The following is a 57,671-nucleotide window of genomic DNA, read 5'->3' on the forward strand; positions in this document are numbered from 1 at the left end:
ACCATTGCAGTTTAGTTATAACGCGCTGGGACAAGAGTTTTTACGCCAAAGCCAAGCGGGTTTTGCTAATTCGAGCCATTACACCGCCACTGGCTTATTAGCCCATCAACGTGCAGGTCGAGGAACTGAGTTCTTTTTACAATCGCTACACGATAATCCGCTTCAACCACCAATATCGACCGATGTTCACCGAGGTTATCAATACGATAAAGCCTTTAATCTGGTCGATATCGATGATGCTCGCTGGAACCGGACGCAATATCGCTATAACACCAATGATCAAATTGTTGAAACCCAATACAGCAACCAGTTTGAACTCCAAAGCGAGAAATTTCAGTACGATAACAATCTCAATATCACCGAGCACCAATTTATTCCGTCTGACGCGCAAGGTGCCTTTTTACAACTGGCGCAGCAGCAACAAAAAGGCCGCGTGACACGTCGTATTACCACCAAAGGTTATCAAGATTATCACTACGACGTTAATGGTCGATTAACACAAAAAGTAGTTCATCAGCACGGTTTTCGGGCAAAAACGTGGTATTACCAATGGAATACCCTTAACCAACTTATCGCCTGTTTTAATCCTGAGGGGGAATGCTGGCGTTATACCTATGATGCTTTTGGCAGAAGACTCAGTAAACACAAGGTGGTCGATAATCGCCCTACACCACCGTTAAACTCGCCCTTTAAAGATAAACGCGTTCAGCGTGTGGATTATCTGTGGTCGGGCAACCAAATGGTGCAAGAAACCCCGATTTATGCCGATGGTACATCCGCTTATGATTCGCAAATTCAGTGGCTCTATCAACCCAATGAAATCACCCCAACGGCACGTTATCAAAGTGGAAAACTGCATTATGTGGTGACTGACCACCAAGGCACCCCGCGAGAAATCTTTAGCGAAAAAGGCATTGTCAGTTGGGCAGGTCGGTTGAATACATGGGGACAAATGGCGTTTTGGCAATCTCATGATAATTATGCCGATAACGACCCTGAATATACCGAATGCCATTTTCGTTTTGCGGGACAATATGAAGATAAAGAAAGTGGCTTGTATTACAATCGCTTTCGCTACTATGATAAGGACACTGGGCAATATATTTCACCAGACCCAATAGGATTATTAGGTGGCTTTAATCCTTATGGGTATGTGCATTGTCCAACGGGATGGGTAGATCCGTTTGGGTTGTCAGATAAAGATATAGTCAAAGTTAGACACCATACATCAGTAGAAGGACTTGAGGGTATAAAAAGAGATCAATCCATTTGGCCCGCTAGAGGAGAACCTATTGGAGTACACGTAGAGGTTGCACCTTTTAAAGATACTCCTTTTACTAGCGCTAAAGATGTAGGTGCAAATGGGCAAGGATCCTATATAGAATTTGAAGTTCACAAAGATACTTTAGTTCAAACACATCTTGGTAGTAATAGGGTCACAGCAATAATACCAAGTGAACACCCCTTATCTTTAAAAGATAAAAATGCTATATATAAAAAACAATCATGGTGGGATCGTATGATGAGAGGAAGTTGCAAATAATTATGAATACTTATTACTATTATGATGATAAATTTTTACTAACTTTATATGCATACCTAAAACAAACTGAATCGTCTATCGTTAGAGGATTAAGTGATAAATGGGAGCCTGCTAGCATTTATTTAGAAAAACACTCATTAACGCATAAGTTAATAGATACGTTAAATTCAAATAAAATTAACCCTAATGAAAAATTTGATAATATATTTTATAAAGCCTATCTTAGAGTGAAAGGAAAACAGTTTATCACATCCAATGAGGCTGATAATATATATATATTATTAAAAGCCATCAACGAAGCTATTTATTATAAAAAACCACAAATATATATTTTAGGTTTTTTAAGAAAAGAAATAATTAAAACTTCAAATAAAATAAGAACCCGAATTAGCTGTAAAAAAAGAAAATTATTAGCTGATAATGTAGAGCATTATAATCAACACTATAATGGTAAATTCTATACTATTGAACAAATAGTAAATGGGCTTTAATTTTACTATTTAATAGAGCAATAAAACTAATAACATCTTAGAGGTAAGATATTATTTTTTATCTCAAAATATTTCAAAACACATTGGATTATTGGATTGGCTCTCAATAGTATCTAGCATCTCAATATCACGGAACACCAGTTTATTCCGCCTGATGTGTAAGGTATGTTTTTACAACTGGTGCAAAGCAACAAAAAGGTGTCGATAATCGCCCTACGCCGCCTTTAAGCTCGCCCTTTAAAGATAAACGCGTTCAGCGTGTGGATTATCTGTGGTCGGGCAACCAAATGGTGCAAGAAACCCCGATTTATGCCGATGGTACATCCGCTTATGATTCGCAAATTCAGTGGCTCTATCAACCCAATGAAATCACCCCAACGGCACGTTATCAAAGTGGAAAACTGCATTATGTGGTGACTGACCACCAAGGCACCCCGCGAGAAATCTTTAGCGAAAAAGGCATTGTCAGTTGGGCAGGTCGGTTGAATACATGAGGACAAATGGCGTTTTGGCAATCTCATGATAATTATGCCGATAACGACCCTGAATATACCGAATGCCATTTTCGTTTTGCGGGACAATATGAAGATAAAGAAAGTGGCTTGTATTACAATCGCTTTCGCTACTATGATAAGGACACAGGGCAATATATTTCACCAGACCCCATTGGATTATTAGGTGGCTTTAATCCTTATGGGTATGTGCATTGTCCAACGGGATGGGTAGATCCGTTTGGGTTGACTCCATGTCCTCCCCCCAAAATAAGAGGAACCCAGACTGGATTTAGAAAACCGGGGCAAATAGACGGTATAAAAAGAGCAATGCTTGATGGATCTTTTGATTTTAAGGATATAAAAAAGAGAATTGGTGGGTATTTAGATTCCAAAGGGACATATCATGTTACGGAAGGACATCATAGAATGGCTGCAGCTCAAGAAATATATAAAGAAACAGGTAATTCACAATACATTACTCAATTATTGAATGAAGGCAGATGGACTAAACAGGACTTACCACCTCTCGAATCTAAACCAATGCCATCAAGAAGTTTTTTAGGTAGCTTAAGGAATAAACTAGGATTTTAACTATGAGAAAAATTGAAATATATTCTAATATGTTATGGAGATCTCTTTCTTATATAAGGAATATTCAAACTCAAACATGTATAGGAAAAGCTTTTAATAAGTCATGTTATTATGAGGCAGAATTATTACATAATGTTGTAATATCCATTATTGAAGAAGAAATAACTTCCAATGACATATACTTTTTAAATAATCAAGCTAAATTTTATTTGGAAAAAGCTAACAAAAGAGAGTGTACTAATTATTTTTCTCATCAAGATGATATAAAAAAATTATTTAGTATCGTCCCTGAGCACTTAAAAGATAAACTTGAATGGGATGGACCAGAATGACTTTTCCTTTTAAATAATAAGTACACGAGCAATATATTTCACCAGACCCAATAGGATTATTAGGTGGCTTTAATCCTTATGGGTATGTGCATTGTCCGACAGGTTGGGTTGGAAGGGTGCCCTATCATTGATTCAGCTAAGTTTGATTATTTCTTTGGTAGAGTTAATTCTAATCCTCACAATAAGGCTCGGTCTGAACAAATGGCTATAGTGATGAAATAATTAGGGGTACCTGATAACCCCGCAAGGCATAAAATATTATCGGATCATTTAGTCCAAGCAGCTAACACACCATCTAATATTGCCAATCAATTTACCAAAACGGTTAAAGGTAAAACTTTAACTTTTGTAACCAAAGATTCTCTTTTTGCTGGACCTAGCGGAAAATTTGCTCATTTTGAGTCAACTTGGGAAGTTTCAGTTGATGGAACCTTAAGATTAACAACAATGATACCTAAGCTATGGTTAAACAATTTGATACACAAATGTTAGAGGCATTTGGCTTGAAACCCGAAAACTTCGATGCTGACTTTTTGCAATGGACTTATACCTTCATCAAAGAAAGTATAAAACTAGACTTGGTTTACTCCATGGATAAGACAATATCTACTTCATTATATGTAAACAATACTTTAACTGTTTTTTGTTTTGGATATGGACTAAAACTACTCAGAATTGATAAGGATAAAATATATGGAGAAACTGACTTTAATGGCATTAAAAGATCATTAGAGATTGATCCTCTTAATATCACTTTCAAATGGGAAGATTCTTTTTAGTAAGCGTGTGATTCCTCTTATTTCCTCGCTTACTCAATTTAGTCTTTAGCCGCTTACATACTCAACCATCAGCTCACGCATAGAATTTTTTACTTCATTCAATTGCGTTTGCTATTGGTGGTTTTATTCCCTAATAGTTTGGATATCTTCATTACAACAATATAGCTCATATCTAAATTTGCTTATTTTAGCTATGTCTCTTTTCTCTTCATAAGATATCGACGATGCCAGTTTGAAGGCCAAAGTGAGAAATTTCAGTACGATAACAATCTCAATATCACCGAGCATCAATTTATTCCGTCTGTCAACACGGTTTTCGATCGAAAACGTGGTATTACTAATGGTAATATGTCTTATCAAAACATTTAAAATAAATAATCTAAAATTCACACTAAAAAAAATAAGTAAAACTAAAAAAGTAGATAAAATTAATGAATATAAATTTATTACAAAACAAATGGCTAAATAATCAATTAATCGGGCTAGCTCTTATTTATGATTGCTCTGGATTAATAAGATTTATCGATATTGATTTTATTAAAAATTCTAAATTAACACATTCCTATCAAAAAGAATATTTTCTTACATATGAAGGTGATACAACATTAAATACACTGCTAAAAGACAATGATGACATTTGGTCAGAAATTCAGATAAATAACAAAGTATTCGTTGATGATAAGCATATCGTGCTCTGTGGTGAAGGTGAAATGGGGAGTGATGGATTTATTGTTAAAATGGATATAAATAATAATATAAAGTGGTTTTTATACTCAACAACGTCAAATCCATTTATCAATATTAAACAAAAAGAAAATAATATTTATATACAATCAACATCAAATTTTTATATTGTTTTAAATTTAATCAATAATGATATTTTTATCCATAACGGAAATATTTTATCTAATAAATAAAAATCTCACAGAAACAACCATAATTTCACTTAGGGTTATTTATCCCTCCCATTTTAATTACAAATAAGGATAATAACAATCCGTTACATTATTTTTTCTTATAAAACCGCTCTATTTTTCATCAAAAAGAATGCGATATTTTAAAACAAGAAAATAAACAAACCTAAAATCATTAAATTAAATTAACCTTAAATATTAATTAGTTATGTGAAATTAAAATAAATAACTCATAGTGAAATTTCTATTTCCTATATTTACAATTTAAATTAAATATAAATTAATTAATTCCTATCGAGTTGCATAATATGAGTAAAACAGATGAAAAAACTTACTTACAAAGTTAAATCATTATATTTAAATTAAATGCAAAGCTAATTAACTGTAAATAAAATTAAAGAACGTTAAATATTTCTTATTGACTAAAGAACTGTTTTATATAAAACTAAATGCATATATTAGAAAAATTACTTATTATTTTATTTTTAGTTATTATTTTATTTCTACCAGGAAAATTAAACTCATATAAGGTAATTATATTATTGCCTAGGATAGGTATTTCTTAATTTAAATTATTCATCAATACGCTGAGTATTTAATTAAGAACTTAAGCTAAATAAGGAGCTTAGTTTAAATGAGTAAAAATACTCTTGGTAGTGTTGCGCCCAAAGAACGTATTAATATTAAATACATCCCTAATGATGGCGGTGTTCAATCTGAAGTCGAATTGCCTTTAAATATGCTTATTGTGGGCGATATGAAAGGAAAGACTGAAGAAACGCCCATTGAAGATCGTAAAACCATTTCAATTAATCAGAACAACTTTAACTCTGTTATGGAAAGTGCGGGTATTAATCTTAATATCGCGGTTCCAAATGCATTAGATGAAAAAAGTGAGTCTGATCTTAACGTCAATTTAGAGATTAAATCACTACAAGATTTTTCTCCGGATAATATTGCACGCCAAGTTCCTGAGCTAAAAAAACTATTAGAACTAAGAGAAGCGCTTGTTGCGCTAAAAGGTCCTCTTGGCAATATCCCTGCTTTTAGAAAACGTCTGCAAGAGCTTCTGGAAAATGAAGCCACACGCGAACAGTTACTCAAAGAGCTTGATATTGCCAGCCAAAAATAATATTTACAGAGGATTATTCTATGTCTTTAGTTAATGAAGCCCAACAAGAGCAGATAACAACGTCTGGCGGCTCTTTGCTTGATGAAATTATGGCGCAATCAAGAATGTCGCCAGAAACCGAAGCTTATGATATTGCAAAACAAGGCGTTGCTGCGTTTATTAGCAATATTTTTGCTAGCCCGTCAGAAGAAGAGCCAATCAATAAGCTACTGATTGATAAAATGCTTGTTGAGTTAGACACTCAATTAAGTGCTCAAGTCGACCAAATTTTACATGCGCCAAAATTTCAAGAAATTGAATCTTCTTGGCGTTCATTAAAATTACTTGTTGATCGTACTGATTTTCGTGAAAACATTAAAATCAATATCTTACATGCTACAAAAGAAGAACTATTAGAAGATTTTGAGTTTTCACCTGAGATTGTACAATCCGGTTTCTATCAGCATGTTTACTCATCAGGCTATGGTCAATTTGGTGGTGAACCCGTCGCAACAGTGATTGGTAACTATGCCTTTAATAACACCACGCCTGATCTGAAATTAATGCAATACGTCAGTGCTGTGGGTGCAATGGCTCATGCGCCATTTATTTCATCCGTTTCACCTAATTTCTTAGGCATTAATAGCTATGCTGAATTGCCTGCAATTAAAGATTTGAAATCCGTATTTGAAGGTCCTGCTCACACCAAATGGCGTTCACTGCGAGAATCTGAAGATGCGCGTTATTTAGGTTTAACAGCACCTCGTTTCTTAGTGCGTTTACCTTATTCACCTACTGAGAATCCAATTAAGTTATTTAATTACTCTGAAGATGTGAAGCAAGATCATGAACATTACTTATGGGGTAATACCGCTTTCTTATTAGCAAGTTGTATTAATGACAGCTTTGCAAAATATCGCTGGTGTCCAAATATTATTGGTCCTCAAAGTGGCGGAACTGTAGGTGATTTACCTGTTCATAACTTTGAAGCGATGGGTGAATTACAAACTAAGATCCCAACAGAAGTTTTAGTTACTGATAGACGTGAATTTGAGTTAGCAGAAGAAGGTTTTATCACCTTAACAATGCGTAAAGGCAGCGATAATGCCGCTTTCTTCTCTGCAAACTCAGTACAAAAACCGAAAAACTATCCTAATACGCGTGAAGGAAAATTAGCAGAAACTAACTATAAGTTAGGAACACAGCTTCCTTACATGTTTATTATCAATCGTTTAGCTCACTATATTAAAGTGCTACAACGCGAACAAATTGGTTCATGGAAAGAGCGCCAAGATCTTGAGCGGGAGCTTAATATCTGGCTAAAACAATATATTGCGGATCAAGAAAATCCACCCGCAGATGTTCGTAGTAGACGCCCTCTTCGCTCTGCGCAAATCCAAGTTCTTGATGTTGATGGTGATCCAGGTTGGTATCAAGTGGCTATTCAAGTTCGCCCTCATTTTAAATATATGGGTGCAAACTTTGAGTTATCACTTGTTGGTCGCTTAGATAAGGAATAAGTGCGATGACAGCTCTATATAATTTGGAAGACAACCCCGCTTCCAGTTTATTTGAGCGCATACAGGGGAAGAGTTCAGGCTCTTCCCAACGCGCAAAAATCCAAGCGTTACTCATGTCAATTAAGCAAAATTTAAATCAGGTTTTAAACAGCAGACCTTTAGGTTGCCAAAGTACTCCCGCTTTAGGCATTCCTGATTTAAACGATGCGACATTAACAGGAGTCGATTTCAAGGTTCATTTATCCAATATTATTGCGGATTGCATTACGACTTATGAACCAAGAATAACCAATGTCACTGTTCATTTTATAGAAAATGAAGCAGAGCCACTGTCGCTGCAATTTAATATTACTGCTTTTCTCTTATTAGAAAATCAAAAGCAACTTATTGAATTTAACGTGCAATTAGACAGCAACCGTAGATACCAATTGACGCAATTTTAATATGTCTTCAAATCACTATTTTGATAATGAACTAAGCTATCTCGATAAGCTTGAACAATATGTTGCAACTGAAAAACCGCAGCTTATTAATCAAATATCTGAAAGGGTGCGTGATCCTGATGCTGCGCGCCTTTTAGACGGCATTGCTTATTTATCAGGTAATTTACGAGAACAAATAGATAGACAATTTCCTGAACTAACAAACAGTTTAGTGAATATGCTATGGCCGGCTTACGCACGTCCATTTCCTAGCATGACAGCAATGGAATATCGTACTGAAGTCACTCAAAAATATGCGATTAAAATAGCAAAAGGGCAACCTTTTGTTAGCCGCCCACTCTATATTCAAAATGAATTAGCCGACAATGATGAAGATAATTGGCATAAATGCCAATTTACACAGTGTCGTGATTTATGGGTACTTCCAATACAAATAACACAAGTGACTCAAAATCAGGATACATTGGATATTCATTTTTCTCTAAACCAATTACAGTCATTAGCTGAAGTTGGCTTAGAGAAACTGTGTATTTATCTTAATGGGCTTTCTTATACAACGACTCAGTTATTTTATTTATTAAATAACAAAGTCAAAAAAGCAAAAATAACAACCAATCAGCATCAATTTACCTTAGCGCATTTTGCTATTGAACCTATGGGTTTTCATGCTGAAGACTCTCTTTTACCTTATCCTAAAAATAGTTATGAAGGATATCGCTTATTACAGGAATACTTTTGTTTCCCTGAGGCATTTATGTCTTTATTAATCAAAGGATTAGATAATATCCCTCCTGCTTTGGTTTCTGATACTTTTACACTATCAATTCAATTTGATAGTGATATTCCAGAAGCCATGCTGATCACGGAAGATTGCATAAAGATAAATTGCGTACCTGCTGTTAATTTATTTGAATCGGAAAGTGAAGCAATAAATTTAACGGGAAAAGAAACAGAATATGTTCTAAATAAAAGTCATAAAAAACAAGATTGTTATGATATTTTCTCAATAAATACGATCCAAGGTTTACGTTATATTCCGAATCAGCGTTCTTATATTACTCATTACACGGCTTTCGAAAGTTTTCACCATCAAAATAATCAAGAAAATCCAGAAAGAACGGGTTATTACCGTTTGAAAATAGCACACCATAAATCACATTATGGTTATCAACATACCTTGTCATTTGTGCGAAATAATGAACCTGACTTACTAAACTGTGAAGAAAGTATTTCAGTATCGATGAACTGTACTAATCGTACACTCGCTTCTTCATTATCTTCTCATTCGATAAAGCTTGATGAAAATAGCGTTATTTCCGGTATTTTATCTGCCAGTAATATAATTAAACCAACAAAAGCACTTTATCCTTTATTAGGAAATACGTTGTATTGGTCAGAACTCACTAATTTATCTATTAATTATCAATCTTTATTAAGCTTAACTGCACTCAAACAAATTTTACAGTTATACGATTTTAAAGCGACGTTCTATCAACAATCAGCTCGCCAATCTCAAAAATGCCTCGATGCAATCACAAATTTAAGAACAGAGCCTATTGAGTATTTGTATAAAGGTTTGCCTGTAAGAGGTGTAAAAACAACATTATCGATACATCAAAGCGCCTTTATTTCAGAAGGAGCAATGTATCTATTTTGTTCTGTATTAGCACAATTTTTTACCCTTTATACCAGCGTTAATATGTTTCACGAATTGGAAGTTATTAATTTAGATAATAAGGAAATTTATCTTTGGCCAGCGAAAATAAATCAGCAAATACTCAAATAACAGATATTGAGAAAATTCAAAGCTGGCTAAATAAGAAAGCGGGCAAATCTGTTACTGAATATAGCTTCTATCAATTAGTTGAGTTGCTTAATAAACTGCATTCTCATAAAACAGCATTGAATAATGAAGTCTCTATTCAGTTTAGATCAAACGCTAATACGGCGTTTCCAACTCGTGATGTCGTTTCATTACGTCAAGATGAACAAGGTCAGTTTGATCTAGAAGTGTCTTTTTTGGGTTTGCATGGTAGCCAATCGCCATTACCAGGTTATTACCTTGATCATTTCGCATGGGAAGATGCTCAACAAGCCAATCAATTAACTGATTATCTTAATTTATTTAATCACCGCTTAGTGACTTTACTCCATCGTATATGGCGTAAATATCGCTATTACATCTGTTTTGAAGATGGTGGTCATGACGCATTTTCTCGTCATATGTTCTCTTTGGTAGGACTAGGAAGCGAAGCCAATCGTGGCATGATGAACATCAACCACAGCAAAATGCTGGCTTATGCCGGATTGCTTGCCAGCCCAAGTCGCTCCCCTGATGTTATTTGTAGCTTAATTTCTCACTGCTTTGATTTAGAAAAAGTGGAATTAATCGGGTGGCAAATACGCAAAGTTCCTATTCCTGAAGATCAACAAAACCGTTTAGGTGTTGTTGCTCGTCATTCAGGGCAGAAATCACGCCCAAAAATGGTTTTAGGTGAAAATTTTAATATTGGCTCTCATATCTATGATTGCAATGGTAAATGTACGATTGAAATTAGTGAATTGCCTCTCGATCGCTATATGTCATTTCTTCCCAATGGCAAAGACTTTTTGTCACTTATTACTTTCGTTTCTTACATCATGCATGAACAACTTGCGTGGGATTTACGCTTACGCATTGCAGACAAACAGGCTAATGGGATCTGCTTAGGTAAAGAGCAACACAATCAATTAGGTTGGCAAAGTTTTCTAGGAAAGCCTGAAGCCAATCCTAGTGTGACAATGACTATTTTGGAATAATATTATGGATAACTATTTACCCACAATCTCTTTTCGCTTAATAAATAGTGAGTTGCTTGAAAGTGGCTATGTACCAAATAGTCAATTTACACAACTTGGTGGCACGATTGGTAGCAGTAAACAATCACACTGGGTAATACAAGATACTCAATCATCTATTGCATCCACACAATGCGCTATCGCTTGGCAAGATAAACAGTTTTGTTTAAAAACACTTGTTGAACCTGTTTATATTAACAATGCACTGATCCCCATTCATATTGGGGCGGTCTGTTTATCTCAAAACGATCAAGTCAAAATCGGGCAATTAGTTTTATCCGTTAATATCAATTTAACGCAAAACAATAAACAAGATCTTATGGCGATGACGCCACAATCATTGATCGAGACTGATGATAATCCACTAGATCCCTTGCTACAAAAAAACTCCCCTTCTGTTCATAAAACAGAAAGTCCTCTGCCTTTAGCTCCGACAGTTTCAGGCTCAATGACGCATGATCCATTAAAAGCCCTTGAGAATGAAAGCTTAGAGCTTATTCAAGGATCATCTTCTAACGCGCATCATTACTCTCTTTCTTCGCCTCGTTCAGATAACCAGGGAGATCTCATGGTTCAGGAATTTATGGATTTGCCAGAAATAACTTCTCAAGATAATGAAACAAATGCAGACGTAGACTATGTCGCAATTAATCCATTAATGAAAGGACTGGGCGTACACCTTAACTTACAAAACTCACAGCAAGCGAATGATTTTCTTATTGAATTAGGAAAAACCACGCAATCTGCAATTAAAGGTTTATTAGCATTACAACAGCAGGAAAATTTACAAGATAAACAGCTACGCCCAATTGAAGATAATCCGCTTCGTTTAAATAATGAATATGACAGTGTTATGCGTTTAATGTTTACGGATGAACGTAGCCCTGTGCATTTATCCGCACCTTCTGCTGTCGCAGAAAGCTTACACAATGTGCAATTGCATTATCACGCTAATCAAGAAGCCATTTCTGCTGCATTAGCCACGTTATTAGAAGCCTTCTCTCCAGAGCATTTATTAAAACGTTTTTCTCATTATCGCCGTAGTTACGACAACACGCCAAGTGATAGCGCTTGGGCTTGGGATATGTATACCAATTATTACAATGAGTTAGCATCATCTCGCCAACAAGGTTTTGAGAAACTATTTTATGAGGTCTATACCCACGCTTATGACCGCGCCTTAAGAAAAGGGCTTGATGAGGTGTGATATGTCGATAAAAACGTTCATGACTTACCTCTTTTTTATTTTTGCAGCCACTCAACTCAGTGGGTGCAGTAGCCCTATTGAAGCCATATCAAAAATAGGCAAAGTCATGTGGGACCCATCAACACCTGTGGGTAAAGAAAAAGAGCAGCTTTCAATTGTCTCACTCACGTTATTAGCAGAGCCTGAAATCAATCCTAATGATCAAGGCGAGGCAACGCCGGTTCAATTACAAATTGTGTATATGAATGAAGAGTCGATCTTTGCGTCTTTAGATCAAGACCAAATTATTGAAGAAGATTGCGATCTGAAAACGCTATTAAAGAAAAATTATATCGATCATCAAGATTACACCCTTTTACCAGATCAATATAAGCCGCTCGATCCCATTGAGCTAGATAAAAAGAATAAGTATATCGGGATCATTGCCTATTACTCAGATGTCAATATCACACAATGGAAGAAAATATTAAAAATCAATGGGATTGGTCATCATTACAATCTACTCGTCCATATCAAAGAAAATGAAATTGAATTTAGAAAAGAAGAGGATCAATAACAATGTCTACGAAAAATAAAGTGATATGGCATGAAGGGTTGTTTATTAAACCTCAGCATTTTCAGCAGCAGCAACGTTATCAAGACTATATTATTGAAACGCTGATAAAAACCTATCACGCTCATTACTATGGTTTAAGCCAACTAACGCTGAATACTGAATTATTAAGCCTTGGCCGCATTGGTCTTAAAGAAGCCTCTGGAATTATGCCTGATGGCACGCTGTTTTCTATTCCACAGCAAGATAATCTTCCTTCACCCATTGATATTTCACAAATTAATGAAGGCAGTGACAACATTGTCTACTTGGCATTGCCATTACAAAACAGCACAGTCAGTGAGATCTCACATTCCCATAACGGCAATCACTTATTGGCACGTTATAGCGATGTATTAACACAAGTACGTGATTTACATACTGAAAATGGGGATGTCAGTACACTCAATATCGCGAAACTCAATCCTATTTTAAAATTAGGAAAAACAGAGTTAGACGCTTATGTCATGTTACCTATCTGCAAAATAAGAGAAATCAGCGCTGATGGTAGTTTAATTCTGGATAAAAACTATATTCCTACCTGCTTAAATGCGCGAATTTGTCCAATTTTAGCGGAGTTTTTAGCCGAAGTTGAAGGCGCCCTATTTGAGCGAGGACGCCAAATTGCAGAACGTATTGGCTCTCCTGGTCAACAAGGCGTTGCTGATGTCGCAGAATTTATGATGTTGCAGCTACTTAATCGCGCTTATCCTCAATTTTCACATTTATCTAAGCAGACTGTCGTTCATCCAGAACAACTCTTTAAAGAGCTACTTCAATTTAATGGTGAAATTCAAACTTTCACTAATGGCTCTCGTTTGCCTGATAAATTACCGAGTTATCACCACTACGACTTGGCAGCAGGTTTTTTGCCCCTAATTAAATCTATTCGGCAAGCATTAAGTGTCGTCTTAACACCAAGAGCGGTACCTATTCCATTGCAAAAACAAGAGCATGGCATTCGTGTTGCGACAATTCATGACAGACAACTTCTGCAAAATGCGGAATTTATTATTGCGGTGCGCGCTCAGTTACCTCAAGAGCAACTGCGTCGCCAATTCGCCCAACAAGCAAAAGTGACGTCAGTGAATCAAATTCGTGATTTAGTCAGTGTTCAAATGCCTGGTGTTGGTTTTATTCCGTTATCAACAGCACCTCGTCAATTGCCATATCACTCAGGCTATACCTATTTCCGCTTAGATCCTCAAGGCGAGTCATGGGCAGATATACAGAAACACGGAAATATTGCATTCCACGTATCAGGACAATTCCCTGAACTTGATATTCAACTTTGGGCAATAAGAAGTGGAACACAACATGAGTGATTTATCATTAATACAAGAGGTTACTGAAAAGAAAGCGAGCCATAAATCATATCAATTACCATTGCGTGGTAACAACATCAATCCAATGATTGATGTTGCAACACCATTGCTGGGTATGGTGATCAGAATGAAATCAATGTCGGCAACGCCACTATCAGAAAAGCTTTTTCAGCAAGTGGTCACTGATATTCAAGCCATTGAGCAACAACTTCAAACTCACGGCTATGAGCCGGGAGCCATTGTTTCATTCCGCTATGTGTTATGCACATTTATTGATGAAGCAGCATTAGAGCTGGGTTGGGATCAAGATAACGATTGGGTAAAACAATCCTTATTAGTACATTTTCATAATGAATCATGGGGTGGTGAAAAGGTTTTCGTATTAATAGAACGCTTATTAGGTGAGCCTAAACGTTACCTCGATTTATTAGAGTTTATTTATCTCTGTTTATGCCTTGGCTATCGCGGTCGCTATAAAGTCAGCAATGGCTATGGAGATGACTTTAATAAATTACTTCGCCAACTGCAAAAACAGATCCAACAACTTAAAGGTGAGTCTCAACCCGTTGTTTTATACAAAGAAAATGGCATCAAGTCACATCAATATCGTTTAGGACAACGCTTTGGTGTTCGTTATATCGCCATTGGCTCGCTGATCTTCGCCACGATTATTTACACAGTTTATGCTTCTAGATTGAGACATCAAACTCTCAATATTTTGGAACAGCTTAATACACTTCTTAGCTAGGACGCCTTTATGATCCAGATTGATCTCTCAACATTAGTTAATAGACTTCACCCTATTGCTAAACATGCTTTAGAAAATGCGGCTGCGTTTTGTGTAAGCCACCAGCAACTTGAAATTACAGTAGAGCAATTTTTACAACAACTGCTGGAAACACCATTAACGGATATCCGCACTATTTTTAATAAAGTTGATATCAATCCCACTGAATTAACCGCGCTTTTAAATATTAACGCGACACAGCATCCAAGCGTGGCTCCAAGTTATCCAAATTTTTCTCCACTGTTAGTCGAATGGCTTAAAGATAGTTGGCTATTAGCTTCCGCAGAACTTAGTCATAACACATTACGTTCAGGCGCGTTGTTACTCACTTTATTACAAATGCCTCATCGTTATTTGCCTAAATCAGCAGTTGAGTTACTCTCACAAATCAATAGAGAGCAACTCAAACTTAACTTTGATGAATGGACTCTCACATCAGCAGAAACGCCAATCACAGAAGCTAATAAATCATCCAATAGCTATGTTCAGTCTGATTCAATGCTTGCACGTTTTACACAAAATATGACGCAACAAGCACGAGATAACCAGTTAGATCCTGTTTTATGTCGTGATCAGGAAATTGATTTAATGATTGATATTCTCTGCCGTCGTCGTAAAAACAACCCTGTGGTTGTTGGTGAAGCTGGTGTGGGTAAAAGTGCCTTAATTGAAGGATTGGCCTTACGCATTATCGCAGGGGAAATTCCTGAAAAACTCAAAGAATGTGAGTTATTAACATTAGATTTGGGCGCTCTTCAAGCTGGCGCAGCCGTAAAGGGGGAATTTGAAAAACGCTTTAAAGGCATTATGCAAGAAGTGGCTCAATCACCGACGCCTATTATCCTATTTATTGATGAAGCCCATACCTTGATTGGTGCAGGAAATCAGCAAGGTGGATTAGATATTTCCAATTTGCTAAAACCTGCATTAGCCCGTGGTGAATTAAGTACTATTGCAGCAACCACTTGGAGCGAATATAAAAAATACTTTGAGAAAGATGCTGCATTAGCGCGTCGTTTTCAACTTGTTCAAGTGAAAGAGCCTAGTGCCGATGAAGCGATTATTATTATGCGCGGATTACGCTCTATTTATGAAAAAGCGCATCAAGTTTTTATTGATGATGAAGCGCTCTGTGCATCAGCACAATTAAGTGAGCGTTATCTTTCTGGTCGTCAGCTTCCCGATAAAGCCGTTGATGTACTTGATACCGCTTGTGCTCGTGCGGCGATCAATCTTTCGACGCCTCCTAAACAGCTATCAGCATTAAAAACACAACGCCATCAAATCAATATGGAGCGTGATGTATTAACCCGTGAACAGCAACTGGGTTTAAAAGATCATTCAGAGCGCTTAGCAATATTAGAAAATCAGTCTATTGAGATTGAAACACAGATTGATGAGCTTCAACAAGCGTGGAAAAAACAGAAAAAGATTGTTCGTGAAATTATCGAATTACGTTCAACTTTATTATTAACATTAACTCACTCGCTTGAAGAAGAAACAGACGGTGAAAGTGTTGAAAATAATAGTGATGATCTAAAATCTCGATTAAACACGCTAAATGAAGAGTTAAATGAATTACATCAACACTCTTTATTAGTCTCACCTCATGTAGATAAAAAACAAATTGCTGCCGTTATTGCTGAATGGACAGGCGTTCCGCTTAATCGCTTATCACAAGATGCGCTATTAGTGGTAACAGAGCTTCCTACCTATCTTGAACAGAGCATAAAAGGGCAAACACTTGCTATTAAGCATCTTCATAAACATTTACTGACAGCACGTGCTGATCTACGTCGCTCAGGTCGTCCATTAGGGGCATTCTTGTTAGCAGGGCCAAGTGGTGTTGGTAAAACAGAAACCGTTATTCAAATTGCTCAGTTAATGTTTGGTGGAACGCAGTATTTAACCACGATCAACATGTCTGAATTTCAGGAAAAACACACTGTTTCTCGTCTAATTGGTTCACCTCCAGGTTATGTCGGTTATGGAGAAGGCGGAGTGTTAACCGAAGCTATCCGTAAAAAACCTTATTCTGTTGTATTACTTGATGAAGTAGAAAAAGCCCATCCCGATGTTTTAAATCTGTTTTATCAAGCCTTTGATAAAGGCGAGTTAGCTGATGGAGAAGGTCGTATTATTGACTGTAAGAATGTCGCGTTCTTCTTAACCTCTAACTTAGGCGATCACATCATTATGGCTAATGCAGATAAGCCAGATAAATTGCATGATGCGCTCTATCCAGAATTAACCACTTTCTTTAAACCTGCTCTTTTAGCACGTATGGAAGTCATTCCGTTCTTACCGTTAACGCAGGCTATTCTCAAAGAAATTATTACTCACAAACTAACACGTTTAACCGAGTTACTTACACAACGCTTTCATGCAGAAATCAGGCTAGAAGATGCGGTTTCAGATGAAATATTGCAACGTGCTTCACGAGCCGAGAACGGAGCAAGAATTTTAGAATCCATTATTGATGGCGCACTACTCCCGCCTCTTTCACTCCTTCTATTGCAACACAGTGCAAGAAATGAAGATATCAGGACGATACGGTTATCAACGCAAGATAACCAATTTATTGCAGAGGTGAATATAGAACTATGAAGCACAGACTGAAAAATGCGCTCTCTCTCTTAACTTGTTTAGATGTGGACTCACTGATCAGCCAATTTCTTGAACTCAGTATGCCTCGCAGTCCATTCAGCGCACTTATTGTTTCAATGATTAATAAATCAGAAAACAGATTAGAGAGCTGGAGCATTGATCTTAATGAAAAAGTAGAGAAAAAACATTTGGATGTCGATATTACAGAAGCGGATCACCCGTTGATCCAGCTTCTATTACAACCACAATCTATACTTTGGAATGATCTAAAACAAGGCAGTTATATTAGCGATCACGCTTTACAGCAGTTTATCGCCAAACAACCTGTGCATTGTGGATTATTTAGTATTCCCTTTACTGATCTGAATAATAAACCTTGTGGGTTAATTATTATGTTAGGGCAAGATCTCGATGAAACAGTTTATGAACAAGGGATCTTCTCTATTTACTGCAATATTTTTCATCATCAATTAAAAAGTATTTTAGCGTTTTCTCAATCACAACAAAAAATTGCTGATCTGCAATATTTATTAAAATTACAACAAGAGAAAGAAGAGAAAATTAATCAGGCGTTACGTTCATTATCTGTATCTAATTTAACTTCCACGCGGGTATCACCACACTCTTTTGCTGAGGTAAACGATCTTACTTTAGCCACCGAACACTATGAAGCGTCAATTCTGCGTTATCAACAAGAAAGCAGTAATAACGATCTCAATTTAATTGCTGAAAATTTAAATATTTCAAAGCGATCTCTTCTATACAAATTAAAAAAATATGGATGTCTTGAATGAACTATTCACGGACGATTTATTTCATTTTTCTAGCTTTCTTTTCGCTTAACAATACCTTTGCACAAGCACAGGAAGATGAAGTTAACCTTACTGAGCAAGCGCTCTCTCAATGTCGTGAAGAGGTATCTCAACTTATTCGCTTATCCTGTTATGACCAAATTAACGTTGAGAATAAGCAAACTTCTACTTTTGATGTCAGTGCAATGGGTGATATTTGGCGCTTAGCGGTAGAACATGAAATGAAGCGAGAAAATCATACTGCGGGATTTATAGTAACAGCTAATAACACGGGTACTTATCCCGTTATTATGACGATCCCCGCAATGGGATATCAACCACCCCGCTCTGTTTTAATGCTCAGTTGTATTGACAACATTACCCGTATGCAAATTGCGTTACCGAAAAAACAAACAGCAGGAAATGTTCTGCTAATAACGGATAAAACCCAATTAAGCAGCGAATGGTTTCTACGCGAAGACGGTTATTTACTTGAAGCAAGTCGCGGTATACCCGGCATTGATGAAATCAAGCAACTACTTTCCAGCGCTAAATTAACCATAAAATTAGCGAATGATGAGCAATTAACCTTCAATATTTCAGGCATTAACGAAGAGATAAAACCTCTACGTTCAGCCTGTCATTGGTGATAATCATGACAACAAAAACGCTCAGCACATGGCGAGAACAACTTTTAGCCTCTTTGGATGAGGCTAAAATAAGTAGCCAGCTTGATGAAAATAGCGCTGATTGGGAATATATCGAAAGTGAAATGATAAAATTTGGCTCACTAAGCCATAGCACTTTAGATATTGATGATATTCAACGTCGCGCATTACAGCTGTTCGCAACACAAACCAAAGACTTTCGCCTATTGGTGCATTTTTTAAGAACACTACAACATGCTGCTATTGCTGAAGAACTCGTTATTGCCGCCACTGTTGCCAGCGCCTATATGCAACATTATTGGGATATCAGCTACCCTAGTAATCCGCGTTTAAAACTACGCTTAACACAACAAATTCTTAAACGTTTTGAATCAGTCAAAAACAGTTTTTGCCAACAAGCTACGCCTGAACAGCGTGATGATATTTTGGGTGAATTCGCCTATTTAGCACAATTTTGGCACACCAGTCAGCCTAGTTTATCTACGCAAATGGATGAATTAAGCCAAGCGTATCAACATCAAGCGTATCAACATATAGAAAATACACAAAAATCGACCATTATTGTTGAAGAAAGTGTAAAAAAAGAGCCCATTAATGAAGTAAAAACACCTTCTCAAGCACCTGTCAGCGTGACTTCAGAAGCAGAACAACATCACGTTGAAATTAATCAAAGTGATGATCGCCAATGGAAGCAAACACTATTAAAAGTTGCGAGCATTCTTTGTGAACAAGCACCTAATGATGCTATCGGTTATCGCCTACGCCGATATGCCATTTGGCACAATATTCAAACGCTCCCGATGAGTGATAAACAAGGTAAAACTCCGTTAGCGGCAGTAGCCATTGATAGAGTGACCGACTATAAAGCGCAACTCGCACAACCGACACTCACTTTACTCAATCAAATTGAGCAGAGCCTCACATTAGCGCCTTACTGGTTAGATGGTCACTATATTGCGGCTCAAGCCGCTCAATCATTAGGGCTAACTCATATTGCATCAGCTATTGCTCAAGAGCTTTCACTGTTTTTAGCTCGATTACCACAGCTTAACCATCTCTATTTCTCTGATATGACACCCTTTATTTCAGAAGAAACTCGCCAATGGCTAAATAGTTTAGAAAGTAAAACGAATAATAAAGCGAGTTCTTCGTTATCGCTCCAAAGTGAGCAACAAGAAATTATGACCTGCTTTGAACAAGAAGGTCTTAATGCTGCGTTATTAATGATTGATAACGCCATTTCAATCACAACAGAACCCCGCCAGCGGTTTTATTTGCAGTTACTCTCAGCACAACTTTTTGAAGCCTCAAAGATGAGTTCCATCGCAAATGTTTATTTTAATCAGCTTTATCAAGATGCACTTCGATATTCATTATCAGAATGGGAACCCAATTTATTAAGTCAATTAGCATCAAAAGCGGAACATCAACAGAACTCGTCTTCTCATAGGGAATAATAATAATGAATTGGTCATTTCTTTCTGGAAAGAAAATAACGGATTTTATAAAAAAAATTTTCTTTGCTGATAAATCAAAAATTAAATCCTTCTTTTTACTTTTTATTGCCTTAATTCCGGCACTATTTGTCATTTGGATTTGGTGGTGGGGAGCTAATTATGAATTTAAAGGGGATTACCCATTAAGATCGCTCAGCGCTCGCTGGCTAGCGACTGTTATCACTATTTTAGTCGTTGTCAGTTGGGTTGGCATTGCAACATGGCTTCGTGTAAGAAAACTTGAAGCCCTAAAATTAGATGTTGAACTCGCTATTGTCGATCCCGTACTTAATGATATTGAGCATCAAAACCGTTATTTAAACTACTGGAAATCGCAATTTATTAAACATCAAAATGGGCATACCAATGCGCTTTATCAAAAGCCTTGGTATTTTGTTCTAGGTACTGATGAAAGTGGCAAAAATACATTATTAAAAAATAGCCTTAATACATTAGATATTGCGCCTATTGAAAATATCGTTAGCGAACAAAAATTACCTTTGCATATAAAAATGTTATTGGCTGATCAAGCTATATTATTAATGCCAGAAGGTAAGTTAATTACGCAACCCAATCTTATTTTAGAAAAACCAAAACTTTATCACCGATTATGGAATGAGTTATTAGTCTGGCTAAATGAACATCGTTCTCGTCAACCAATGAATGGTATTATTCTTACTATTGATACATTACAACTGCTGACAAACGATAAAGAGAAAAATAGCCAATTTATTGCTTCATTGCATATGCGATTACAAGAAATTCGCATCGCTTTTAATAGTCAATTACCTATTTATATCGTGTTTACAAAGCTCGATTTATTACAGGGATTTGACGCTATGTTTCAGCCATTAGAAGCGAAACAGCGCGATGAAATATTAGGTGTAACATTCCGATTAAATAGTGAAAATAATTGGGAAAAAGATCTTAATGCATTTTGGGAACAGTGGGTAAGCCAAATGAATAGCGCCCTTCCTGAGATGATGCTGAATCGCGTTGATGAAAGCCAACGTACTAAGTTATTTAGTTTTATTCGTCAAATCCAAGGGCTAAAAACTAACGTTATTAGCCTGCTTAATGCATTAACGTCCAGTAATAAAGAGCAAGATATTCAATTAAGAGGGGTATACCTCACTTCAGCAACACAAGTCGGTCAAGTTGATAATATCTTTAGTCAAACGGCCTCAGTTCAATACCATTTACCAACAGCACCGCTAGCCACTTGGCCCATTGCAGAAACTCATAGCTATTTTACGCAATCACTTTTTCAAAATATTTTGTTATCAGAGCCGAATCTTGCCGCTGAAAGTCAGTTTTGGCTAAAAAAACATCGCAGAAGAGTTCTATTAGCTTCCGCTATTAGTGTTGTTGGTGTTATCGCTTTATGGAATGGTTGGAGTCATTATTACAGTAAAAACTACCAATCTGGCGAAAATGTACTTAATGAAGTGAAAGCATTTCACTCTTCAGAAGCAACAATTACCACCAATACAGCAGGAAAAGAACAACTTGCGGTATTAAATCCATTATTAGATGCCACATTGGCCTACGGTAATTATCGCGAAAAAAGTGATACTTTTTCCGATCTTGGATTATACCAAGGAAAGAATGTTGGGCCTTATGTCGAAAATGTTTATCTCCAATTGATAACCGAACATTATCTACCTTCAATTATGAATTCTTTACTGACTGAGCTGAATAAAGCGCCAGCCGGTAGTGAAGAAAAATTAGAGATATTACGCATTATGCGCATGCTTGAAGATAAGAGTGGGCGTAATAATGAAATTGTTGAAAACTTTATGGCCAATTATTGGAGTCGCTTATTTACAGGTCAGAGAGATATTCAATCTCAATTAATGTCACATCTACAATACGCATTGAAACATACCGATTGGCAAACTCAACGCAAGGCAGGTGAGGTAACTGCTATTAATGCTTTTACACCATTTACTCAGCCAATCAATACTGCGCAAAAAGAGTTAAGCCGTTTACCTCTTTATCAACGTGTTTATCAAACATTACGTCTTAAAGCGAACCAAGCTCTCTCATCACCATTAAATATACGTCATCAAGTTGGTCCTAGCTTTGACTCTATTTTTACTGCGATTAATGAAGATAAACTTCAAATGCCTCAGCTTCTAACGCTGTATGGGTTAACAAACTACTTTACTCAACATAATGATGAGCTGGTGGATCTAACCTTCTTAGATGCATGGGTATTAAATTTAAACACAAATACTCAATACAGTGAAAGTGACAGAAAAGAGATCCAACGCCAAATCACTGAGCAATACCTAAATGATTATACGGCTCAATGGCGTGCCGCCATGAGTAATCTTGAAATAAGAGAATTTGAATCACTACAAGATGAGATTAATGCATTAGAGCAAATTATTAGCGGTGAACAGCCCATTCGTCGTGCATTACAAGTACTAAGAGATAATACAACATTACCTAAAATAGACAGTTCGTTACCCATTGCTGATCAAAAGGCATTAATGGATGAATTGAAATACAAATTGCTCACTCGATTAGATAAAGAATTTGCACCTCAAACTGAAATTCTTGTCAGCAATAATGGTGATTATTTACAAAATCTCAATCAAAAATTAAATGAACTTCATCGTTATTTATTAGGTATTTATAACTCTCCAGTACCAGGTAAAGCAGCCTTAAAGGCCGTGACCTCTCGCCTTGAAGATAATAACCGCGACATTATTTTTGAATTATCTCAATCAGCTAAAACATTGCCTGAACCAATGAATCGTTGGGTAGGAGAATTAGCGGATCAAGCGTGGAATGTGGTACAAAAAGAAGCTATTCGCTACATGGAGGTTGAGTGGAATGAAACCGTCGTTAAGCAATATCATACCTACATTATAGGTCGCTATCCGTTTAACGCGGCAACCACACAAGATGTTCCTTTAAGTGAGTTTGAGCGCTTTTTCAAACCAAATGGCACATTAGATAGCTTCTATCAGCAAAACCTACGCCTTTTTGTGGAAAATAACTTGATTGAAAATAGTGATGGTCAATCACTTATTCGTCCTGATGTATTAGAACAACTTGAAATTGCTAATCGAATTAGAAATACGTTTTTTAATGCTCAAGGAAATTTAGAAGCACAATTTGCCATCGAAGCACTTTCTCTCGCTGGCAATAAACGTCGTAGCATTTTAAATCTTGATGGACAATTACTCGATTATTCACATGGCAGAAGCCATACCGTACACATGGTTTGGCCTAATTCAATGCGTTCAAATGTCGAGAGCAAGCTTACCTTAGTGCCTATTTCTGGAGATAAGTCACCGCGGGCTATTTTATTTAATGGACCTTGGGCACAAATGCGACTCATTAATGGTGGCAAACTTACCAATATAAAACCGCACTCTTTCGATGTGAAATTCACCCTTGATGGTGGTGATATGGCATATCGGATCACAATCGATGAATCTAATAATCCATTCTTTGGTGGATTATTTACTCGCTTCAAATTACCAGAAACCCTTTATTAACTGATTTCCCCTCATATTTATGAGGGGATAGGATATTTCATGAATACGCCAAAAGAAAAATTTGTGATAAAAATTGCAGGCTCTCCTTTAGATATCCCTGAATTTATCGCATTAAAAGCGGAATTTAATAAACTTAATCATCCTTCTCAACCTGAGATCAGTTGGACGCTTATTGAATCTCTCTCATTAACGTTATTTAAAACCCATGGTATCGATTTACAGAGTGGCGTTTATTACACGCTGGCTCGTCTTCATTTAAATGGATTAAATGGTTTTACTGAAGGATGCGAGTTACTTGCCAATATAGTGGTGAGTCAATGGGATAATCTTTGGCCTACTCAGCCAAATCATCGGTGTGATGTTTTAAATTGGTTTAATACCAAAGCCGGTGTTTTATTGCGTCAGTTAACATTCTCACCTACTGATTTACGTTTAATTTATCGCTCAGAAAGAGCGCTGCAATTAATTATCGATCAACTTGCGCATACTGATTGGCCTAAATTACCGAAGCTAGAAAATTTACTTTGGTTTTTCCAAAATGCAGCGAAAACCTTAGAGCAAAGTACAAAAAATTCGACTCAAAAAAGTAGCAATAATGCCGTTAAGATCCCACCTATTGTCTATATCAGTGCATCTGATGAACTTAAAGAAAATAATATTTCTAAACCTAACCCTATCGCCGAAGTTGTTTTATATGACGATCCTCCCATTGAGAAAAAACCAATGAGTGCAAAAAAAGGCTTTTTTATTGGATTATTAAGTAGTAGTGCTATTTTTATTGCTATTGGTGTGGCGATTTATCTACCGATGCAAAAAGAACTCTCTGCAATTACCGCTCAACCTGAAGGCGCCATTACACAGTGGTTATATCAACCTAATATCAGTTCATACGCAAATAATCTTATTTTAATGGAAAAACAGTCTCCTATATTTGCTTTAAGAAAATCAGATCATATGTTGGAAGTGGCTAAAAAGCTTTGGCCTAATAATGCTGATCAATCTTACGCAACACGACAATGGCAAAATATCCTTACCACACGATTAGAAAACGCCCCCATTGACAGCAGTTGGTCTGATACGAATAAATTAATTCAACAGCTTTCCGATAGGATTGTTCAACAAGAACGTAACAGAGGAAGCTTTACTCTTTCTTATTTAAAAACGGCTATTTATGAAATACAAAAAAGCCATAACAAAACTGTGCCGATTGAAAATAAACTGTATGAATTTTCACAAGAAATAAGTAAAGAGCAGTCTATTTCTCCCGCATTAATTAATAATCTCGATGCAGATATTAATGGATTATTGGCTCGATATTATCTCCTTCAAAAAGAAGCTGAAGAGTTAGGATTAAAGCCTTATTCATATTAAAAATAACCAAAAGTTATGACAGATATTATTTATTATTAAAGGGTAGATATTAGATTAACATGAGCGAAATTAAATATTTAAAAGAAAGGCAATACCTGCAAAAACTGGCTAAATCCTACGCACAAAAAAAACCGCATTTAGCGGAAGTTTTAGAGCCAGATGATCCTCAAACTAGCTATTTAATGGAGGGATTTGCCTTTCTTTCTGCTCACTTGCAAGAAAAGATTGATGATGCTTTCCCTGAAATCACACTCCCTTTATTACAACGCCTCGGCTCTCAAGCAATAAAAGGCTTACCATCAACATCAATTATTCAAATCAGTTGTGATAAAGAAATTAACTACAGTTATTACATTCCTAAAAACAGTAGTGCTTTAGGCAGTGATGATGAGTGTTTTTCAACTTGTCGCGATTTATATATTGAACCTTATTCTCTTATTGAAAAACAAGTAACACATCAACCTAATAAAAGTTGTATCTCTTTAACTTTTGCCTACCTTGGTGATATAGAGCAAAGGCAATCTTGCTCGCTAAATTTATTTCTTAGCCCAATCAAGGATATTGCAGATACTCTGTTACTTGGGTTAACTCAGCATTTTGACTATATTGAGCTAAAACATGCCGATCAAAGTTATCATGGTGATAACACAACGTTTTGTTTTAAATCTCAAATTGGTAAAGATTACCCTATTTTTCCACAATCAGAAAATACTCCGAAAGCGCCACAACAATTATTAGAGGGGTTGTATCTTCCTCATGTTCACCATTTTATCAGTTTAGATATTCCCATTATTATCAAACAACTAGATTGGGGAAAAAGTACTCAATTTACAGTTAGTATTTATTTAAATAAGCAAATTTCATTAACCGAAGAACAATGCCAAGATTGTTTTTTACTTAACTGTATTCCTACAGTTGATAAAGAGAAAGATCATACAGTTATCATTGATTTCCAAGAGAATAAATCATCTTATTTACTGCCTATTCCAGATAACCATTATCTTTCAAGTTTATCTGAAATCATGCTTTCATTAGAGCCACATGAAAAAGAGCGTGGTATTTATTGTCATTTTTACTCAATAACTGAATTAACATCAGCATCTCGCCTATTGCCTCAATATCAAAATTCTCTTTTTTATTCATTAACTATTGATAAAGATATCACTGGGAGAACATTCTATATTGTTCATTTCTATGACAATAAAGGTGAAGAGCTTATCTCGCCACCGAGCCTACATTTTTCCTGTACTTATATTGGCTTTGAAAGATATAAAAATAACAGCATTGGTGTGTTGAATGCACATAGTGAAAACATGCCTGATAATTTATTGCTCAAAAATATCACACCGTTATCAGAATGTTTTCCACCTATTGTTGATGATAAATGTTATTGGCATTTATTATCACATTATAGTGCTAATGCTTTTATGTTAATGTCTATTACAACAATAAAAAATATGTTAAGTGATTATTTAATTTATGCAGAATTAGATAAACAAGTTACAAGGAAAATAAAAAATTCCTTGGATGGCTGTATTGATTTAAATAGTCAGACTTATGATTATATTTTAAAAGGTAAGCCACATCGCTGTTTATCTTTAATATTAACACTAGATACTGATTATTTTGATAATGAAGGTGATGCGTTTATCTTTGTTTCTCATCTTTATCATTTCTTCCCATTTTGTTTATCTGAAAATATGTTATTAGAAATGAAAATTAAATTTAAAGATGATGAAAAAATAAAATGGTTTTTATCACCTTCTCCACTAAAAGGTTATAAGTCATTATTATAATTATATTATCTATTAAATTATTATATAATAAGTTCTATAATAATATTAGTATTGTAAAATTAGGAATTTAAATATTGATAGGAAGTTCACCTTATGTGAGAATCCATTTAGAGTTAATAAAAAATAAGGAGCAATAGTCATGGCAAAAATTAATAATAGCGCTAAAGAAAGAGCCTATGCTGTCGCTCTTTTTGTTGCATCCTAGGCTACTGTAGACTCTCGTGTCATGACAGCATCCAAGAAGCTAGCCCAAAAACGTTCTGCACAACGTTCTGCTGATGATTTAAATAGAATGTTTTCAAAAGCTTTTTCTACAGTAATTAAATAATAAGAAAATAGATTGTATTTATAATATAATCAAATATCCTTTTTAATATTTTATTTCTACTTCTTTGGCATTATTCATATTCTATTTAAGACCTGATCACAATAATCTTATAAATACTGAAATAGCGTGCCTTTTTGTGCTTAGCCCGAAGGTTGCAGCAGAATCACCTATAATCTCGGCTGAAATATCAGGAGCTAATGGTGAGCAAGTTATGCAAAATGGTGCCTTCTATTCTTACTAATCTCCAATTAACTCATATTATTCTTAATTAACACGCCTATTACGTCATTAACAAACAAAAATACTGTTAAAGACTAATGTAATTTATCTAATTATTTGATTTTGGTAAAACGGTTTAAATCTTTTAATAAATAAAAACCGATAGATATCAACTATCAATAATCTATTTTTGATCGCCCATATCGATCTCTAAGTGTTTTTACGGTAATCTCTTTTAAAAAGAGGGGTTGATATGAGTTCAATTAATATTGTTGTAGGTCAGAGAATTAAACAGAAAAGAAAGCAATTAAAAATAACAGGTATTGAGATGGGGAGAAGGCTTGGTATCAGTCAGCAACACTATTCACGCTTGGAAAATGGACATCTGAAAATAACCGTCGATCAGCTTATTGCTATTGCTTTAATATTAGGAATATCACCACAAAGTTTGTTGGTTTCACCCGAAATAATGTCACCAATGCTAACTGCTTGGGCTGAAACAACTTTATCATCAAATGAGATTATTGTATTACGAAATAAGAAGCGCCGTAATCTTAGATAAAGACACAGTAATATTGTTTAGCGCTATCTGATTTAATATTTTAATAACTTCAGTTAAAGCACATCAAAAATTTTCATCTTTTTTTATTTAAGTAAAAAACCATCTATTTATAAAATCAATCGCTTGATTTTTTTGTTAAAATAAAAGATTAATTGTTACTTTTCTTAACGATTGAATATTTTAATAGAATATCTGGAGCATTAGATAATCTGCGATTAGATCCTTCCATCAAATAAGCCGCTATTTCTTCTGATGATAAATCATCAACTTCTTCAAGATTAAAATACTCATCAGGCCAATAAATAAGATCTGAAGAAAAGGCTTTAAAGTTTATCTCGAGTAAATTTATTGCATAAGATTGTTCAGATTCACTGCCTTCAGCTAAACATATGAAATCAACAATACTAATCAACTCGTTATAAGTCAGATCATCTAAATACTTCACTTGGTTAAAAGCTATTTTTGTAAACTCTTTTGCACTTGTCCACGAATTGTAGTCACGAAAATCTGAAAATTCACAAGGTGTTACTACTTGTGCATTCCATTTTATTATCATGGTGTTAAGTTCAGGATCATTTTCAGTTGCACCATTATCGATTTTGACAGTTATCTTTAGTAGTAAATCGATCAATTCATTGAGTTTAGCTTTGCTGACTTTTCTTGGTTTTAATCGGTTAGGTAAAGGCATTTTTATTCCATTTATATTATTTGCATTAAATCTGTATATTTTAATCTTTTTTATTTAAAAGTCATTATAATGCATTAATTTATTTAATAAATAACCAAATGGATTATTGAACTATGACTAATACTTATAAACTTTATCTTTATTTGAAAAAATAAAATAAATTAATTATTTTATATTCTGATTTTAAAATTAGTTATTAACATTTTATTTTAATAATTACTTAACCATATCATCTCGAATATTAATGACATTATTTCTCAAGTTCGCCCTCTAATTTTATCTACTGTAATAACTATATTTAATACATCAATATTTAGAACTATTAGGCGTGATTTTTAAATCCATGATGGAGTTCAATTTGAAGTAATAACACAAAAAAAGTAGAGAGGGTTAGAAAAAAGTAAAGCAGATGAAAGTGCTTAGTGGAAAGATTACCAAGAAAATCTACGAGTATTTATAAAGTGATTTATTCATGCCTAACTGAACATGTACGCCCAACAGACAGTATTTTCGAAGCTAGCGTCCCAAACACGACCCAATTGAGAAAAATAGAGAATTTGAAATACAGGCAACTACTTGATTTGAAATGGTACGCCCTACAGGATTCGAACCTGTGACCTACGGCTTAGAAGGCCGTTGCTCTATCCAACTGAGCTAAGGGCGCCTAGAAGAACTTAGACGTCAGCAAGAGTGCTGATAACGGGTGTGAATTATACGTTCAACATTCTGAGAGTCAACGCTTTTTCAACGATATCAAACTATATGGTCAAAATATGGCAAGTATTCGACTGACAGATTGCTCTTGATCTGACAAAATAGACCAATACCGTAATTGAATAATTTGGATGTATAGATGTCAGCAAGAATTATAGATGGGAAATCGATTGCGCAGACCATCAGAAGCGAAGTTGCAGAAAAAGTAAAACAACGTATTAATGCTGGAAAACGAGCACCGGGTTTAGCTGTTATTTTAGTGGGTGATAACCCTGCATCACAGATTTATGTTGGAAGTAAACGCCGCGCTTGTGAAGAAGTTGGCTTTATTTCTCGCTCTTATGATTTACCAGATACTACCAGTGAAGCTGATTTATTAAATCTGATCGACCAGCTTAACGAAGACAACACCATTGATGGTATCCTCGTTCAGCTCCCCTTACCTGCCGGAATTGATAATGTTAAGGTTTTAGAACGCATTCATCCTGATAAAGATGTCGATGGCTTTCACCCTTACAATATCGGCCGCCTATGCCAACGTGCACCTAAATTACGCCCTTGCACACCTCGCGGTATTGTCACTCTACTAGAGCGTTGTAATATTCCTATGAATGGCTTAAATGCCGTTATTATTGGTGCATCAAATATTGTTGGTCGCCCAATGAGCTTAGAGCTATTACTTTCGGGTTGTACAACAACAGTTACCCACCGTTTTACTAAAGATCTGCGTTTTCATGTTGAGCACGCAGATTTAGTCGTTGTGGCAGTAGGAAAACCTAACTTTATTCCTGGTGAGTGGATTAAACCAGGTGCAATCGTGATTGATGTCGGTATAAACCGTCTTGAAAGTGGTAAAGTTGTCGGAGATGTTGATTTTGAAGCAGCATCTCAACGTGCGGGCTGGATTTCTCCCGTCCCTGGTGGTGTAGGTCCAATGACAGTCGCCACACTTATTCAAAATACTTTGCAAGCATGCGAAGAATATCACGACCCTGAAACAGGAAATAATTAATCGATGGAAACATTTCAATTAGATGGGCACGACTATGTCGAGCTTTGTGATTTATTAAAACTTCAAGGTTGGACTGAAAGCGGAGCTGCTGCTAAAAGTGTCATTGCTGAAGGTTTAGTGAGTGTTGACGGTGAAGTTGAAACCCGTAAACGCTGTAAAATTGTTGCTGGAAAAATTGTCACCTTTGGTGAGTTTTCCGTTAGCGTCAGCAAATAATCAGCAAATTAACTAATATTGAAAAAGCGTCGCTATCTCAGCCTCGCTTTTTTTTCTTTTTAACCCTTTTTTACCTTCAATGCGCTTTTTCTTCCTCTTTTTTCTTATTTATTCATATTAAAAAAAAAATAAATCAGCATAACCAATTGAATAAAAACAAAATTATAAAATTTGATTTAATATATTTAAATTTAGATCATCATTTTTAAGCTTATCTATGGTTATAATCTCCTTTTGCAGTTCAGCAGATTGTACATTTTATAAAAAAATAGATAAAAAGAAGTGCTATAAGTTATTATTTTATATATGGATAACACTTTCCAACCATTACTGTAAAACTTCAGCAACAAACCTTTTTATTGATACTTTTATCCGTTTATTCATGTTTAAATGCACTAAAATGTGATTTAGATCTAATTTATTTCTACTTTCATTAGGCAAAAGAACATTGTTTGTACTAAATTACAGGTTATAATTTGAAACGATTCAGCTTAATGATACTATTTTAGTTGTTATTTTGTGATATTTAAGTCTTTTTTGCCCTTTATCTAACAGGAGATTTTATGCTCGGCTTACCCACTCAAGGTATCTCTGCCTTTGCTAAATTACAGCAAAAATCGATGCCTGTTCTTTTATTTAAGGTAAGGAACTAGCATGAAACACAGAGTAGCAACCATCACACTTAACCCTGCATATGATCTTGTTGGTTTAAGTAATCCTATTGAACTTGGTGAAGTTAATCGTGTTAAAACGGCTGGCTTCCATGCTGCGGGCAAAGGCATCAATGTGGCTAAGGTTTTAAAAAGCCTTGGCGTTGATGTCACTGTTGGCGGTTTTTTAGGCAAAGAAAACCAAGATGGATTCCAAAAAGAGTTTAGTGACTCTGGTATCGCTAATCGTTTTCAAATGGTTGAAGGTCGTACTCGTATTAATGTCAAACTCACAGAACCCAATGGTAAAGTGACTGACTTCAACTTTTCTGGTTTTGAAATCACAAAACAAGACTGGACTCGCTTTGTTAACGACACGCTAAGTTGGGCGGGTCAATTTGATATGATTTGTGTCAGTGGTAGTGTTCCTCCTAGCGTTGATCTCAATGATTTCACTGCATGGATGACTCGCTTGCGTAGCGAATGTATGTGTTTGATCTTCGATAGTAGCCGAGATGCTTTTGTCGCGGGATTAAAAGCCTCCCCTTGGCTTGTTAAACCTAATCATCATGAATTAGAAATTTGGGCAGGTAGACCCTTACCTGAACTTTCTGATGTTGTGCAAGCAGCACAAACATTACGTCAGCAAGGTATTGCTCACGTTGTGATTTCATTAGGTGAACAAGGCGCGATGTGGGTTAATGCATCAGGCGCATGGATGGCAAAACCACCTAAATGTGATGTCGTGAGTACAGTCGGAGCTGGAGATTCAATGGTTGGTGGTTTAATTTATGGTTTAATGATGCGACAAACCAGTGAACACACCTTACGTCTTGCTACTGCCGTTTCTGCACTTGCTGTAAGCCAAACCAATGTTGGTATTCATGATCGCGAACAATTAGCAAAAATGATGGCTGAAGTCGAATTAACCCCTCTAAAATTATAAGTAATAACACCCAGTGGTAAATTGAATAATATTAAGTAGAATTATCACTGCTTCAATTAAATATATTAACGCTGGGTTATAAAAAATCCAAAATAGAATCTCTTTAATTGATTAATATTTATTTATTATTAAATCAAACTTTATTTTTTCTATTTATTCGATAAATTTCACTTTAATAAAATTTAATAAAGATATTCTAAAGCCAATAAAAACTTATTTCTGTTTTTAGGAGAGTTTATGGAAAGGCCCATAGTACTTTTATGGATACAAGTTATTTCAGTATTATTTTTGGGTGTAAGTTTATTTATATTAGTTGCTGGGGCTCCGATTTATTTATTAGCAATGGCAATGGGTGGCGGCCAAACAATGCTAGTGGGATTGTTCATCATGCTGTGTCTAATTATAACAATGATAATGCAAGTTACAGTATGGATAAAACTAGCTAGAAATAGTAGAAATGCTTACTCTTTTTTAAAAATTTCATGGGTATGTTTATCTATTTCGCTCTTTTTTATACTTAGTATTTCGATGTCATTAACAAATATGTCTGAAGTTAGCTTTGTTGTTTTTTCTATTATCGTTATCTTAACGCATCGACTCTTTTTCTCTGAAAACGTAATTGCTTATTTTGAAGATAAACAAAAAGATAGCGAAAGAGAAACAAGTATTATTAGTCAATAAGTTAATCATCAAACAAAAAAATATCGGATATTAAATATCCGATATTTTTATATTAAACACGCATTAAGTGTTATTACTCAATTGTCGTATTAGTTATTACGACGCCAAGCTGTTCCTTGAGGACCATCTTCTAAAACAATCCCCATCGCTGTTAACGCGTCACGAGCAACATCAGCTGCCGCCCAATCTTTATTTTTACGAGCATCATTACGCTGTTGAATTAATGATTCAATTTTTTCAACTTCACCAGCATCATCCGCTTTAGCACCACTTTGTAAGAAGTGCTCAGGCTCTTGCTCTAACAAACCTAATACTTTAGCAAGCTTACGTAACACTGCGGCTAAGCCATTCGCCGCATTCATATCAACCGATTTTAGACGATTAACTTCACGTGCTAAATCAAACAAGACTGAATAGGCTTCTGGTGTATTGAAATCATCGTTCATAGCGTCAATAAATTGCGCTTCAAACACTTCGCCACCTACTGGTTGAGCATTTGCATCAGTGCCACGTAATGAAGTATAGAGGCGCTCTAATGCAGTACGAGCCTGTTTTAAGTTTTCTTCCGTGTAGTTAAGTTGGCTACGATAATGGCCTGATAATAAAAAGTAACGCACTGTTTCAGCATCGTAATAAGCCAATACATCACGAATAGTAAAAAAGTTATTAAGTGATTTAGACATTTTTTCTTTGTCTACCATCACCATACCAGAGTGCATCCAGTAATTAACATAAGGACCATCATGGGCACAAGTTGATTGCGCTATTTCATTTTCATGATGAGGGAACATTAAGTCTGAGCCGCCACCATGAATATCAAAATGATGTCCTAACTCTTTACCATTCATCGCAGAACATTCGATATGCCAACCAGGGCGACCGTCTCCCCACGGAGATTCCCAGCTTGGCTCACCCGGTTTGGACATTTTCCATAAGACGAAATCCATTGGATTGCGTTTTACGTTAGCCACTTCAACTCGAGCACCGGCTTGTAGTTGCTCTAAATCTTGGCGAGAAAGTAAGCCATAATCAGGATCAGTATCAATAGCAAACATGACATCGCCATTGTCAGCAACGTAAGCATGTCCACGTTTAATTAGCGCTTCTGTTAATTCAATAATTTCTGCAATATGGTGCGTTGCACGCGGCTCTGAATCAGGGCGAGCAATATTTAATGCATCAAAGTCTTTGTGCATTTCAGCTAACATACGAGTGGTTAATTGCTCACATGTTTCATTATTTTCAATCGCACGTTTGATGATTTTATCATCTACATCAGTTACGTTACGAACATAGTTAACATCGTATCCTAAGTAACGCAGATAACGGGTTATGGCATCAAAAGCCACAAATGTACGTCCATGACCAATATGGCATAAGTCATAAATAGTGATGCCACACACGTACATACCTATTTTTCCTGCATGGATAGGTTTAAATTCTTCTTTTTGGCGAGTGAGAGTATTAAAAATCTTTAGCATCAGTGGACGTTCCCGTTTTCAACTGTACGTGTTTATTACGTTTTTATATAAAAGAAAATAACAACTACTATAACATGATATTAATCAGGATATTGGATCTTGAAGACAAAGCAAACTCAAGATTAAGGTTTTTATCTTACTCTGCTTAGCGCTTATTTTCACTGTTCAATCGTTGATAGCGAACAATCAAACTTCTATTATTTGGCTAAATTTTGGCGAAAAGTGTTTTTTCCTTCTATTACTGATTTATTTAGCAAGAAAAAGTAGAGCGAGAAAAAGATGCATACTGACTAAATTAGGCAACTGTGATATAAAAACGGGACTGTTGTTTATGCCCAAATCTGGGTAAAGCTAAAATTATATTAGGATCTGAATATGGTTACTTTTCATACCAATTACGGCGATATCGTGATTAATACATTTGCAGACAAAGCACCTGCAACCGTAGAAAATTTTTTAGACTACTGTAAAGAAGGATTCTACGATAACACTATTTTCCACCGTGTCATCAATGGTTTTATGATCCAAGGTGGTGGCTTTGAACCGGGTATGAACCAAAAAGCGACCAAAGCACCTGTAAGAAACGAAGCAAACAATGGCCTAGCAAACAACCGCGGTACATTAGCAATGGCTCGTACAAACGATCCACATTCTGCTACTGCTCAATTCTTTATCAACGTTGCAGACAACGATTTCTTAAACTTCCGTGCTGAAAACGCAAATGGTTGGGGATATTGTGTCTTTGCTGAAGTTGTTGAAGGCATGGACGTTGTGGATAAAATTAAAGCGGTTTCCACTGGTCGTAGTGGTTTCCACCAAGATGTTCCTCGTGAAGATATCGTCATTAAAAGTGTCACGGTTAGCGAATAAGCCTCACTTTTTATGTGTACGCTTTTTATTGCAGACCTGCATCTAAGTGAACATGAACCGGCAATCACTGCCGGTTTTCTTCGCTTTTTAAAAGAACAAGCCATTCATGCAAAAGCACTTTATATCTTAGGTGACTTTTTTGATTTTTGGATAGGTGATGATGATCCCAATCCTTTACATCAACAAATTGCTCAAGCTCTGATGACGTTAAAAAAGGCAGAAGTGCCTTGCTATTTTATTCATGGAAATCGTGATTTTTTAATTGGCTCTCGTTTTGCAAAAGAGAGTGGTATCACCTTACTTCCACAAGAAAAAGTGCTCGAAATTGAACAGCACCGTATCTTAATTTTACATGGTGATACGCTTTGTACTGACGATGAAGCTTATCAACGCTATCGTAAAAAAGTACACAATAAATTTATTCAGCGCCTATTCTCACTACTGCCTCTATTTATTCGACTGCGTATCGCTGACAAAATGCGCTCACGTAGCCAGCACGAAAATCAGTACAAATCAGATGCCATTATGGATGTGAATCCACAGGCTGTGATAGATACTTTTAAACATTTCAATACAGAATGGATGATCCACGGTCATACGCATCGCCCAGCAATTCATACAGTCAACATTGATGACAAAATACATTATCGTGGTGTATTAGGTGCTTGGCATACTGAAGGTTCTATGTTTAAAGTGACTGCTGAAAAAATAGAATTGATTCATTTTCCCTTTTAAGTTGTTTCGCTTATTTTCTTCATAAAAAGGCTGTTTTTTCTTTACGCAAACGTTTTCCTATGCGTGTTAGCGTGATACTATCATGCTCAGTTTATTAGGCTATATCCGTTTATGCTTACAGGAGCAGTTAAGTAATGTCTTCTCAAGTTGGTCTAAATACCTCTTCCGCTCGTATCGCCATTGTAATGGGCTCTAAAAGTGACTGGACAACAATGTCTCATGCCGCTGATGTACTAGACGCACTACAACTTCCTTATCATGTTGAGATTGTCTCTGCACACCGTACCCCTGATAAGCTATTTAGCTTTGCAGAACAGGCAAAAAGTAATGGCTTTGATGTCATTATTGCAGGAGCGGGTGGTGCAGCCCATTTACCGGGTATGCTCGCAGCAAAAACACTCGTTCCTGTATTAGGTGTTCCTGTTCAAAGTGCAGCATTAAGCGGTGTTGATAGCCTTTACTCTATTGTACAAATGCCAAAAGGTATTCCTGTAGGAACATTAGCAATTGGTAAAGCAGGCGCCGCCAATGCTGCTTTATTAGCCGCTCAAATTTTAGCGTTACACTCACCTGCTATTTTTGAAGCACTAACAGCATGGCGCACAGCACAAACTGACGATGTATTAAATAACCCAGATCCAAGGGAGGCACTATGAAGCCAGTTTGTGTTCTTGGAAATGGTCAATTAGGGCGAATGCTAAGACAAGCTGGTGAGCCTTTAGGAATTGCGGTTTATCCAGTAGGATTAGATGCAGAGCCTGAAGCCGTTCCCTATCAAAAAAGTATAATCACAGCTGAAATTGAGCGCTGGCCTGAAACTGCACTCACCAAAGAGTTAGAACGTCATACTAACTTTGTAAACCGTGATATTTTTCCATTACTTGCTGATAGATTGCCTCAAAAACAACTTCTCGATGAATTGGACTTAGCAACAGCACCTTGGCAACCATTAACGTCACCAACACAATGGTCTGATATCTTCGCTCAACTGGGTGATTTTATTATTGTAAAGCGCCGTATTGGTGGTTATGACGGCCGTGGTCAATGGCGCATTCATCCCGGTGAAGAACAGCAATTACCTGCTGAAATTTATGGTGAGTGTATTGTTGAACAAGGCATTCCCTTTTCAGGTGAAGTTTCACTAGTGGGCGCGAGAAATAGCAATGGTGACTGTGTTTTTTATCCATTAACACACAATCTTCATCAAGATGGCATCTTACGCATGAGTGTTGCATTACCAACCCCTGCATCAGAACTACAACAATCAGCAGAAAAAATGCTAACTGCCATCCTTAATAAACTCAATTATGTTGGTGTAATGGCGATGGAGTGCTTTATCGTTGATAATAAATTACTTATTAACGAATTAGCTCCTCGAGTTCATAACAGTGGTCATTGGACACAAAATGGAGCCTCAATTAGCCAGTTTGAATTACATCTACGTGCAATTTTAGATTTACCCATGCCAAAACCTGAGGTTTGCCAACCGGCAGTCATGGTTAATTTGATTGGCACTGATGTCAATCCTCAATGGCTTTCATTGCCATTAGTTCATTTACATTGGTATGAAAAAGAAGTGCGCCCTGCACGTAAGGTTGGGCATCTCAATCTTGTGTACCGCGATAATCTCCCTCTGAAAGAGACACTAAAATCATTAAGCTCAATGCTCGATGATGCCTATCAGTACCCTATCAAATGGGCTTTAGAAAAATTAAGCTAGCAGTCCGACTCATAAAGTTAGAGAATAATAGCCTTTAAACGAACAGACCTCAGATAAAGAGGTCTGTTATTCGCTATTTTCTCCTGATTATTCAGGTTACTGCACCCATTTGATGGAGTCAGGATGCAAGTCAAGCAACAGATTTTTGGGCCCGCTTATCAGTGGAGTATGCTGATATTATTAGGTTTTGTGTATTTTTTAGCTACCGCAACCACATTTACCTCTTTAGGTGTTGTTCTTCCTAGTATGATAAACGAGCTAGAGTGGAACTGGACTCAAGCAGGCCTTGGCTTTACGTTATTAGGATTAACCTGCGGCCTTGCAAGTTTTTTACCTACATTACTGATCCGTAAATTAAGTGTTCGCCTTACACTACTTATTGGGTTGATCATTTTTGTCAGTGGTTTCTATTTTCTTTATGAAACATACACCATTGCACGTTATTTTCTTGGTACTGCACTGTTAGGTATTGGTTTTACGCTACTAGCTACCGTACCTGGCACTTATGTTATTTCTCGCTTATTTGAAAAACAGTCCTTTGCCTTTGGTGTCTATTTTACCATTGGTGGATTAGGTGGTGTTGCTGGACCTTGGATCTACTTTTTAGCAACCCATTTATGGCATACATGGCGAATGCACTGGCTTATTTCAGCAATCACACTCACTGTCGTTACTCTTCTCACCATTTTATTTTTACGCGAAGGTAGTAAAGAGCAAGAACACGCAAAAAAAATTAGCCAACTTCAAACCACAAAACGTATCTATCAAACTAAAGAGATTTGGACAGCTCGTCATGCTTTAAGAACATGGCAATTTTATGTTATTGCTGCGACTTACACGGCCTTTTTATGGTGTGGGATCACAGTTAATAGTTTTGCTGTTGCACATATTATTGAAAATGGTTTTGGTGAAACTATTGCCGCGACACTATTAAGTAGTATGGCATTTATCAATGCTTTCTCGCGCTTAGCCGGTGGAGCTATTGGTGAATGGTTAGAACCTAAAAAATTACTTATCGCAAGCTTAAGTATTATCATCATAGGGTTACTTGCGCTAAGTATGGCTAATTCTTGGGTTTACCTGATCTTATTTACGGTTTGTGTCGGTATTGGTTATGGCATGACGTTTTTGGCATCAAGTATATTGCTTGCTAACTATTTTGGTCGCTCACCTTACCTTGAGCTATTTTCAGTAATGAATTTAATTTCAACACTGGCTTGTTTAGCTCCCTTCTTTGCTGGGGCAATCAAAGATATTTCAGGTAGTTTTACACCGGCATTCTTGATTTTAACCATACCTGTTTTACTGATTTTAGCGGTCACTCTGTTTATGAAACCACCCGTTTATCCTAAATTTCAGCATGCCAGTAAGCAACAAGAAGAACCTAAAGTAACTAGGTAATTAAACCTATATAAAAGCATTTTCTAAGGAGATGTTAAGCTGATGAATGATGCATTAATAATAAAATACTCAATAGGTATAGGCATTGCTTTAGCCTGTTTTGTCGGTTTTTTCGTTGTATCTCTTTTTCATGATAAGAAGAAAAAGCGCCGTAGAAATATTATTATTCATATCAGCCAAGCGGTCTTTCTCTGTAGTTTAGTCATTATCTTAAGCCAATATTGTGAAATGGCTGTCGTTGATTTTAATCTCCATTTCATCTCTTTTAGGATGATTAATTTCTTTACCTATGTCGCTATCGCGTTAATTTTAATGCGTAAATTTTTCTTATTGATTAATTTATTAGAGAAATCACAAATTAATAAAGGGAGCGATCCTACTTCAGCTCGTATTATTTCCCGCATATTTAAAATCACCCTTTTCGTCATTATCATCTTACTGTTTGGTGAGCACTTTGGTATGAGCTTATCTGGTTTAATGACCTTTGGGGGATTAGGCGGTATTGCCATTGGTATGGCAAGCAAAGATGTGATGAGTAACCTTTTTTCAGGAGTGATGCTCTATTTTGATCGCCCTTTTAATATCGGGGATTGGGTACGTTCTCCTGATCGTAATATTGAAGGCACCGTGGTAGAAATCGGTTGGCGTATTACGAAAATTATTACCTTTGATCATCGCCCTCTTTACATTCCAAACTCTGTTTTTTCCTCTATTAGCGTAGAGAATCCCGGTAGAATGACCAATCGACGCATCGAAACAGAATTAGGTTTACGTTATGAAGATTCAGATAAAATAGGTGCCATTGTTGAGGACATTCGCACTATGCTGATGCAAAATGATAAAATTGACACTCAACAAACCTTATTAGTTTATTTTAATCAATTTGCAGACTCTTCACTCAATATCATGGTGTATTGTTTTACCAAAACGACAGTCTGGGCGCAGTGGCTTGAAGCTCAACAAGAAGTCTATTTGAAGATGATTGATATTGTGCATAAACATGGCGCTGATTTTGCTTTCCCATCTCAAACTGTTTATATCGAAAAGTATTCGCCTATCGCGCAATAATAGAAGATAGATAAGTTTATTTTCTCATAGACTTATCCATTCACCCACTTATAAAAATGGTGATTTATGCACTCAAAACGCATAAATCACCTTAGTTATCTTTTAACTTATTTCAATCACATTCACAACCAAGTATATTGTTCGCCAATTCTTCTATTGATAAAAACGCGAGTATAATGAAAAAAATGAAGTTGGCATGTCACCCTACTCTTTCACACTATTTTTATTGTGAACGTCCGATAGTTGATATTGTTGATGCAAATTTAACGCAAGTATCAGCAGTAGTGTTGTCATTGTCAGATATTGAGTCTGGCGAATTAGATCGCATTTATCAAACAGGCTTTCAACTACCCGTATTTATTGCAGTTAATCTCAATGATGCAATCAATGCTGAATTGCTTAATCAGGTTTCAGGGGTTGTGATTACGGATAAAAGTGCACATCAAAAAAATAGTACGTTAATTAATAAAGCGGCACAGCAATATGAAGAGAGTCTGACCACACCATTTTTTTCACGCTTAGTGAATTATGTTGCCGAAAAGAACGTCGCTTTTGATTGCCCAGGTCATCAAGGCGGGGAATTTTTTCGTCGTCATCCTGTTGGCGAACAGTTTTATCAATATTTTGGTGAGAATCTATTTCGCTCTGATCTCTGTAATGCTGATGTGGCAATGGGTGATTTGCTTATTCATGAAGGAGCACCTTATGATGCCCAAACTTTTGCCGCGCAAGTGTTTAATGCCGATAAAACCTACTTTGTTTTAAATGGAACATCCTCTTCTAATAAAGTTGCTTTAAATGCCTTATTGGCACCAAATGATTTAGTGCTATTTGATAGAAATAACCATAAATCCAATCATCATGGCGCACTAATTCAAGCAGGAGCAACACCTGTTTATTTAGAGACGGCTCGCAATCCCTTTGGCTTTATTGGTGGCATTGATGCTCATTGCTTTGAAGAGCACTATTTACGCCAACAAATTGCAGAAATTGCGCCAGAACGCCAATTCGATAAACGCCCATTCCGTTTAGCGGTTATTCAACTGGGCACTTATGACGGTACGATTTACAACGCAAGGCAAGTGGTTGATAAAATTGGTCATCTTTGTGATTACATTTTATTTGATTCTGCATGGGTGGGCTATGAACAATTTATTCCAATGATGAAACAGTGTTCGCCTTTGTTACTAACGCTTAATGAAGACGATCCTGGTATTCTCGTTACTCAATCAGTTCATAAGCAATTAGCTGGATTTTCACAAACCTCACAGATACATAAAAAAGATGCTCACCTTAAAGGGCAATCACGTTATGTTAATCATAAACGTATGAATAATGCTTTTATGATGCATGCATCTACCAGCCCATTTTATCCCCTTTTTGCGGCTCTTGATGTCAATGCAAAAATGCATTCTGGCAAAAGTGGTGAAGCAATGTGGATGAGTTGCGTAAAACAAGGCATTGAAGCCCGTAAATCATTACTAAAACAGTGCCAATTTATTAAGCCTTTTATTCCTGAAATCATCGATGGAATTGCTTGGCAAGATCACGACACAGATGAAATCGCTCACGATCAGCGTTTTTTCAATTTTATTCCTAATGATAATTGGCATTCATTTGAAGGTTACGCCGCCAATCAATATTTTGTTGATCCTTGCAAATTAATGCTTACAACGCCAGGGATCGATCCTCATACAGGGGAATATGAATCTTTTGGTGTACCTGCATCTATTTTGGCAAGTTATCTACGTGAACACGGCGTTATTCCTGAAAAAAGTGACCTCAATTCAATCTTATTCTTGCTGACTCCCGCAGAGCATCAAGCGAAGTTTGAGCGCTTAATTTCTTTGATTGTTCAATTTGAAAAGCACTTAGTTGAAGATGTGCCATTAAAACAAATATTGCCTTCTGTTTGTCGTCAATATCCATCTCGTTATCAGGGTTATACATTGCGCCAACTCTGTCAGGAAATGCATGATATTTGTGTCAGATACAATATCAAGTTACTGCAAAAACAGATGTTTAGAAAAAGTCACTTTCCTAAGCGAGCACTAAGTCCACAACAAGCTAATATTGAGTTTGTTCGTGGTAATATTGAATTGTTACCTTTAAATAAATTAGCAGGCCGAATTGCTGCTGAAGGTGCTTTACCTTATCCGCCGGGTGTTTTATGTGCTGTACCTGGTGAAATTTGGAATGGTGCTGTTTTACGTTATTTTCAGGCTCTTGAAGTCACTATTAATCAACTTCCCGGCTTTTCAACTGAACTTCAAGGGGTTTATATTTATGATGAAAATGATGGCAATAAGCGAATTTATGCTTATGTTATAAAAGAATAATTATCTTATCTTTCCCTATAAAAAATGCTGATGTTTAATAACATCAGCATTTTATTTAACTCTATTTATAAGCCTTATTTATTTCAACTATTCGCCTTGAATTCGTCGATACTGCCCTTTATCTTGCAACAGCCTGACGCCTAATATACTGCCACATAATGAAAGTAATAATGCCGCAACAATAGGTACGGTGATCCACATTCCCCATTGTGGTTGCCAAGGGAAATTAAACACCGATATTTGTAATAAGCTTAATGCGACCTCAGCACCAATCGCTGCAGCTAATCCTGCCATTAAACCTAATAATGCAAATTCGGCCCAAAGAGTCCGTCTTAATAATGATTTACCAGCACCTAATGTTCGATACACCACCAGCTCAATGCGTCGTTGTGTCATTCCTACCTGAATTTGAGCAACTAACAATAACGCACCACAGATCATGACCAATCCAACCATAATCTCTAATGCTCGACTGACTTGCTGTAAGATTTGTTGAACTTGCTGAATTAATGCGCCTGTATCTAACACGCTTACGGTTGGAAATTGCCGATTCAGCGCAGTAATTAACGCACCTTCACCATTGTAATAAAAGCTACTCATCCATTTTTCCGGCTGATTACTTAATCCTTCTTCAGAGAAAATAAAGAAGAAATTAGGGCGCATATTTTCCCAATCAACATGGCGAATACTAGTAACAATGGACTTAAATTCACGAGTATCACCGACAAATGTTAATTCATCACCCAACTTGATTTCGAGTTGCTCTGCAACGCCTTGATCAAGAGAAACACCATTACCGACAGGTGGCCAAGTTCCTTCAACAATGACGTTATCTTTAGGTAATTCACTGTGCCATGTTAAGTTAAGCTCACGACGAACCGTATTATTGCCAGCATCACGTTTATCAGCCCACTCTTTGGCATTATGCTCATTAACCTGTGTTAAACGCGCTAATACCACAGGGAATGCATCCGTAGGTTCAACCTTATATTGTGCCAACAAGGTATTAATTTCTTGAACTTGAGGTGCAGACATATTGATTAGAAAATAGTTAGGACTATCTTCTGGTAATTGCTTTTGCCATTTTTCCAGTAAATCACCTTGAATAAGGACTAAAAGCGTTAACAACATAAATGAAAGTGCGAAAGCAGCAAGCTGAGTCATCGTTTGAAATGGTTGTCGTAATAAACGAGTTACTGCTAAACGCGCACTGAGTTGGCGAAATTTAAACTGCTTTAATACCCATAATCCTAACCAACCAATTATTCCAAGTAAAAAAGCAATAACAACAACACCAAATAGAATTGACCAGAGTAAAACGCCTGTTCCCGCAAAAAGCGTTAAAGCACCGACAATAATTAAGCCCACTATCGGTAAATAATAACGAAGAGGCCATATAGGGGCCGTAGTATCACTTCTTAATACTCGAGAAGGTTGTGTTGCCATTAATTGATAGTAAGGTCTTAATCCTGTTAATAAAGCAATTAACAGTAAAGAGCCCACAGACCATATCCATGGCAAAAAGCTCGCCTCAGGCAAACTTTTTGGTAAGACTGGCGCTAAAATTTGTAGCAGTATTGTCTCAAAAACAAGTCCGACTAATGAGCCAACAATAATTGCGCCAATGAGGATCACACCCCATTGCCCAACAATCCACTTTCTCAATGCGCGTTTATCTGCCCCTAACGTTTTTAATACCGCAATTAAAGTATGACGACTACGGCAATAATGAGCCATTGAAACGGCAACTGCCGATATAGCAAGCAATAGCGTTAATAGCGCTGAAAGTAAAAGAAAGTTTTTCGCACGCTCCATTGATTGTGAAAGTGCTCCACTATCTTGCTTTAAACTATTCCAACGCTGATCGGGTTTTAATAGTGGGTCGAAGCGTTGCTGATAACTATCAATTACGGACTCATTACCTGCAAACATATAGCGATAAGTCAGACGGCTTCCGGGTTGCACTGCTCCAGTTGCTTCAACATCATCAAGATTAATTAAAATACGGGGGGCGATTTGAAAAGGATTAAACCCGCTGTCTGGCTCTTGAATTAATACACCACCAATAGTAAATGAGGCATCGCCTACATCAATTTTATCACCAACTTTTATATCAAGTAATTCAAGTAATCTGGCACCAACAAGCGCAGTTCCTTTTTCAGGTTTTAACCCTGCGGGCTCTGTTTCTAACTCACCATACAGTGGATATAATTTATCCACAGCTTTCACCAGCGCAAGCTGAGGTGTATCGCCTTCAGGAGCATAAGACATCGTGGTGAATTGCATTTGGCGACTGAGAGTTAACCCTTCCTTATTCGCCTCTGTAAGCCAGTTTTCATCAACGGGATAAGATGCACGTAAGACTAAATCGCCAGCAATTAAATCACGACTTTGAGCGTAAATACTTTTATCAATGCGATCACCTATACGCCCTAAAGCAAGCACACAAGCAACCGCTAGCGCTAAAGAGAGCCAAACAATTAATAGTGCAGGAGAGCGCCATTCACGCCAAAACCAACGCCAAATCATGACTCCTCCTTAAGTTGTCCATCTACTAATCGTAATCGTCTTTGGCAACGAGCTGCCAGCTCATTATCATGAGTCACTAAAATTAATGTTGTTGCATAATCTCGGTTAAGAGAGAACAGCAAGTCAGCAATTTTATCGCCTGTTTTACGATCAAGATTCCCTGTTGGCTCATCAGCAAAAAGAATAGCTGGCTGAGTACAAAATGCTCTTGCTAATGCAACGCGTTGTTGCTCACCACCAGACAGTTGTGCTGGCATATGGTATAAACGTTCGCCTAATCCTAACAGCTTAAGTAAATCAACTGCACGTGCATGACTGTGCTTTTCTGACTCGCCTTTTAATAATGCGGGCAACTGCACATTTTCAAGTGCATTCAATGTTGGGATCAACATAAATGATTGAAAAACAAAACCAACATGTTGAGCGCGTAATTTAGCTCGCTCTTCTTCATTCATTTTTGTGAGATCTTCACCCATTAAATGCACGCTGCCAGAACTACCATCATCTAATCCAGCAATGATCCCTAACAGCGTCGATTTACCCGATCCTGACTCACCAATTAACGCAATTGTTTGTGCAGGCTCGACAACTAACTCAACACCCTGCAATATAGAGATCTGACTATCACCTTGTCCTACTTGTTTGGTTAACCGATGAACTTCAAGAACCTTTTCCGTCGACATACATTTTTCCTTATCGTTATGATGATGTTTAGCTTTAAGGCAATTGCTGCTGATACCTTTTTAATCTTTGGTGACAGCTTGAGTGCAGGATATCGTCTTCCAATTGAAAGTGCATGGCCACAACGCCTTGCTGATAAATGGAAAACAACCTACCCTGAAATTAATGTTGTTAATGCAAGTATTAGTGGTGAAACTGCCTTTCAGGGGAAAAATAGGCTTCCTGATTTATTAAAACAGCATCAACCTCGTTGGGTTTTAATTGAATTAGGTGCAAATGATGGCTTACAGGGATACCCTGTTGCACAAACAAAAGAGGCATTACAAAACATCATTACACAAGTAAAAGATGCCGGTGCAACGCCACTTTTTATGCAAATAATGATTTCACCTAATTATGGTAAACGTTATACACAATCATTTTCAGCGATCTATCCAAAACTCGCTGAAGATAATGCGCTTCCTCTACTTCCTTTTTATATGGAGCAAATCGCTGATAAGCCTGAGTGGATGCAAAATGACAGCATACACCCCAATGAAGATGCTCAGCCTTTTATTGCTCAGTGGATGGATGAAACATTATCCCCTTACTTAACACGTTAGACTATTCTGACAGTAGTTGACGTAGATTAAACGAGATTAATTGTAAAATTATGCAAAAAACGGTATTGATTACAGGAAGTTCCAGTGGAATAGGGCTCTGTGCCGCCAAAGCACTAAAGAAAAGAGGCTATCGAGTTCTTGCTGCTTGCCGTAAAGGTGAAGACCTTGAACGCATGGAAACACTGGGATTAGAACCTATTCATCTTGATCTTGATGATCCAAAAAGTGTTGAAAATGCGGCACTAGAAGTTATTCACCTAACAAATGGTCGTTTATATGGATTATTTAATAATGGCGGATTTGGTGTTTATGGCCCATTAGATGCCATTACTCGTCCACAAATGGAAAAACAGTTTTCTACTAATTTTTTTGGTTTACATCAGCTGACTACATTACTTCTACCAGCAATGTTACCACACGGTGAAGGCAGAATTATTCAAACGAGCTCTGTGATGGGGATTATCTCAACACCCGGTCGAGGTGCTTACGCAGCGAGTAAGTATGCTGTAGAAGCATGGTCTGACGCATTAAGAATGGAATTAGCGCATACAGGCGTTAAAGTGAGTTTAATTGAGCCTGGTCCAATACGTACTTGCTTCACAGAGAATGTCGCTCAGGCAGAAAAAGATAAACCAGTAAAAAATCCTGGGATTGCGAGCCGTTTCACACTAACGCCTGAAGATGTAGTGAAAAAGCTTATTCATGCTTTAGAAAGCCCAAAACCTAAGATACGTTATCCCGTAACCCTATTAACTTATGCTGTCAAAATACTAAAACGCTTTCTACCTGACACACTAATGGATGCAATTTTAAGTCGCCAAAGTGGCAAGGATTGATTTTTCGGGTTTCACCCTTACTTATTAATAAAATAGCTTTATAAATCGCATCTATATTTAAAACTCTCAAAAAGGGGCAAGTTAATGTTAGCAACTGCACATATTGTTGATGTAAATGAATCAAATATTCAACAAGTTATAGAACAATCGATGACTAAACCGGTCATGATGTATTTCTATTCAGAACGTAGCCCTCATTGTGCAGAGCTTGGCGCAACATTAGATAAACTGGCAGCCGAATTTGCTGATCAATTTATTTTGGCTAAATTGGATTGTGATGTTGAACAAATGATTGCCTCACAATTTGGTCTACGTGCTATTCCAACTGTTTATATTTTACAAGAAGGTCGCCCAGTTGATGGTTTTCAAGGCCCTCAACCAGAAGAAGCAATTCGCCAAGTGTTAGCAAATGTATTACCCAAACCAGAAGAATTAAAAGCGGCACAAGCGGCGCAATTGCTTTCTGAAGGAAAAACCGAGGAAGCTCTACCTTTACTTAAAGAAGCCCATCAACTCGCACCTAAAAACAGTGAAATTACCCTTGCGTTAGCGGGCGCTTTAATTTCTTTAAATAAAAATGAAGAAGCTCAAACGCTGTTAATTACCATCCCATTACAAGATCAAGATAGTTACTACCATAGTTTGTTAGCGCAAATTGAATTACAAAAACAGGCTGCTGATACGCCTGAAATCCAACAATTGCAGAGCGATTTTAATCAACAACCTGAAAATACCAATCTTGCCATTCAACTTGCACTAAAATTACATGAAGTTGCTCGCAATGAAGAGGCATTAGAGTTGCTATTTAGCTTTATCAAAAAAGATCTAAATGCAGGTGATGGGCAAGTTAAGAAAACCCTGATGGATATTCTATCAGCCTTAGGTACTAATGATAATTTGGCGTCTAAATATCGTCGTATGGTGTATTCTTTACTTTATTAATTTTATTTTCTTATTCAAGCAGACTTAGGACAGGTATATGGAAATAGTCATTGGTATTATCATCTTATTCGCTATTATTTTAGTTTTATGTGGTGTTAAAACCGTTCCACAAGGTTATCAGTGGACTGTCGAACGTTTTGGTCGTTACACTCGTACTCTGACTCCAGGGCTCCAAATTCTCGTGCCATTTGTTGATCGTATTGGTCGCCGTATCAATATGATGGAACAAGTACTGGATATTCCTTCTCAAGAAGTCATTTCTCGTGATAACGCCAACGTCAGCATCGATGCAGTCTGCTTTATTCAAGTCATCGATCCTGTAAAAGCTGCGTACGAAGTTAATAACCTTGAACTTGCGATTATCAACTTAACATTGACGAATATCCGTACAGTATTAGGCTCCATGGAACTTGATGAAATTCTTTCTCAACGTGACCAAATCAACAGCCGCCTATTACTGATTGTTGATGATGCAACAAACCCTTGGGGTATCAAAATTACCCGTATTGAAATTCGTGATGTCCGCCCACCAAAAGAATTGATTTCTGCAATGAATGCGCAGATGAAAGCTGAACGTACTAAACGTGCCGACATTCTTGAAGCTGAAGGTATTCGTCAAGCAGCTATCTTAAAAGCTGAAGGTGAGAAACAAGGACAAATACTGAAGGCTGAAGGTGAGCGTCAATCTGCATTCTTACAAGCAGAAGCCCGTGAACGTGCGGCAGAAGCAGAAGCCAGAGCAACACAAATGGTATCTGAGGCCATTGCAAAAGGTGATATGCAAGCCATTAACTACTTTGTTGCTCAAAAATATACTGATGCACTGTCTCAAATTGGTTCAGCTAATAACAGTAAAGTTATTATGATGCCATTAGAAGCAAGTAATCTCATGGGTGCGATTGGCGGTATTTCTGAATTACTCAATACCAAAAAAAGTGACTCTGGCAACAAGAGCAATTAATTATGATTGAATGGATTAGTGCTCAACCTGCACTTTTCTGGCTTTGTCTTGGTGGCTTGCTGTTAATTACAGAAATGTTAGGAACAGCAGGATACCTTTTATGGTCAGGAATGGCGGCTCTGTGTGTATCGTTGATCACATGGATATTGCCTATTAGCTGGCCTATTCAAGGTATTTTATTTGCGATATTAACGGTTATTAGTGCTTTACTTTGGCACCTTTGGCTTAAACGCAGAAAATTATCAAAAGAAGCTGAAAACTTAAATCAGAAAACGCATCAACTGATTGGTGTTCATGCTGTTTTATTATCAGATACTGAAAATGGTTTTAGTCGCGTAAAATTAGCTGATGGCAGTTGGCGTGTTTATTCAGACACGCCATTACTTGCTGGCGATAAGGTAACAGTAACCGCAATTGATGGCATTACCTTACAAGTGATTGCGCTTAAATCGGCTGTTTCTGGTGATGACAACACCCTGACAAATGATTGATGATGGGGCAATCTGCTCCATCATCGCCAGGACATTCGCTGGCTAACAAAAGTAATCGCTGGCGAATGGCATTAAGCTCATTAATTGTTTTCTCAATTTCAGCCACTTTTTTTAAGGTGGCTTCTTTCACGTCAGCACTATGACGTGAAGGATTTCTTAGCAACATCAATAATGCACGGCACTCTTCTAAATTAAAGCCCACCTCTCGTGCTTGTCGTAATAATGTCAACTCTTCGATATGTTGAGCCTGATAATAGCGATAACCGTTTTCACCTCTTCCCGGTGGCGTTATCAAGTCTTTTTCTTCATAAAACCGAATAGCTTTAGCTGTTAATCCTGTTTTATTTGCGATTTCACTAATATTCAAAATTCCCCCTTGACCTTCCCCTTGCGGAAAGGTTTAGCCTTTATATCAATAAGAAAAAACCTTTAAAGAAAGCAAGTTACCGAATATTGCGCAATAATAGAGGTAACGCTTTTATGTCGGAGATAAATTAACATGGCAAAAACTATAATACTCGCACTACAAGGACTTTCCTGCTCCCACTGTGTTAACAGTGTAAAAAAAGCACTTGATGCTCGCAATGACATAGAGCAGGCAATTGTGACTATTCAATACGCTAAAATTGACAGCGATGCAACTGCTGAAAGCTTAATCAAAACAATTGAAGATGCAGGCTATGAAGCAAGTGTAGCAACACAACCCGATGTAAAATTAAGCCTAAGTGGGCTTAACTGTATGAAGTGTGTCGGTAAAACTGAAAAAGCATTATTAGCCATTGAAGGAGTTGCCGCAGTTAATGTGACAAAAGAGTCAGCTGAAATTTTTGGTGATGCTACGGCAGATACTTTAATTGCAGCGATTACGGCGGAAGGTTTTCAAGCAAGCCTAGCGCCCACTGACAACGTAATTAATTTAACTTTATCTGGCTTAAATTGTGGTCACTGTGTCGGTTCAGTTAAAAAAGCACTAGAAAATACTGCGGGTGTTGAAACAGCTGAAGTTGAATTAACACATGCAAAAGTGACTGGTTCTGCAACCGCTGAAACCTTAATTACCGCCATTACAGAAGCCGGTTTTGAAGCACAACTTGCAGGTACTGATTTCCCAAAAACTGAGCCGCTGACGCAAACGCATGCACAACTGGAAGCATCGTCAGCGGCTGTTTGTGATATTCCAGTTGAGAATGCTGATATTGATAATGGCGCTGAAATCGATACTGACGATGACAACAGTGTTCAGCTTTTAATTGATGGCATGACCTGTGCAAGTTGCGTAAGCAAGGTTCACAAAGCATTACAATCTGTTGATGGCGTTGAAAATGTGCGTGTAAATCTTGCTGAACGTAGTGCATTAGTGACTGGTGAAATCGATCATAACGCACTTGTGACTGCTATTGAAAAAGCGGGTTATGGCGCTGAAATTATTCAAGACGATGTAAAACGCAGAGAACGCCAGCAAGAAGTTGCTGTTGCCAATATGAAACGTTTTCGATGGCAAGCTACATTAGCCTTAGTTGTTGGTATCCCTGTGATGATTTGGGGAATGATCGGCGACAATATGATGCTCACAGAAGCCAATCACAGCGTCTGGTTAGGCATTGGTATTGCAACGCTGTTTGTGATGGTTGTTGCGGGTGGTCATTTCTATCGTAGCGCATGGCAGAGTTTAAAAAACCGCAGTGCAACAATGGATACCCTCGTTGCGTTAGGAACAGGAACAGCGTGGCTCTATTCCATTACCGTGAACTTATGGCCTGAAGTGTTCCCCGTTCAAGCTCGACATCTCTATTATGAAGCCAGTGCGATGATCATCGGTTTAATCAATCTGGGTCATATGCTTGAGCAAAGAGCACGCCAGCGTTCATCCAAAGCACTAGAACGGCTATTAGATTTAACTCCGCCAACAGCAAGAGTCATAACTGAAAACGGTGAAGTTGAAATGCCATTAGCTGATGTTAAACAAGGAATGACCTTACGTTTAGCAACAGGTGATAAAGTGCCGGTTGATGGTGAAATTATCCAAGGTGAAGTATGGATGGATGAGGCAATGCTGACAGGCGAGCCAATTCCACAACAAAAAACTGTGGGTGACACTATTCATGCGGGAACAACGGTTCAAGATGGCTCAGTGCTATTTAAAGCGGCAGCGGTGGGAAGTAAAACAACACTTGCTCGTATTATTAAATTAGTTCGCCAAGCGCAAAGTAGTAAACCTGAAATAGGCCAGCTAGCGGATAAAATTTCAGGTGTATTTGTACCTGTTGTCGTTGCTATCGCTCTTATTGCTGGTGCTATTTGGTATTTCTTTGGTCCGTCGCCACAAATTACCTATGCACTGGTGATTATCACAACCGTTCTTATCATCGCTTGCCCTTGTGCTTTAGGTTTGGCTACTCCTATGTCGATTATTTCGGGTGTAGGTCGTGCGGCTGAATATGGCGTGTTAGTTCGTGATGCAGACGCATTACAACAAGCGAGCAAACTAGATACTTTAGTCTTTGATAAAACAGGAACACTGACAGAAGGTATGCCTCAGGTCACTGAAATTCATACTTTCAATCAAGTAGATGAAACTCAAGCACTTGCATTGGCAGCATCGTTGGAAAATGGTTCTAATCACCCATTAGCTAAAGCCATTTTAACGCGAGCTGAAGGCATTGATTTACCTGAAATAAGCCAATTCCGCACTCTTGCAGGAATGGGGTTAAGTGGTGAAATTAACGGAAAAACAGTGCTTTTAGGCAACCCTAAATTGATGCTTGAATCAGGTATTGATATTAATGAAATTAATTCACTTATTGACACTCAAGCAGCGAAAGGTGTTACTCCTGTCTTATTAGCTCAAGAAGGTAAGATTGCCGCCCTTCTCTCTATCCGTGATCCTCTAAGAGAAGATACTGTAAGTGCATTACAACGTTTACATAATCAGGGCTATCGCCTAGTGATGTTAACGGGTGATAATCCAATTACTGCAAATGCAATAGCAAAAGAAGCAGGTATTGACCAAGTTATCGCAGGTGTCATGCCAGAAGGTAAAGCACAAGCGATAACAGAGCTTCAAGCACAAGGTCGTCATGTTGCAATGATTGGTGATGGTATTAACGATGCGCCAGCGCTAGCAAAAGCAGATGTCGGTATTGCAATGGGTGGAGGTAGTGATATTGCTATTGAAACAGCAGCTATCACATTAATGCGTCATAGTTTGCATGGTGTTGCCGATGCGGTTGAAATCTCAAAAGGTACACTACGTAATATGAAGCAGAATTTATTCGGTGCCTTTGTTTACAATAGCTTAGGTATCCCTATTGCAGCGGGTATTTTATATCCTTTCACTGGCACACTGTTAAATCCAGTGGTTGCGGGTGCAGCAATGGCGCTGTCTTCCATTACTGTTGTTAGCAATGCAAACCGTTTATTGCGTTTTAAACCTAAGCAATAACACTTAAGGATTTATTAAGATATATTATATTAGAACCTCTTTTACTTATCGGTAAAAGGGGTTTTTTATTATCTTATTTTTAACGTTTTCTTGATGATTATTAGCATTATCAAAAGGTTAAAAAAAAGCCGATATTTCTATCGGCCAGTCAAAGAGGAATTTCTCATTATACAAGAGAGTCATTACTCCGCCCTCTTAACGCTAGAATAGCAATATATTATAACTATTTCATTAATTTTTATTACTCATAAAATAAAGATAACATTGGCATAAAAATCACTCTAATAATAAGGCTGTTTATTTATATTAAGTAAAAAATTAACATTTAGAATATATAGATAAAAAATCAATATCATTTTTCTTTTAAAAGGATTTAAAATTGAAATATAAAAATATTTTTATCGCAACAATATCTATTATTTATTCTTCCTGTGTTTTTTCAAACACATTAAATTCAAATGCACCCTCTGATTTAATCACACCTGAATATGAAGAGCCTGAAAATAAAAAAAACTATCCAACATCAACGATTTTTAATCAGATAGTCGATGATAATTTAATGAGAATAGTAAAAAAAACAGATCAAGAAATTTATGGTATTGAAATAAATAAAAATATAATTGAAGATTTAGAGAAATACTTAAGAAATAATAGTTTAACAAATTCAGCCGATATTATAAAAAACAATATTATTAATAAAAATAGTCATATTGAGATCCAATCTGATAGTACAGAGTTAAAAATGGGGATAGAAAACTATTTATCGGAAAGAAAGTTATTGACTGAGCAAAATCGTAATGAAGCCATTCAGCGAATTAAATTCAATAAAACAATGATCTATGGTATGCCAGAAAGTATATTAACATTGGATATTTTAAATTCCCCAGAGGAACTAAATAAAATAGTCGATAATCTCAATACAAAAAACCGTTCTTTGTTGTTATTAGAAAACAATACAACAAAAGATCTAGCCCAGATGAGTAAGTTACATGAGCAAGATACTAGAATACTAAATAATTCAATTTTAGATAATAAGAAAAGATTATCAGAAGATCTTCAAGATAACTCAAATAAAATTAAAAATAACGAAATTATAATTAAACAAAACACAACCACCATTGATAAAAACAATAATTCCATAGAAAGAAACAAAACTAATATTGATAAAAACACTAGTGCTATTAATAGTAACACTAGTAATATAAGAGAAAATAGAAATGATATTGACGATATAAAGGAAAACTATATCGATAATTTAAATATCAATGGAAGAAATATTTCATTGAAAAGCCATTTTGCAACGCTCTATACTGAACAATCAATCTCAAGAAATGAATTTAAAGATCTAAAAAATAATTTTGAACATTTTAAATCTGATACTCAAAATCGTTTTTATAAAGTCGAAAAACGTGCCAATCAAGGTATTGCCTCTGTTGCCGCAATGAGCAATTTACCTTTTACAGATAATGCGACATTTAGTACTGCGATTGGTATCGGTAATTATCGTAATGCCACAGCGCTTGCTTGGGGTATGCAATATCGTATTAATGAAAATATTAAAGTCAGAGCATCTACCGCTTGGAATGAAAGCAATAGTTGGGTATCCGCGGGTGGTGTAGGTATAAGTTGGTAGCTATTCAGTAATAAAGTAAAAACAGAGAAAGCTGAGTAAAGCTTCGTTTTCTCTGTTTCATTCAATCAAAAATCCGTTATGCTGAAGCTTAGTGATGGACACTTAAAGGAGCATATCAAATGACGGGTATTTTTCAGAAAGTTAAAAGTTGGATAGGGATAAAAAACACCCATCATTATCCTTACCCTGCCGTTGATATTACGCTACCTAATAACATCTCTTTACATCTGGTGGGTAGTATCCATATGGGTGTTCCCACAATGTCACCACTCTCCAATGTGCTTATTAACGAAATAAAAAATGCAGATGCGATTATTGTTGAAGCTGATATCTCAACGGATGTACAACCTTTTGATCAAGCCTCTCTCTTTAGAGATCCGCTAGAAACTCGTTTAAATGAAACTCTTTTTTCTCAAATTATTCAACATTGTGAAGACCTCTCACTTTCTCTTTATCAACTTGAGAATAAACCACTTTGGCAAATTGCGTTAATTTTACAATCAACCCAAGCCATGCAACTTGGATTGCAACCGCAATACGGTATTGATTATCAAGTCATTCAACATGCTAATGGACACAAAAAAAGTATTATTGAACTCGAAGGCATTGAGGATCAGGTCACATTATTATTGAATTTTCCTCATGATGGTCAGCAATTACTCGAGGATACGCTAAGAAATTGGCACGATAATGCACGTACATTGCAAATCATGATCAATTGGTGGTTAAATTATAATAGTAGAGAGAAACAACCGCCGTTACCGAATACCTTTAGTAAAGCTGTATTTGATATCTTAATGGAAAGCCGTAACCAAAAATGGGTAAGCACGTTATCAACATTACCCGCAGGTCGTTATGTGGTAACTGTCGGCGCCCTTCATTTATTTGGCGAAGAAAATTTGATCGATTTATTAACATCCCAAGTATAAAGATATTGTTCTAACCTTGTAAGTAGGAATAACTATGACTCCCGCTGTAAATTTACTGGAAAAACAAAAAATTAAATTTACCCTTCATCCTTATGAGCATGATGCTAATGTCCATAATTTTGGTGATGAAGCCGTTGAAAAATTAGGTTTAGATAATCGCCAAGTATTCAAGACACTTTTAGTTTCTTTAAATGGTGATGCTAAAAATCTTGCCGTTGCAGTAACACCCGTTTCTGGTCAGTTAGATTTAAAACTCGTTGCTAAGTGCCTTAAGGCTAAAAAAGCAGATATGGCAGATCCCCAAATTGCACAAAAGGTCACTGGTTATTTAGTGGGTGGAATAAGTCCATTAGGTCAGAAAAAACGCCTACCAACAGTGATTGATGAACAAGCACTCGAATTTGACACTATCTTTGTTTCTGGTGGTAAACGTGGCTTAGATATTGAATTATCAGCAAAAGATTTAGGCACTGTATTAGGTGCTCAATTTGCACTTATTCGTAAAGAGTCATAATTCTTAATGATTTTTTATTTTAAGGCTCATCCTCAAAATAAGAAATTAACGTGATTTAGACCTCAAATAAAAGGCGACATTAGATGTCGCCTTTTGTCTATATAAGCGTTATTGGTAAGATTTATTTTTTGTAAACAATTTCGCCTTTAGGTTCGAAATCATCAGCTTTCAATGGAGAGTGTGATTCGATATAACCTTTTAATACTTCAGCATCAACGAAACCCGTATTTACATAACCTGGGTGTGTATCAATTTTCGGATAACCATCACCACCAATACCGTTAAAGTTCAGTGTCGCCATACGGTAAGATTTTGTTTTATCTAATGGTTTACCTGCAATTTTAACATCGCTAACTTTACAGTCTGCATCTACGGTTAAGCTAACATTGTAGAATTGTGCATAAGCACCAGAGTCTACTTTCATACATGCAACAGCTGATAAATAAGGTTCGACTTCTTCACCTTTAAAATCAACATAAACCAGTTCGTTCGCGAATGGTTGAACTTTCAGAACATCTTTGTAAGTGATATCACCAGACTCAATAGAATCACGAACACCACCACCGCTCATAATGGCAAAGTCTGCATTTGCACGTTCAGCTTGAGCTGATAATAATAGACGTGCCATATTGGTTTGAACAAAGCGAACTTTACTACGATCGCCTTCTAATTTACCAACAACCTCACCCACTTTAACATTCAGTTGCTCGCCACCTTTTTCTTGGTAAGGTGTCAGCAGTTTCATCATTTCAGGGTTATGAGGAATTTCTTTAGTGTAGTAAACGAGTTCAGTTGTGCCGTCGTCTTTCTTCACTTTCTGATTTAAGTTGATTGGGATTAATTGGTAATGTTTTAGCGTAAATACACCATTACGGAATTCGAAATCTGCACGACCAACATATTTGCCCCATTCATGAGCCTGAACAATCCATGTACCATTTTGGTTATCTGGTGCACAAGGTGTTCCTGGCACATAATCCGCTTGTTTGTAGTTTTTATTCTCTTGAGACATACAAACAGGATCTTGTGAGTGACCACCCACAATCATATCAAGGTAGCCTTTTGGTAAGGCACGCGCCATTTCCACATCACCTGGTGCGTTAGAGCCGTGATTACCATCATCGTAGTGACCCATATGAGTTGCTGCGATAATAATGTCTGGTTTTTCCGTTGTACGCAGTTCTTCTACAACTTTTTTAGCTTCATCAGAAGGTTTGCGGAATTCAGTATCAGGGAAGTTTGCTGGGTTACCAATACGCACAGTATCATC

48 protein-coding genes, 1 tRNA gene and 2 pseudogenes (2 of these 51 cut by a window edge) are annotated in these 57,671 nt (G+C 36.8%); 44 read left to right on the forward strand and 7 right to left on the reverse strand.

Annotated features, from left to right (window positions below):
• The 24 genes and pseudogenes from F1325_RS14095 to F1325_RS14205 form a co-directional block, all read left to right on the forward strand.
• Window positions 1–1,543, forward strand: partial view of a DUF6531 domain-containing protein gene (locus F1325_RS14095; protein WP_160230605.1) — the 3' portion only. The gene continues 2,993 nt to the left of window position 1, outside the view; only the last 1,543 of its 4,536 coding nucleotides appear in the window; its start codon lies off the left edge, out of view; it ends in the stop codon at window positions 1,541–1,543.
• Between the two features lie 2 nt (window positions 1,544–1,545).
• The gene (locus F1325_RS14100) at window positions 1,546–2,034 is read left to right on the forward strand and encodes a hypothetical protein (RefSeq protein WP_160230606.1); all 489 of its coding nucleotides are present in this window, start codon (window positions 1,546–1,548) and stop codon (window positions 2,032–2,034) included.
• A 266-nt stretch (window positions 2,035–2,300) separates the two neighbouring features.
• Window positions 2,301–2,843, forward strand: a pseudogene (locus F1325_RS19410) (RHS repeat-associated core domain-containing protein); the annotation flags it as partial.
• 278 nt (window positions 2,844–3,121) lie between these two features.
• On the forward strand, window positions 3,122–3,451 hold the full coding sequence (locus F1325_RS14110) for a hypothetical protein (protein WP_109371276.1): 330 nt from the start codon (window positions 3,122–3,124) through the stop codon (window positions 3,449–3,451).
• A gap of 29 nt (window positions 3,452–3,480) precedes the next feature.
• Window positions 3,481–3,561: pseudogene (locus tag F1325_RS19570) on the forward strand (RHS repeat-associated core domain-containing protein); the annotation flags it as partial.
• Window positions 3,562–3,912: 351 nt separating this feature from the next.
• Window positions 3,913–4,230, forward strand: coding sequence for a hypothetical protein (locus F1325_RS14115; protein ID WP_160230607.1), 318 nt, complete (start codon window positions 3,913–3,915; stop codon window positions 4,228–4,230).
• Between the two features lie 431 nt (window positions 4,231–4,661).
• A complete protein-coding gene (locus tag F1325_RS14120; protein WP_109371280.1) occupies window positions 4,662–5,147 on the forward strand; it encodes a hypothetical protein in 486 nt (161 codons plus the stop codon).
• A gap of 631 nt (window positions 5,148–5,778) precedes the next feature.
• The gene (gene tssB / locus F1325_RS14125) at window positions 5,779–6,276 is read left to right on the forward strand and encodes a type VI secretion system contractile sheath small subunit (protein WP_088494827.1); all 498 of its coding nucleotides are present in this window, start codon (window positions 5,779–5,781) and stop codon (window positions 6,274–6,276) included.
• Window positions 6,277–6,296: 20 nt separating this feature from the next.
• Complete coding sequence (gene tssC / locus F1325_RS14130) at window positions 6,297–7,775, forward strand: type VI secretion system contractile sheath large subunit (RefSeq protein WP_109371282.1); 1,479 nt, start codon at window positions 6,297–6,299, stop codon at window positions 7,773–7,775.
• Between the two features lie 5 nt (window positions 7,776–7,780).
• A complete protein-coding gene (gene tssE / locus F1325_RS14135) occupies window positions 7,781–8,218 on the forward strand; it encodes a type VI secretion system baseplate subunit TssE (RefSeq protein WP_160230608.1) in 438 nt (145 codons plus the stop codon).
• Window position 8,219: 1 nt separating this feature from the next.
• Window positions 8,220–10,004 carry a type VI secretion system baseplate subunit TssF gene (gene tssF / locus F1325_RS14140; protein ID WP_160230609.1) on the forward strand — a complete coding sequence of 595 codons (1,785 nt, stop codon included), beginning with the start codon at window positions 8,220–8,222 and terminating at the stop codon, window positions 10,002–10,004.
• The gene (gene tssG / locus F1325_RS14145) at window positions 9,968–11,017 is read left to right on the forward strand and encodes a type VI secretion system baseplate subunit TssG (protein ID WP_160230610.1); all 1,050 of its coding nucleotides are present in this window, start codon (window positions 9,968–9,970) and stop codon (window positions 11,015–11,017) included. Before tssF ends, tssG begins: the two co-directional genes overlap by 37 nt.
• Window positions 11,018–11,021: 4 nt before the next feature.
• Complete coding sequence (tagH, locus tag F1325_RS14150) at window positions 11,022–12,263, forward strand: type VI secretion system-associated FHA domain protein TagH (RefSeq protein ID WP_109371289.1); 1,242 nt, start codon at window positions 11,022–11,024, stop codon at window positions 12,261–12,263.
• Between the two features lies 1 nt (window position 12,264).
• Window positions 12,265–12,819 (forward strand): type VI secretion system lipoprotein TssJ, encoded by a 555-nt coding sequence (gene tssJ, locus F1325_RS14155; protein WP_160230611.1) that lies wholly within the window; start codon window positions 12,265–12,267, stop codon window positions 12,817–12,819.
• A 2-nt stretch (window positions 12,820–12,821) separates the two neighbouring features.
• On the forward strand, window positions 12,822–14,180 hold the full coding sequence (gene tssK, locus F1325_RS14160; protein WP_160230612.1) for a type VI secretion system baseplate subunit TssK: 1,359 nt from the start codon (window positions 12,822–12,824) through the stop codon (window positions 14,178–14,180).
• A complete protein-coding gene (icmH, locus tag F1325_RS14165; RefSeq protein WP_109371295.1) occupies window positions 14,173–14,928 on the forward strand; it encodes a type IVB secretion system protein IcmH/DotU in 756 nt (251 codons plus the stop codon). Before tssK ends, icmH begins: the two co-directional genes overlap by 8 nt.
• 9 nt (window positions 14,929–14,937) lie before the next feature.
• A complete protein-coding gene (gene tssH, locus F1325_RS14170; RefSeq protein ID WP_109371297.1) occupies window positions 14,938–17,574 on the forward strand; it encodes a type VI secretion system ATPase TssH in 2,637 nt (878 codons plus the stop codon).
• Window positions 17,571–18,368 (forward strand): Fis family transcriptional regulator, encoded by a 798-nt coding sequence (locus F1325_RS14175; protein ID WP_160230613.1) that lies wholly within the window; start codon window positions 17,571–17,573, stop codon window positions 18,366–18,368. Before tssH ends, F1325_RS14175 begins: the two co-directional genes overlap by 4 nt.
• A complete protein-coding gene (gene vasI / locus F1325_RS14180) occupies window positions 18,365–19,015 on the forward strand; it encodes a type VI secretion system-associated protein VasI (protein WP_109371301.1) in 651 nt (216 codons plus the stop codon). Before F1325_RS14175 ends, vasI begins: the two co-directional genes overlap by 4 nt.
• A gap of 5 nt (window positions 19,016–19,020) precedes the next feature.
• On the forward strand, window positions 19,021–20,490 hold the full coding sequence (tssA, locus tag F1325_RS14185; RefSeq protein ID WP_160230614.1) for a type VI secretion system protein TssA: 1,470 nt from the start codon (window positions 19,021–19,023) through the stop codon (window positions 20,488–20,490).
• 5 nt (window positions 20,491–20,495) lie between these two features.
• The gene (gene tssM / locus F1325_RS14190) at window positions 20,496–24,044 is read left to right on the forward strand and encodes a type VI secretion system membrane subunit TssM (RefSeq protein WP_160230615.1); all 3,549 of its coding nucleotides are present in this window, start codon (window positions 20,496–20,498) and stop codon (window positions 24,042–24,044) included.
• Window positions 24,045–24,083: 39 nt separating this feature from the next.
• Complete coding sequence (locus F1325_RS14195) at window positions 24,084–25,415, forward strand: VasL domain-containing protein (protein WP_109371307.1); 1,332 nt, start codon at window positions 24,084–24,086, stop codon at window positions 25,413–25,415.
• Between the two features lie 59 nt (window positions 25,416–25,474).
• Window positions 25,475–27,211 (forward strand): type VI secretion system baseplate subunit TssF, encoded by a 1,737-nt coding sequence (locus F1325_RS14200; RefSeq protein ID WP_160230616.1) that lies wholly within the window; start codon window positions 25,475–25,477, stop codon window positions 27,209–27,211.
• 800 nt (window positions 27,212–28,011) lie between these two features.
• Window positions 28,012–28,320, forward strand: a complete 309-nt coding sequence (locus F1325_RS14205) for a helix-turn-helix domain-containing protein (protein WP_109371311.1) — start codon at window positions 28,012–28,014, stop codon at window positions 28,318–28,320.
• A 148-nt stretch (window positions 28,321–28,468) separates the two neighbouring features.
• On the opposite strand, the gene F1325_RS14210 is transcribed toward F1325_RS14205, so the two are convergent.
• The gene (locus tag F1325_RS14210) at window positions 28,469–29,008 is read right to left on the reverse strand and encodes a hypothetical protein (RefSeq protein WP_109371313.1); all 540 of its coding nucleotides are present in this window, start codon (window positions 29,006–29,008) and stop codon (window positions 28,469–28,471) included.
• Between the two features lie 587 nt (window positions 29,009–29,595).
• Window positions 29,596–29,672 (reverse strand) — tRNA-Arg (locus tag F1325_RS14215).
• 189 nt (window positions 29,673–29,861) lie between these two features.
• Here F1325_RS14215 and folD point away from each other — a divergent pair.
• The 4 genes from folD to F1325_RS14235 all read left to right on the forward strand — a co-directional run bounded on the left by folD (window position 29,862) and on the right by F1325_RS14235 (window position 33,227).
• On the forward strand, window positions 29,862–30,734 hold the full coding sequence (gene folD, locus F1325_RS14220) for a bifunctional methylenetetrahydrofolate dehydrogenase/methenyltetrahydrofolate cyclohydrolase FolD (RefSeq protein WP_109371315.1): 873 nt from the start codon (window positions 29,862–29,864) through the stop codon (window positions 30,732–30,734).
• 3 nt (window positions 30,735–30,737) lie between these two features.
• On the forward strand, window positions 30,738–30,950 hold the full coding sequence (ybcJ, locus tag F1325_RS14225) for a ribosome-associated protein YbcJ (RefSeq protein WP_109371317.1): 213 nt from the start codon (window positions 30,738–30,740) through the stop codon (window positions 30,948–30,950).
• 654 nt (window positions 30,951–31,604) lie between these two features.
• On the forward strand, window positions 31,605–32,546 hold the full coding sequence (fruK, locus tag F1325_RS14230; RefSeq protein WP_109371319.1) for a 1-phosphofructokinase: 942 nt from the start codon (window positions 31,605–31,607) through the stop codon (window positions 32,544–32,546).
• Between the two features lie 237 nt (window positions 32,547–32,783).
• The gene (locus F1325_RS14235; protein WP_109371321.1) at window positions 32,784–33,227 is read left to right on the forward strand and encodes a hypothetical protein; all 444 of its coding nucleotides are present in this window, start codon (window positions 32,784–32,786) and stop codon (window positions 33,225–33,227) included.
• Window positions 33,228–33,316: 89 nt separating this feature from the next.
• On the opposite strand, the gene cysS is transcribed toward F1325_RS14235, so the two are convergent.
• Window positions 33,317–34,708, reverse strand: coding sequence for a cysteine--tRNA ligase (cysS, locus tag F1325_RS14240; RefSeq protein ID WP_109371323.1), 1,392 nt, complete (start codon window positions 34,706–34,708; stop codon window positions 33,317–33,319).
• A gap of 375 nt (window positions 34,709–35,083) precedes the next feature.
• On the opposite strand from cysS, the gene ppiB reads away from it, so the two are divergent.
• The 7 genes from ppiB to F1325_RS14275 all read left to right on the forward strand — a co-directional run bounded on the left by ppiB (window position 35,084) and on the right by F1325_RS14275 (window position 42,841).
• Window positions 35,084–35,578 carry a peptidylprolyl isomerase B gene (gene ppiB, locus F1325_RS14245; RefSeq protein ID WP_006533972.1) on the forward strand — a complete coding sequence of 165 codons (495 nt, stop codon included), beginning with the start codon at window positions 35,084–35,086 and terminating at the stop codon, window positions 35,576–35,578.
• 12 nt (window positions 35,579–35,590) lie between these two features.
• Window positions 35,591–36,313: a UDP-2,3-diacylglucosamine diphosphatase gene (locus F1325_RS14250; RefSeq protein WP_109371325.1), complete on the forward strand. Its 723-nt coding sequence runs from the start codon at window positions 35,591–35,593 to the stop codon at window positions 36,311–36,313.
• 134 nt (window positions 36,314–36,447) lie between these two features.
• Entirely contained in the window at window positions 36,448–36,969 is a 522-nt protein-coding gene (gene purE, locus F1325_RS14255) for a 5-(carboxyamino)imidazole ribonucleotide mutase (protein ID WP_109371327.1), read from the forward strand.
• Window positions 36,966–38,033 carry a 5-(carboxyamino)imidazole ribonucleotide synthase gene (gene purK, locus F1325_RS14260; RefSeq protein WP_109371329.1) on the forward strand — a complete coding sequence of 356 codons (1,068 nt, stop codon included), beginning with the start codon at window positions 36,966–36,968 and terminating at the stop codon, window positions 38,031–38,033. Before purE ends, purK begins: the two co-directional genes overlap by 4 nt.
• Window positions 38,034–38,156: 123 nt before the next feature.
• Window positions 38,157–39,434 carry an MFS transporter gene (locus F1325_RS14265; protein ID WP_109371331.1) on the forward strand — a complete coding sequence of 426 codons (1,278 nt, stop codon included), beginning with the start codon at window positions 38,157–38,159 and terminating at the stop codon, window positions 39,432–39,434.
• Window positions 39,435–39,476: 42 nt separating this feature from the next.
• Window positions 39,477–40,502, forward strand: a complete 1,026-nt coding sequence (locus F1325_RS14270; RefSeq protein WP_160230617.1) for a mechanosensitive ion channel family protein — start codon at window positions 39,477–39,479, stop codon at window positions 40,500–40,502.
• Window positions 40,503–40,678: 176 nt separating this feature from the next.
• Window positions 40,679–42,841: an ornithine decarboxylase gene (locus F1325_RS14275; RefSeq protein ID WP_109371335.1), complete on the forward strand. Its 2,163-nt coding sequence runs from the start codon at window positions 40,679–40,681 to the stop codon at window positions 42,839–42,841.
• A gap of 87 nt (window positions 42,842–42,928) precedes the next feature.
• On the opposite strand, the gene ybbP is transcribed toward F1325_RS14275, so the two are convergent.
• Together ybbP and ybbA are read right to left on the reverse strand one after the other, a co-directional pair.
• On the reverse strand, window positions 42,929–45,370 hold the full coding sequence (ybbP, locus tag F1325_RS14280; protein ID WP_109371337.1) for a putative ABC transporter permease subunit YbbP: 2,442 nt from the start codon (window positions 45,368–45,370) through the stop codon (window positions 42,929–42,931).
• A complete protein-coding gene (gene ybbA, locus F1325_RS14285; RefSeq protein ID WP_109371339.1) occupies window positions 45,367–46,053 on the reverse strand; it encodes a putative ABC transporter ATP-binding protein YbbA in 687 nt (228 codons plus the stop codon). Before ybbA ends, ybbP begins: the two co-directional genes overlap by 4 nt.
• Here ybbA and tesA point away from each other — a divergent pair.
• The 5 genes from tesA (at window position 46,024) to F1325_RS14310 (ending at window position 49,883) form a co-directional block, all read left to right on the forward strand.
• Window positions 46,024–46,653, forward strand: a complete 630-nt coding sequence (gene tesA / locus F1325_RS14290; protein ID WP_109371341.1) for a multifunctional acyl-CoA thioesterase I/protease I/lysophospholipase L1 — start codon at window positions 46,024–46,026, stop codon at window positions 46,651–46,653. The two genes, ybbA and tesA, sit on opposite strands and share 30 nt — an antisense overlap.
• Before the next feature lie 50 nt (window positions 46,654–46,703).
• The gene (locus tag F1325_RS14295) at window positions 46,704–47,489 is read left to right on the forward strand and encodes an SDR family oxidoreductase (RefSeq protein WP_109371343.1); all 786 of its coding nucleotides are present in this window, start codon (window positions 46,704–46,706) and stop codon (window positions 47,487–47,489) included.
• Window positions 47,490–47,573: 84 nt separating this feature from the next.
• Complete coding sequence (locus F1325_RS14300; protein WP_109371345.1) at window positions 47,574–48,431, forward strand: co-chaperone YbbN; 858 nt, start codon at window positions 47,574–47,576, stop codon at window positions 48,429–48,431.
• 37 nt (window positions 48,432–48,468) lie between these two features.
• On the forward strand, window positions 48,469–49,392 hold the full coding sequence (locus F1325_RS14305) for an SPFH domain-containing protein (protein WP_109371347.1): 924 nt from the start codon (window positions 48,469–48,471) through the stop codon (window positions 49,390–49,392).
• A gap of 2 nt (window positions 49,393–49,394) precedes the next feature.
• Window positions 49,395–49,883: an NfeD family protein gene (locus F1325_RS14310; protein WP_160230618.1), complete on the forward strand. Its 489-nt coding sequence runs from the start codon at window positions 49,395–49,397 to the stop codon at window positions 49,881–49,883.
• On the opposite strand, the gene cueR is transcribed toward F1325_RS14310, so the two are convergent.
• Window positions 49,837–50,250 carry a Cu(I)-responsive transcriptional regulator gene (cueR, locus tag F1325_RS14315; RefSeq protein WP_109371351.1) on the reverse strand — a complete coding sequence of 138 codons (414 nt, stop codon included), beginning with the start codon at window positions 50,248–50,250 and terminating at the stop codon, window positions 49,837–49,839. The two genes, F1325_RS14310 and cueR, sit on opposite strands and share 47 nt — an antisense overlap.
• Before the next feature lie 132 nt (window positions 50,251–50,382).
• Between cueR and copA the strand changes: the two genes are divergently transcribed.
• From copA to ybaK, 4 genes are all read left to right on the forward strand, one after another.
• Window positions 50,383–53,325 (forward strand): copper-exporting P-type ATPase CopA, encoded by a 2,943-nt coding sequence (gene copA / locus F1325_RS14320; protein ID WP_160230619.1) that lies wholly within the window; start codon window positions 50,383–50,385, stop codon window positions 53,323–53,325.
• A gap of 379 nt (window positions 53,326–53,704) precedes the next feature.
• Window positions 53,705–54,958: a YadA C-terminal domain-containing protein gene (locus F1325_RS14325; protein WP_244184997.1), complete on the forward strand. Its 1,254-nt coding sequence runs from the start codon at window positions 53,705–53,707 to the stop codon at window positions 54,956–54,958.
• Window positions 54,959–55,077: 119 nt separating this feature from the next.
• Window positions 55,078–55,887 carry a TraB/GumN family protein gene (locus tag F1325_RS14330; protein WP_109371355.1) on the forward strand — a complete coding sequence of 270 codons (810 nt, stop codon included), beginning with the start codon at window positions 55,078–55,080 and terminating at the stop codon, window positions 55,885–55,887.
• A gap of 34 nt (window positions 55,888–55,921) precedes the next feature.
• Window positions 55,922–56,401, forward strand: coding sequence for a Cys-tRNA(Pro)/Cys-tRNA(Cys) deacylase YbaK (gene ybaK, locus F1325_RS14335; protein WP_109371357.1), 480 nt, complete (start codon window positions 55,922–55,924; stop codon window positions 56,399–56,401).
• Between the two features lie 121 nt (window positions 56,402–56,522).
• On the opposite strand, the gene ushA is transcribed toward ybaK, so the two are convergent.
• Window positions 56,523–57,671 carry the 3' portion of a bifunctional UDP-sugar hydrolase/5'-nucleotidase UshA gene (gene ushA / locus F1325_RS14340; RefSeq protein ID WP_109371359.1) on the reverse strand. The gene runs 516 nt beyond the window's last position, so 1,149 of the gene's 1,665 nt are visible here — the last part of the coding sequence; its start codon lies off the right edge, out of view; the stop codon is at window positions 56,523–56,525.

The sequence above is a fragment of the Proteus columbae genome (assembly GCF_009914335.1).
GTDB lineage: Bacteria > Pseudomonadota > Gammaproteobacteria > Enterobacterales > Enterobacteriaceae > Proteus.

What these genes read in the sequence shown, in the direction of transcription:
- F1325_RS14100 (WP_160230606.1), top strand. Translation starts at nt 1,546, where the DNA reads ATGAATACTTATTACTATTATGATGATAAATTTTTACTAACTTTATAT.
- F1325_RS14110 (WP_109371276.1), top strand. Translation starts at nt 3,122, where the DNA reads ATGAGAAAAATTGAAATATATTCTAATATGTTATGGAGATCTCTTTCT.
- F1325_RS14115 (WP_160230607.1), top strand. Translation starts at nt 3,913, where the DNA reads ATGGTTAAACAATTTGATACACAAATGTTAGAGGCATTTGGCTTGAAA.
- F1325_RS14120 (WP_109371280.1), top strand. Translation starts at nt 4,662, where the DNA reads ATGAATATAAATTTATTACAAAACAAATGGCTAAATAATCAATTAATC.
- tssB (WP_088494827.1), top strand. Translation starts at nt 5,779, where the DNA reads ATGAGTAAAAATACTCTTGGTAGTGTTGCGCCCAAAGAACGTATTAAT.
- tssC (WP_109371282.1), top strand. Translation starts at nt 6,297, where the DNA reads ATGTCTTTAGTTAATGAAGCCCAACAAGAGCAGATAACAACGTCTGGC.
- tssE (WP_160230608.1), top strand. Translation starts at nt 7,781, where the DNA reads ATGACAGCTCTATATAATTTGGAAGACAACCCCGCTTCCAGTTTATTT.
- tssF (WP_160230609.1), top strand. Translation starts at nt 8,220, where the DNA reads ATGTCTTCAAATCACTATTTTGATAATGAACTAAGCTATCTCGATAAG.
- tagH (WP_109371289.1), top strand. Translation starts at nt 11,022, where the DNA reads ATGGATAACTATTTACCCACAATCTCTTTTCGCTTAATAAATAGTGAG.
- tssJ (WP_160230611.1), top strand. Translation starts at nt 12,265, where the DNA reads ATGTCGATAAAAACGTTCATGACTTACCTCTTTTTTATTTTTGCAGCC.
- tssK (WP_160230612.1), top strand. Translation starts at nt 12,822, where the DNA reads ATGTCTACGAAAAATAAAGTGATATGGCATGAAGGGTTGTTTATTAAA.
- icmH (WP_109371295.1), top strand. Translation starts at nt 14,173, where the DNA reads ATGAGTGATTTATCATTAATACAAGAGGTTACTGAAAAGAAAGCGAGC.
- tssH (WP_109371297.1), top strand. Translation starts at nt 14,938, where the DNA reads ATGATCCAGATTGATCTCTCAACATTAGTTAATAGACTTCACCCTATT.
- F1325_RS14175 (WP_160230613.1), top strand. Translation starts at nt 17,571, where the DNA reads ATGAAGCACAGACTGAAAAATGCGCTCTCTCTCTTAACTTGTTTAGAT.
- vasI (WP_109371301.1), top strand. Translation starts at nt 18,365, where the DNA reads ATGAACTATTCACGGACGATTTATTTCATTTTTCTAGCTTTCTTTTCG.
- tssA (WP_160230614.1), top strand. Translation starts at nt 19,021, where the DNA reads ATGACAACAAAAACGCTCAGCACATGGCGAGAACAACTTTTAGCCTCT.
- tssM (WP_160230615.1), top strand. Translation starts at nt 20,496, where the DNA reads ATGAATTGGTCATTTCTTTCTGGAAAGAAAATAACGGATTTTATAAAA.
- F1325_RS14195 (WP_109371307.1), top strand. Translation starts at nt 24,084, where the DNA reads ATGAATACGCCAAAAGAAAAATTTGTGATAAAAATTGCAGGCTCTCCT.
- F1325_RS14200 (WP_160230616.1), top strand. Translation starts at nt 25,475, where the DNA reads ATGAGCGAAATTAAATATTTAAAAGAAAGGCAATACCTGCAAAAACTG.
- F1325_RS14205 (WP_109371311.1), top strand. Translation starts at nt 28,012, where the DNA reads ATGAGTTCAATTAATATTGTTGTAGGTCAGAGAATTAAACAGAAAAGA.
- F1325_RS14210 (WP_109371313.1), bottom strand. Translation starts at nt 29,008, where the DNA reads ATGCCTTTACCTAACCGATTAAAACCAAGAAAAGTCAGCAAAGCTAAA.
- folD (WP_109371315.1), top strand. Translation starts at nt 29,862, where the DNA reads ATGTCAGCAAGAATTATAGATGGGAAATCGATTGCGCAGACCATCAGA.
- ybcJ (WP_109371317.1), top strand. Translation starts at nt 30,738, where the DNA reads ATGGAAACATTTCAATTAGATGGGCACGACTATGTCGAGCTTTGTGAT.
- fruK (WP_109371319.1), top strand. Translation starts at nt 31,605, where the DNA reads ATGAAACACAGAGTAGCAACCATCACACTTAACCCTGCATATGATCTT.
- F1325_RS14235 (WP_109371321.1), top strand. Translation starts at nt 32,784, where the DNA reads ATGGAAAGGCCCATAGTACTTTTATGGATACAAGTTATTTCAGTATTA.
- cysS (WP_109371323.1), bottom strand. Translation starts at nt 34,708, where the DNA reads ATGCTAAAGATTTTTAATACTCTCACTCGCCAAAAAGAAGAATTTAAA.
- ppiB (WP_006533972.1), top strand. Translation starts at nt 35,084, where the DNA reads ATGGTTACTTTTCATACCAATTACGGCGATATCGTGATTAATACATTT.
- F1325_RS14250 (WP_109371325.1), top strand. Translation starts at nt 35,591, where the DNA reads ATGTGTACGCTTTTTATTGCAGACCTGCATCTAAGTGAACATGAACCG.
- purE (WP_109371327.1), top strand. Translation starts at nt 36,448, where the DNA reads ATGTCTTCTCAAGTTGGTCTAAATACCTCTTCCGCTCGTATCGCCATT.
- purK (WP_109371329.1), top strand. Translation starts at nt 36,966, where the DNA reads ATGAAGCCAGTTTGTGTTCTTGGAAATGGTCAATTAGGGCGAATGCTA.
- F1325_RS14265 (WP_109371331.1), top strand. Translation starts at nt 38,157, where the DNA reads ATGCAAGTCAAGCAACAGATTTTTGGGCCCGCTTATCAGTGGAGTATG.
- F1325_RS14270 (WP_160230617.1), top strand. Translation starts at nt 39,477, where the DNA reads ATGAATGATGCATTAATAATAAAATACTCAATAGGTATAGGCATTGCT.
- F1325_RS14275 (WP_109371335.1), top strand. Translation starts at nt 40,679, where the DNA reads ATGAAAAAAATGAAGTTGGCATGTCACCCTACTCTTTCACACTATTTT.
- ybbP (WP_109371337.1), bottom strand. Translation starts at nt 45,370, where the DNA reads ATGATTTGGCGTTGGTTTTGGCGTGAATGGCGCTCTCCTGCACTATTA.
- tesA (WP_109371341.1), top strand. Translation starts at nt 46,024, where the DNA reads ATGAACTTCAAGAACCTTTTCCGTCGACATACATTTTTCCTTATCGTT.
- ybbA (WP_109371339.1), bottom strand. Translation starts at nt 46,053, where the DNA reads ATGTCGACGGAAAAGGTTCTTGAAGTTCATCGGTTAACCAAACAAGTA.
- F1325_RS14295 (WP_109371343.1), top strand. Translation starts at nt 46,704, where the DNA reads ATGCAAAAAACGGTATTGATTACAGGAAGTTCCAGTGGAATAGGGCTC.
- F1325_RS14300 (WP_109371345.1), top strand. Translation starts at nt 47,574, where the DNA reads ATGTTAGCAACTGCACATATTGTTGATGTAAATGAATCAAATATTCAA.
- F1325_RS14305 (WP_109371347.1), top strand. Translation starts at nt 48,469, where the DNA reads ATGGAAATAGTCATTGGTATTATCATCTTATTCGCTATTATTTTAGTT.
- F1325_RS14310 (WP_160230618.1), top strand. Translation starts at nt 49,395, where the DNA reads ATGATTGAATGGATTAGTGCTCAACCTGCACTTTTCTGGCTTTGTCTT.
- copA (WP_160230619.1), top strand. Translation starts at nt 50,383, where the DNA reads ATGGCAAAAACTATAATACTCGCACTACAAGGACTTTCCTGCTCCCAC.
- F1325_RS14330 (WP_109371355.1), top strand. Translation starts at nt 55,078, where the DNA reads ATGACGGGTATTTTTCAGAAAGTTAAAAGTTGGATAGGGATAAAAAAC.
- ybaK (WP_109371357.1), top strand. Translation starts at nt 55,922, where the DNA reads ATGACTCCCGCTGTAAATTTACTGGAAAAACAAAAAATTAAATTTACC.